The 57,671-nt window shown below is 38.7% G+C and carries 59 protein-coding genes (2 of these 59 cut by a window edge); 34 read left to right on the top strand and 25 right to left on the bottom strand.

Annotated elements, in window-relative coordinates:
• From rnc to ACLBWE_RS05350, 6 genes are all read right to left on the bottom strand, one after another.
• A protein-coding gene (gene rnc, locus ACLBWE_RS05375; RefSeq protein ID WP_004643662.1) for a ribonuclease III crosses the window boundary here: on the bottom strand, positions 1–233 show its beginning. Its footprint begins 460 nt before the window's first position; 233 of the gene's 693 nt are visible here — the first part of the coding sequence; it begins with the start codon at positions 231–233; the stop codon falls past the left edge of the window.
• Entirely contained in the window at positions 205–579 is a 375-nt protein-coding gene (locus ACLBWE_RS05370) for a DUF4845 domain-containing protein (protein WP_004643664.1), read from the bottom strand. The genes rnc and ACLBWE_RS05370 overlap by 29 nt, the downstream gene beginning before the upstream one ends.
• A gap of 24 nt (positions 580–603) precedes the next feature.
• Complete coding sequence (gene lepB / locus ACLBWE_RS05365; protein WP_005038901.1) at positions 604–1,431, bottom strand: signal peptidase I; 828 nt, start codon at positions 1,429–1,431, stop codon at positions 604–606.
• A gap of 75 nt (positions 1,432–1,506) precedes the next feature.
• Positions 1,507–3,324, bottom strand: coding sequence for a translation elongation factor 4 (gene lepA, locus ACLBWE_RS05360; protein ID WP_003650302.1), 1,818 nt, complete (start codon positions 3,322–3,324; stop codon positions 1,507–1,509).
• A 176-nt stretch (positions 3,325–3,500) separates the two neighbouring features.
• Positions 3,501–3,950: an acyl-CoA thioesterase gene (locus tag ACLBWE_RS05355; protein WP_447601607.1), complete on the bottom strand. Its 450-nt coding sequence runs from the start codon at positions 3,948–3,950 to the stop codon at positions 3,501–3,503.
• 126 nt (positions 3,951–4,076) lie between these two features.
• The gene (locus tag ACLBWE_RS05350; protein WP_045429606.1) at positions 4,077–5,453 is read right to left on the bottom strand and encodes a Do family serine endopeptidase; all 1,377 of its coding nucleotides are present in this window, start codon (positions 5,451–5,453) and stop codon (positions 4,077–4,079) included.
• 230 nt (positions 5,454–5,683) lie between these two features.
• Between ACLBWE_RS05350 and nadB the strand changes: the two genes are divergently transcribed.
• Positions 5,684–7,327, top strand: a complete 1,644-nt coding sequence (gene nadB / locus ACLBWE_RS05345; RefSeq protein WP_045429603.1) for an L-aspartate oxidase — start codon at positions 5,684–5,686, stop codon at positions 7,325–7,327.
• A gap of 57 nt (positions 7,328–7,384) precedes the next feature.
• On the opposite strand, the gene ACLBWE_RS05340 is transcribed toward nadB, so the two are convergent.
• The 4 genes from ACLBWE_RS05340 to pabC form a co-directional block, all read right to left on the bottom strand.
• The gene (locus ACLBWE_RS05340) at positions 7,385–7,801 is read right to left on the bottom strand and encodes a PaaI family thioesterase (protein WP_003650294.1); all 417 of its coding nucleotides are present in this window, start codon (positions 7,799–7,801) and stop codon (positions 7,385–7,387) included.
• 136 nt (positions 7,802–7,937) lie between these two features.
• On the bottom strand, positions 7,938–8,537 hold the full coding sequence (gene tmk / locus ACLBWE_RS05335) for a dTMP kinase (RefSeq protein ID WP_447601604.1): 600 nt from the start codon (positions 8,535–8,537) through the stop codon (positions 7,938–7,940).
• 9 nt (positions 8,538–8,546) lie between these two features.
• Positions 8,547–9,617, bottom strand: coding sequence for an endolytic transglycosylase MltG (gene mltG / locus ACLBWE_RS05330; protein WP_447601602.1), 1,071 nt, complete (start codon positions 9,615–9,617; stop codon positions 8,547–8,549).
• 1 nt (position 9,618) lies between these two features.
• A complete protein-coding gene (gene pabC / locus ACLBWE_RS05325; protein WP_447601600.1) occupies positions 9,619–10,431 on the bottom strand; it encodes an aminodeoxychorismate lyase in 813 nt (270 codons plus the stop codon).
• A gap of 263 nt (positions 10,432–10,694) precedes the next feature.
• Here pabC and ACLBWE_RS05320 point away from each other — a divergent pair, with 263 nt between their 5' ends.
• The 6 genes from ACLBWE_RS05320 to ACLBWE_RS05295 all read left to right on the top strand — a co-directional run bounded on the left by ACLBWE_RS05320 (position 10,695) and on the right by ACLBWE_RS05295 (position 16,161).
• Positions 10,695–11,702 (top strand): sulfate ABC transporter substrate-binding protein, encoded by a 1,008-nt coding sequence (locus ACLBWE_RS05320; protein WP_004643674.1) that lies wholly within the window; start codon positions 10,695–10,697, stop codon positions 11,700–11,702.
• A 30-nt stretch (positions 11,703–11,732) separates the two neighbouring features.
• Positions 11,733–12,341 (top strand): RBBP9/YdeN family alpha/beta hydrolase, encoded by a 609-nt coding sequence (locus ACLBWE_RS05315; protein WP_447601598.1) that lies wholly within the window; start codon positions 11,733–11,735, stop codon positions 12,339–12,341.
• 80 nt (positions 12,342–12,421) lie between these two features.
• Positions 12,422–13,255 carry a sulfate ABC transporter permease subunit CysT gene (gene cysT / locus ACLBWE_RS05310; protein WP_003650283.1) on the top strand — a complete coding sequence of 278 codons (834 nt, stop codon included), beginning with the start codon at positions 12,422–12,424 and terminating at the stop codon, positions 13,253–13,255.
• Complete coding sequence (cysW, locus tag ACLBWE_RS05305) at positions 13,252–14,136, top strand: sulfate ABC transporter permease subunit CysW (protein ID WP_045429575.1); 885 nt, start codon at positions 13,252–13,254, stop codon at positions 14,134–14,136. Before cysT ends, cysW begins: the two co-directional genes overlap by 4 nt.
• A gap of 11 nt (positions 14,137–14,147) precedes the next feature.
• Positions 14,148–15,209: a sulfate/molybdate ABC transporter ATP-binding protein gene (locus ACLBWE_RS05300; RefSeq protein WP_003650279.1), complete on the top strand. Its 1,062-nt coding sequence runs from the start codon at positions 14,148–14,150 to the stop codon at positions 15,207–15,209.
• A gap of 28 nt (positions 15,210–15,237) precedes the next feature.
• Complete coding sequence (locus ACLBWE_RS05295) at positions 15,238–16,161, top strand: CysB family HTH-type transcriptional regulator (protein WP_003650277.1); 924 nt, start codon at positions 15,238–15,240, stop codon at positions 16,159–16,161.
• A gap of 88 nt (positions 16,162–16,249) precedes the next feature.
• Here ACLBWE_RS05295 and carO read toward each other — a convergent pair whose 3' ends face one another.
• Positions 16,250–16,978, bottom strand: coding sequence for an ornithine uptake porin CarO type 4 (carO, locus tag ACLBWE_RS05290; protein WP_016137361.1), 729 nt, complete (start codon positions 16,976–16,978; stop codon positions 16,250–16,252).
• Between the two features lie 294 nt (positions 16,979–17,272).
• Here carO and dapD point away from each other — a divergent pair, with 294 nt between their 5' ends.
• From dapD to ACLBWE_RS05250, 8 genes are all read left to right on the top strand, one after another.
• Positions 17,273–18,094 (top strand): 2,3,4,5-tetrahydropyridine-2,6-dicarboxylate N-succinyltransferase, encoded by an 822-nt coding sequence (dapD, locus tag ACLBWE_RS05285; protein WP_004643678.1) that lies wholly within the window; start codon positions 17,273–17,275, stop codon positions 18,092–18,094.
• Positions 18,095–18,172: 78 nt separating this feature from the next.
• Complete coding sequence (gene queE / locus ACLBWE_RS05280; RefSeq protein WP_017387867.1) at positions 18,173–18,883, top strand: 7-carboxy-7-deazaguanine synthase QueE; 711 nt, start codon at positions 18,173–18,175, stop codon at positions 18,881–18,883.
• A gap of 40 nt (positions 18,884–18,923) precedes the next feature.
• Positions 18,924–19,592, top strand: a complete 669-nt coding sequence (gene queC, locus ACLBWE_RS05275) for a 7-cyano-7-deazaguanine synthase QueC (protein WP_212772022.1) — start codon at positions 18,924–18,926, stop codon at positions 19,590–19,592.
• Between the two features lie 16 nt (positions 19,593–19,608).
• Entirely contained in the window at positions 19,609–20,025 is a 417-nt protein-coding gene (locus ACLBWE_RS05270) for a hypothetical protein (protein ID WP_424614987.1), read from the top strand.
• Positions 20,026–20,121: 96 nt separating this feature from the next.
• Positions 20,122–20,808, top strand: coding sequence for a Dph6-related ATP pyrophosphatase (locus ACLBWE_RS05265; RefSeq protein ID WP_447601592.1), 687 nt, complete (start codon positions 20,122–20,124; stop codon positions 20,806–20,808).
• Positions 20,809–20,826: 18 nt separating this feature from the next.
• Positions 20,827–21,288 (top strand): peroxiredoxin, encoded by a 462-nt coding sequence (locus ACLBWE_RS05260; RefSeq protein ID WP_447601590.1) that lies wholly within the window; start codon positions 20,827–20,829, stop codon positions 21,286–21,288.
• Between the two features lie 122 nt (positions 21,289–21,410).
• A complete protein-coding gene (locus tag ACLBWE_RS05255; protein ID WP_447601588.1) occupies positions 21,411–21,980 on the top strand; it encodes a CAP domain-containing protein in 570 nt (189 codons plus the stop codon).
• A gap of 12 nt (positions 21,981–21,992) precedes the next feature.
• Complete coding sequence (locus ACLBWE_RS05250; RefSeq protein ID WP_447601896.1) at positions 21,993–22,355, top strand: glyoxalase superfamily protein; 363 nt, start codon at positions 21,993–21,995, stop codon at positions 22,353–22,355.
• Between the two features lie 11 nt (positions 22,356–22,366).
• On the opposite strand, the gene ACLBWE_RS05245 is transcribed toward ACLBWE_RS05250, so the two are convergent.
• Entirely contained in the window at positions 22,367–22,942 is a 576-nt protein-coding gene (locus ACLBWE_RS05245) for a nicotinate-nicotinamide nucleotide adenylyltransferase (protein ID WP_198495310.1), read from the bottom strand.
• Positions 22,943–23,051: 109 nt separating this feature from the next.
• On the opposite strand from ACLBWE_RS05245, the gene ACLBWE_RS05240 reads away from it, so the two are divergent.
• Positions 23,052–23,852: an enoyl-CoA hydratase-related protein gene (locus tag ACLBWE_RS05240; RefSeq protein WP_424614979.1), complete on the top strand. Its 801-nt coding sequence runs from the start codon at positions 23,052–23,054 to the stop codon at positions 23,850–23,852.
• Here the strand turns inward: ACLBWE_RS05240 and ACLBWE_RS05235 are convergent.
• From ACLBWE_RS05235 to purL, 4 genes are all read right to left on the bottom strand, one after another.
• Positions 23,845–24,165 carry an NGG1p interacting factor NIF3 gene (locus ACLBWE_RS05235; RefSeq protein WP_198495308.1) on the bottom strand — a complete coding sequence of 107 codons (321 nt, stop codon included), beginning with the start codon at positions 24,163–24,165 and terminating at the stop codon, positions 23,845–23,847. The two genes, ACLBWE_RS05240 and ACLBWE_RS05235, sit on opposite strands and share 8 nt — an antisense overlap.
• 69 nt (positions 24,166–24,234) lie before the next feature.
• Positions 24,235–24,360, bottom strand: a complete 126-nt coding sequence (locus ACLBWE_RS05230; RefSeq protein WP_005038867.1) for a KGW motif small protein — start codon at positions 24,358–24,360, stop codon at positions 24,235–24,237.
• A gap of 200 nt (positions 24,361–24,560) precedes the next feature.
• The gene (locus tag ACLBWE_RS05225) at positions 24,561–25,766 is read right to left on the bottom strand and encodes a multidrug effflux MFS transporter (RefSeq protein ID WP_447601584.1); all 1,206 of its coding nucleotides are present in this window, start codon (positions 25,764–25,766) and stop codon (positions 24,561–24,563) included.
• Between the two features lie 76 nt (positions 25,767–25,842).
• The gene (gene purL / locus ACLBWE_RS05220) at positions 25,843–29,676 is read right to left on the bottom strand and encodes a phosphoribosylformylglycinamidine synthase (RefSeq protein ID WP_447601582.1); all 3,834 of its coding nucleotides are present in this window, start codon (positions 29,674–29,676) and stop codon (positions 25,843–25,845) included.
• Between the two features lie 309 nt (positions 29,677–29,985).
• Between purL and ACLBWE_RS05215 the strand changes: the two genes are divergently transcribed.
• The 10 genes from ACLBWE_RS05215 to pal all read left to right on the top strand — a co-directional run bounded on the left by ACLBWE_RS05215 (position 29,986) and on the right by pal (position 39,792).
• A complete protein-coding gene (locus tag ACLBWE_RS05215) occupies positions 29,986–31,326 on the top strand; it encodes a deoxyguanosinetriphosphate triphosphohydrolase (RefSeq protein WP_003650236.1) in 1,341 nt (446 codons plus the stop codon).
• A gap of 93 nt (positions 31,327–31,419) precedes the next feature.
• Positions 31,420–32,019 (top strand): Holliday junction branch migration protein RuvA, encoded by a 600-nt coding sequence (ruvA, locus tag ACLBWE_RS05210; RefSeq protein ID WP_003650235.1) that lies wholly within the window; start codon positions 31,420–31,422, stop codon positions 32,017–32,019.
• Between the two features lie 7 nt (positions 32,020–32,026).
• A complete protein-coding gene (gene ruvB / locus ACLBWE_RS05205) occupies positions 32,027–33,031 on the top strand; it encodes a Holliday junction branch migration DNA helicase RuvB (RefSeq protein ID WP_004643694.1) in 1,005 nt (334 codons plus the stop codon).
• A gap of 205 nt (positions 33,032–33,236) precedes the next feature.
• Complete coding sequence (locus ACLBWE_RS05200; protein WP_447601579.1) at positions 33,237–34,571, top strand: M20 family metallopeptidase; 1,335 nt, start codon at positions 33,237–33,239, stop codon at positions 34,569–34,571.
• 210 nt (positions 34,572–34,781) lie between these two features.
• On the top strand, positions 34,782–35,189 hold the full coding sequence (gene ybgC, locus ACLBWE_RS05195; protein WP_004643695.1) for a tol-pal system-associated acyl-CoA thioesterase: 408 nt from the start codon (positions 34,782–34,784) through the stop codon (positions 35,187–35,189).
• Between the two features lie 23 nt (positions 35,190–35,212).
• Complete coding sequence (tolQ, locus tag ACLBWE_RS05190; RefSeq protein WP_003650232.1) at positions 35,213–35,911, top strand: protein TolQ; 699 nt, start codon at positions 35,213–35,215, stop codon at positions 35,909–35,911.
• The gene (gene tolR / locus ACLBWE_RS05185; RefSeq protein WP_003650231.1) at positions 35,911–36,363 is read left to right on the top strand and encodes a protein TolR; all 453 of its coding nucleotides are present in this window, start codon (positions 35,911–35,913) and stop codon (positions 36,361–36,363) included. Before tolQ ends, tolR begins: the two co-directional genes overlap by 1 nt.
• A gap of 3 nt (positions 36,364–36,366) precedes the next feature.
• Positions 36,367–37,830: a cell envelope integrity protein TolA gene (gene tolA / locus ACLBWE_RS05180; protein ID WP_447601576.1), complete on the top strand. Its 1,464-nt coding sequence runs from the start codon at positions 36,367–36,369 to the stop codon at positions 37,828–37,830.
• 93 nt (positions 37,831–37,923) lie between these two features.
• The gene (gene tolB / locus ACLBWE_RS05175; RefSeq protein ID WP_042898545.1) at positions 37,924–39,204 is read left to right on the top strand and encodes a Tol-Pal system beta propeller repeat protein TolB; all 1,281 of its coding nucleotides are present in this window, start codon (positions 37,924–37,926) and stop codon (positions 39,202–39,204) included.
• 27 nt (positions 39,205–39,231) lie between these two features.
• Positions 39,232–39,792, top strand: a complete 561-nt coding sequence (pal, locus tag ACLBWE_RS05170; RefSeq protein ID WP_009393712.1) for a peptidoglycan-associated lipoprotein Pal — start codon at positions 39,232–39,234, stop codon at positions 39,790–39,792.
• A gap of 58 nt (positions 39,793–39,850) precedes the next feature.
• Here the strand turns inward: pal and ACLBWE_RS05165 are convergent, their stop codons facing one another.
• Positions 39,851–40,036: an NF038105 family protein gene (locus tag ACLBWE_RS05165; protein WP_003650227.1), complete on the bottom strand. Its 186-nt coding sequence runs from the start codon at positions 40,034–40,036 to the stop codon at positions 39,851–39,853.
• A gap of 184 nt (positions 40,037–40,220) precedes the next feature.
• Between ACLBWE_RS05165 and ACLBWE_RS05160 the strand changes: the two genes are divergently transcribed.
• From ACLBWE_RS05160 to ACLBWE_RS05140, 5 genes are all read left to right on the top strand, one after another.
• Complete coding sequence (locus tag ACLBWE_RS05160; RefSeq protein ID WP_348948970.1) at positions 40,221–41,192, top strand: class 1 fructose-bisphosphatase; 972 nt, start codon at positions 40,221–40,223, stop codon at positions 41,190–41,192.
• 59 nt (positions 41,193–41,251) lie between these two features.
• Positions 41,252–42,028 (top strand): TrmH family RNA methyltransferase, encoded by a 777-nt coding sequence (locus ACLBWE_RS05155; RefSeq protein ID WP_348948968.1) that lies wholly within the window; start codon positions 41,252–41,254, stop codon positions 42,026–42,028.
• Between the two features lie 159 nt (positions 42,029–42,187).
• Positions 42,188–42,802: an RNA polymerase sigma factor gene (locus tag ACLBWE_RS05150; RefSeq protein WP_005045802.1), complete on the top strand. Its 615-nt coding sequence runs from the start codon at positions 42,188–42,190 to the stop codon at positions 42,800–42,802.
• Complete coding sequence (locus ACLBWE_RS05145) at positions 42,792–43,112, top strand: hypothetical protein (protein WP_348948966.1); 321 nt, start codon at positions 42,792–42,794, stop codon at positions 43,110–43,112. Before ACLBWE_RS05150 ends, ACLBWE_RS05145 begins: the two co-directional genes overlap by 11 nt.
• Positions 43,102–43,491, top strand: coding sequence for a DUF3106 domain-containing protein (locus ACLBWE_RS05140; protein ID WP_004790640.1), 390 nt, complete (start codon positions 43,102–43,104; stop codon positions 43,489–43,491). The genes ACLBWE_RS05145 and ACLBWE_RS05140 overlap by 11 nt, the downstream gene beginning before the upstream one ends.
• A 93-nt stretch (positions 43,492–43,584) precedes the next feature.
• Here ACLBWE_RS05140 and ACLBWE_RS05135 read toward each other — a convergent pair whose 3' ends face one another.
• From ACLBWE_RS05135 to cxpE, 4 genes are all read right to left on the bottom strand, one after another.
• On the bottom strand, positions 43,585–46,050 hold the full coding sequence (locus tag ACLBWE_RS05135) for a CSLREA domain-containing protein (protein WP_447601568.1): 2,466 nt from the start codon (positions 46,048–46,050) through the stop codon (positions 43,585–43,587).
• 18 nt (positions 46,051–46,068) lie between these two features.
• Entirely contained in the window at positions 46,069–47,928 is a 1,860-nt protein-coding gene (gene rbtA, locus ACLBWE_RS05130; RefSeq protein WP_348948962.1) for a rhombotarget A, read from the bottom strand.
• Between the two features lie 329 nt (positions 47,929–48,257).
• Entirely contained in the window at positions 48,258–48,956 is a 699-nt protein-coding gene (gene hda, locus ACLBWE_RS05125) for a DnaA regulatory inactivator Hda (protein WP_003650214.1), read from the bottom strand.
• 20 nt (positions 48,957–48,976) lie between these two features.
• On the bottom strand, positions 48,977–50,170 hold the full coding sequence (gene cxpE, locus ACLBWE_RS05120; RefSeq protein WP_045429480.1) for a chloramphenicol efflux transporter CxpE: 1,194 nt from the start codon (positions 50,168–50,170) through the stop codon (positions 48,977–48,979).
• A 135-nt stretch (positions 50,171–50,305) separates the two neighbouring features.
• Between cxpE and purM the strand changes: the two genes are divergently transcribed.
• Entirely contained in the window at positions 50,306–51,376 is a 1,071-nt protein-coding gene (gene purM, locus ACLBWE_RS05115; protein ID WP_004643711.1) for a phosphoribosylformylglycinamidine cyclo-ligase, read from the top strand.
• Positions 51,373–52,002 carry a phosphoribosylglycinamide formyltransferase gene (gene purN, locus ACLBWE_RS05110; RefSeq protein WP_424613626.1) on the top strand — a complete coding sequence of 210 codons (630 nt, stop codon included), beginning with the start codon at positions 51,373–51,375 and terminating at the stop codon, positions 52,000–52,002. The genes purM and purN overlap by 4 nt, the downstream gene beginning before the upstream one ends.
• Positions 52,003–52,071: 69 nt before the next feature.
• Here the strand turns inward: purN and ACLBWE_RS05105 are convergent, their stop codons facing one another.
• Together ACLBWE_RS05105 and sppA are read right to left on the bottom strand one after the other, a co-directional pair.
• A complete protein-coding gene (locus ACLBWE_RS05105; protein WP_080027613.1) occupies positions 52,072–52,881 on the bottom strand; it encodes an alpha/beta fold hydrolase in 810 nt (269 codons plus the stop codon).
• Between the two features lie 21 nt (positions 52,882–52,902).
• Positions 52,903–53,919 (bottom strand): signal peptide peptidase SppA, encoded by a 1,017-nt coding sequence (sppA, locus tag ACLBWE_RS05100; protein ID WP_151743882.1) that lies wholly within the window; start codon positions 53,917–53,919, stop codon positions 52,903–52,905.
• Between the two features lie 132 nt (positions 53,920–54,051).
• Between sppA and ACLBWE_RS05095 the strand changes: the two genes are divergently transcribed.
• Positions 54,052–55,035 (top strand): lysophospholipid acyltransferase family protein, encoded by a 984-nt coding sequence (locus tag ACLBWE_RS05095; protein WP_447601563.1) that lies wholly within the window; start codon positions 54,052–54,054, stop codon positions 55,033–55,035.
• On the opposite strand, the gene ACLBWE_RS05090 is transcribed toward ACLBWE_RS05095, so the two are convergent.
• Together ACLBWE_RS05090 and ACLBWE_RS05085 are read right to left on the bottom strand one after the other, a co-directional pair.
• Entirely contained in the window at positions 54,988–57,420 is a 2,433-nt protein-coding gene (locus tag ACLBWE_RS05090) for a DNA internalization-related competence protein ComEC/Rec2 (protein WP_447601561.1), read from the bottom strand. The genes ACLBWE_RS05095 and ACLBWE_RS05090 overlap by 48 nt on opposite strands.
• An 83-nt stretch (positions 57,421–57,503) precedes the next feature.
• Positions 57,504–57,671: the 3' end of an ABC transporter ATP-binding protein gene (locus ACLBWE_RS05085; protein ID WP_004643715.1), read on the bottom strand. 519 nt of this gene lie beyond the right edge of the window; the window shows 168 of its 687 coding nt (coding positions 520–687); its start codon lies off the right edge, out of view; its stop codon occupies positions 57,504–57,506.

Raw genomic sequence — 57,671 nt, 5'->3', positions numbered from 1 at the left:
GCTCGCATACGCGTTAGACGACCTTCGTTTTCATTTGGATAGGCATGATATAGATAATTGGCAACAATCATGCCTAATAATGAATCGCCTAAAAATTCCAAGCGCTCGTAATTGTATTTATGACTCACCGAACGATGAGTCAAAGCTAACTGTAACAACTCAAGCTGCTTGAATTGATATCCGATGCGACTCAATAAGCGAGGATCACTTAGTTTGAACTGATGTTTTATCAAAACTCTTCTCAAATGTTAAAACTAAATCAATATTTGATAAGAAAGGTTTTCTTACTTCATATTTCTTTTTGACTGTCAGACCAGACTGATTAAACACTTGCGCAATCTCTTTAAAGTGGAGATCACGAATATTGTTCATTTCCAGTCGCTGATCCATTTGTGTCACAAACTTCTGTGGTGTGATCTCAGAAGAGCTTTCTTGTAAAAGCTCTTCTATTTGATTATTAATCAATCGATCATCCCAATATGCTGGCCAAACTGCAAGTACAGCTTTTACTGCAACTGCAAATATAACCACCCCAAATAAAATTGCTAAATACGAAGTACCTTGTTGTGCCTTACGCATTTCTTTTTTTCCTAATGGTTGTTTTTAATCTATTTTTCCATTTCGGCCAAAGTTAGGAAGATGTAAACCCGGTTCTTTATGCATCCACACATAGAATGCTCGCCCTGTTAAATTTTCTTCAGGAACGAAGCCCCAGAAACGACTGTCTGCACTTTGATCACGGTTATCTCCCATTGCAAAGTAATGTCCTTTTGGAACAGTCACTTCCCAATATAAACCGTCTTGGTTTGCATATTTACCATTTTCAACATAGTTGATAAACGGTGCTTGGCGCGCCACATTTACGCCTTCAAGCTCACGCATCGTAAAGGTGTGTTCACCAATCGTCTCTTTATGATAAATAGACGTTGGGGTATCTAACACGTCTTTTTCGCGACTAAACTGTGTTAATACTTTCGGTACTTTTTGTCCGTTAATAATCAATTGTCCATGATCATAAACAAGATGATCACCCGGCAAACCGATTACACGTTTAATATAACTAATGGTAGGTTGAGGTGGATAACGGAACACAATCACATCACCACGCTTTGGTTCTCCCACATCAATAATTTTCTTATTGACGATAGGTAAACGCACACCATAATCAAATTTATTAACCAGAATAAAATCACCAGTTTCTAGGGTAGGTACCATAGAGTCTGATGGAATATTAAATGGTTCATAAAGAAATGAACGAAGTACAAGTACTACAGCTAAAACTGGCCAAAAGTCATAGGCCCATGTAATAACAAAATTTTCGTTCCCGCGCCCTTTATTTGCACGCTGTTTGAATACAAATTTATCTAACAACCACACTGCAAATAGAATCAGCGTAACTGGAACAAGAATTAAATTAAAATCAAAATCCACACGACCTCACTCGCAGCCTAGCTGCTTGTCTTAAAGTGGGGGAAAAGTAATATCTTACTTCTCCCCCCTCATTTCTTATCTTTCTACTTTCAATACAGCCAAGAACGCTTCTTGTGGAATTTCAACACTTCCCACTTGTTTCATACGTTTCTTACCTTCTTTTTGTTTAGAAAGTAGTTTTTTCTTACGTGAAACGTCACCACCATAACATTTCGCTAATACGTTTTTACGCATCGCTTTTACAGTAGAACGAGCAATAATTTGTGCACCGATAGCTGCTTGAATAGCAACGTCGTACATTTGGCGAGGAATCAAGTCTTTCATTTTCTCAACCAATGCAATACCACGATGACGCGCGTCATTACGGTGACAAATCATAGCCAAGGCATCAACCTTGTCACTATTAATTAATACATCAACCTTAACTAAAGCTGAACTTTCGAAACGAACAAAGTTATAGTCTAACGATGCAAAACCACGAGAGCATGATTTTAATTTATCAAAGAAATCCATAACGACTTCAGCCATCGGGATTTCAAATGTAATAGAAACTTGATTACCCAAGAATTTCATATCTTTTTGAACACCACGGCGTTCAATACATAGGGTCATTACATTCCCTAAGTATTCTTGAGGAACAAGGATATGACATTCCGCAATCGGCTCACGCAAATCTTCTACAGTAGATCCGTCTGGCATTTTTGATGGACTATCGATATAAATCGTTTCGCCCTTCTTGGTTAATGCTTCATAAATTACGGTAGGTGCAGAACTGATTAAATCAAGGTCATATTCACGCTCTAAACGCTCTTGTACAATCTCCATGTGTAGCATTCCTAAGAAGCCACAACGGAAACCAAAACCTAATGCATCTGAGCTTTCTGGTTCAAAGAACAAAGCCGAGTCGTTGATCTGCAATTTTTGTAACGCTTCACGGAATGGCTCAAAATCACTCGCATCAATCGGGAAAAGACCAGCATAAACCTGTGGCTTAACCTTTTTAAAACCTGGTAAAATTGCAACATCAGGTGTAGCAGCAAGGGTAATAGTGTCACCTACTGGTGCACCAAAAATATCTTTAATACCCGCAATAACAAAACCTACTTCACCAGCTTCAAGAATATCTGTTTCAGTATGCTTAGGATTAAATACACCCACTGAAGTTACCGGATGAGTTTGTCCTGTCGATTTAACCAACATTTTGTCGCCCTTACGGATACGACCTTGTTTAATACGTACAAGAGAAACTACACCTAAGTAGTTATCAAACCATGAGTCGATAATTAATGCTTGCAATGGAGCATCACGATCGCCTTCAGGCGCTGGGATAACATCGACTAAACGTTCTAAAACACCTTCAACACCCAAACCTGTTTTTGCTGAACAAGTCGGTGCATCTGTCGCTTCAATCCCGATGATTTCTTCAATTTCATGAATTACACGTTCAGGTTCAGCCTGTGGTAAATCAATTTTATTTAAAATAGGAAGAACTTCGAGACCTTGTTCAATTGCGGTATAACAGTTTGCAACTGATTGTGCTTCTACACCTTGTGCAGCATCTACAACCAATAGCGCACCTTCACATGCGGCTAATGAACGAGAAACTTCATAAGAGAAGTCTACGTGTCCAGGAGTATCAATAAAGTTAAGTTGATATTCTTGACCATTCGGATGAGTATAATATAGCGTGACAGAAGCGGCTTTAATGGTAATCCCACGTTCGCGCTCAAGCTCCATTGAGTCCAAGACTTGAGCTTGCATTTCACGATCTTGTAGACCACCACACATCTGAATAAAGCGGTCAGCCAATGTAGACTTACCATGGTCAATGTGAGCAATAATCGAGAAATTTCGTATATTTTTGATATCGACGGATTTTTTAGCTTGCGCCATGGGTTACCTTGAGAAAATATAGAGTGCTATGTAGCTTGTTTTAATACACAGCCAAAGCAGTTAAATTAATTGCGTGCGATTATAACAGATGGATATTTTAAAGTATCCAAAATAATCATTACCTTTTACTTATGTTTTTAAAAGGCCAATGCAGCCCAATTCCTTCTTGAGCAACCTTATGTATAAGAAAAAGTAAAGTCATAAGGATTTATGCTTGAATCAAGTGGCTTGTATGCATGGGTAAAAGTTGGAGACATTCGTTTTGGGCGCCCCGTGGCAATTTCAATACATGCCCATTTTGTATTTCCAACAAATAATACAGCCTGATCTGATGGACGGAAAAATACATATTGGCGGAACGAATAAAGAGCGTTGATATCATCTAACCATGTGCGTAATACAATTTGTTCACCTTCAAATGCAGTTTTACGATATTGCACATGATGCTCAACAGCAACCATTGCATGTTTTAACTCGAGGTATTTAGTGACCCCTACTCCTAAGGTTTCAACATGAGCAGCAGCTACATCCTGCATCCACTGTACATACATCACATTATTCACATGTCCTAACGCATCAATATGATGTGGCTGTACCTGAATATGTAAATCAAAAATACTACTCACGAATGTTCACACTCTTATTTATTAACTTTTAAACTGAAATAAGTGTAGGTAGATATCACTATATGCTCAAGATAAATAACAAAAACCACCCATGTTTAGGGTGGCTCATTGTTTCTTTTTTTAAGTTTACTGAATACGTAAACCAAGCATTGCGCGTTGTCCCTGACGAATAATCGCGACACGTGCTACGGTATTTTTTTGCAAGTTAGAAACAACTTTTGCAAAATCCTGACTATTTAAAATCTGGTTATTGTTGACTTGAACAATCACATCACCCGGAATGATATTTGACAATGATGCCAAACCGCCACGGCGAACATCTTGTACATAGATGCCGCCCTTTACACTTAAAGCACTTTTTTCTGGTTCAGCCAAATCACGAATGCTCATTCCTAGAACTGGACCTTTAGATACAGCACTTTGTGCGCCTGTGGCAGGCGTTTCATCTGGGGCAGTCGTTAAAGTTGCTGAAATATTACGGGTTTTATCATCACGTAATACTTCAAACTGAACAGTTTGATTCGGCTGTACTTTGTTTAATGCGTAGAGTAATTCACTGGTGCGTGATACCGGATTACCGTTATATTTCAAAATCACATCACCGGCTCGCAAGCCTGCTTTTTGTGCAGGCGAGTTCGGAGAAATTTGAGTAATTAAAGCACCTTCAGGTTTTGGTAACTTGTAAGCATCGGCAAGATTACGATCAATATCTTGCATCATCACACCAAGATAAGAGCGTGTTACCTTACCTTTAGTTTTAAGCTGTTCGGCCACATCCATCGCTACGTCAATCGGGATAGAGAAAGACAAGCCCATATAGCCGCCAGTACCACTAAATATTCGAGAGTTTACCCCGACTACTTCACCATTTTGGTTAAATAATGGACCACCAGAGTTACCTGGGTTTAGTGCAACATCAGTTTGAATAAATGGTACCGACGTTTCACCACTCATATTTCGTGATTTAGCACTGACAATACCTGCCGAAGCTGAATAGTCAAAACCAAACGGCGAACCAATTGCTAAAACTGGCTCTCCTACTCGTAAGCGGTCAACATTTCCTACACGTAAAGCTGGATAACTATTTCCAGTCACTTTTAACAATGCAACGTCTGTACGCTCATCACTACCGACCACCGTTGCATCAATTTCACGACGATCATTTAAAGTAATACTAATACGTGAGGCATTTTCAATCACATGGTGGTTGGTGAGTAGGTAACCATCTTTACTAATAAAGAATGCACTACCATATGCGGTTTTTTCTTGTGGACCCTGTTGCTGTGGAATGATGACCTGATTTCCAAAGAAACGTTTTAAAATTTCAGGAACTTGCTGCTGCAATAGTTCATCCTGAGTCATTTTCTTTACGACGTTTACACTCACCACGGCTGGACTAACTTGTTCAACGAGGTTTGAAAAATCAACAGTAGCATTTGCCTGAACAGCAGCAACTGTAAATACCGCTGCATACATTCCTTGTTGTAAATAGCGAGTTTTCATTCGGTGCTCACCCACAATTGGTCTACGAGAATAAGAATAAAACTTTTGTATCACAACGCCTTGGAGTTGTGCGTAACAATATGTTTATTTGTAAGGCAACCTTACAATCATTATTTTACGCATTGCAACTTTTTAAGCCAATTGCAATTTTTCTCTGAGTTAGAGCGCTTAAGCTCTTGCCTTTTTAGATAAAAAGGGGTGTCATTAGCGGACGTTTTAGATTGTTGCGAATGGACATGCCTAATTTACAGACAATTCACCACTTTGACGTGATTATTGTGGGCAGCGGCGGCGCTGGTTTAAGTCTGGCTTTATCGTTACCAAATCATTTTAATATTGCAGTTTTAGCCAAAGCTGCTTTAACTGAAGCAAGTACCTTCTACGCTCAAGGTGGTGTTGCTGCTGTTCTTGATGAGACTGACTCTATTCAACAGCACATTAATGACACTATGATTGCAGGTGCTCATTTATGTGAAATGGATGCGGTACAACATACCGTAGAAGGTGGTCGCCCTTCTGTAGATTTTCTTTTAAAGCAAGGCGTGCAGTTTACCTTAGATGAAGATGAACAACTTCATTTAACACGCGAAGGCGGTCATTCGCAGCGCCGTATTATCCATTCGGCTGATGCAACAGGTAAAGCTATTTCAACCACCTTGGTTGAACGTGCCCAAGAACGTAAAAATATTACTATTTTTGAAAATTACATTGCGATTGATTTAATTACATCGCAAAAATTAGGACATGTTGACCAAGCGAATCGCGCTATTGGTTTGTATGCCTTAGATGAAAATACAGAAAAAGTTCATACTTTCCTTGCACCATTTACCGCGCTTGCTTGCGGCGGTGCAATGAAAGCTTATCTGTACACATCTAATCCAGATATTGCCACAGGTGACGGTATTGCTATGGCTTACCGCGCAGGTTGCCGTGTTGCGAATATGGAATTTAATCAGTTCCATCCAACTTGTCTCTATCATCCCCAAGCTCGCTCATTTTTAATTACCGAAGCGATGCGTGGTGAAGGTGCGTATTTACGCTTGCCTGATGGTGAACGTTTCATGCTGCGTTTTGATGATCGTGCAGAACTGGCTCCACGCGATATTGTGGCGCGAACTATTGACCATGAAATCAAACGCCTCGGTATTCGCCATGTGTGGTTAGACATCACGCACAAATCACCAGAGTTTATTAAAGAACACTTCCCTACACTTTATGCGCGATTGCTTGAATTGGGCATCGACATTACCAAAGATATGATTCCAGTGGTGCCGGCAGCTCATTACACCTGTGGTGGCGTTGTGGTTGACTCAAATAGTCAGACCGATATTGAAGGCTTATATGCCATTGGTGAAACATCTTATACCGGTTTACATGGCGCAAACCGTATGGCGAGTAACTCATTACTTGAATGCTTCGTCTATGGCATGAGTGCAGCAAAAGACATCGAAAATAAATTTGATAAAGATTTAAAACTACCAGAAGTACCAAGTTGGGATGACTCTCAAGTCACCAATCCAGATGAAGATGTGGTGATTTTACAAAACTGGGATGAGTTACGTTCTACCATGTGGAACTACGTTGGTATTGTCAGAACCACGAAACGTTTAGAACGTGCTTTACACCGTATTGAAATGTTAAAGCGTGAAATCACTGAGTATTATCAAGACTATCGTGTTAGCAAAAACCTGATTGAACTGCGTAACCTTGTTTTAGTATCTGAGATGATTGTGCGTTGTGCGATGCAACGTAAAGAATCACGTGGTCTACATTACACACTCGATTATCCTGAAACTTCGAGTGAGATTCGTAAAACCGTTTTAACTCCTCCAAATTTTGCAGTAGAACAGCCATTGGTTAATACTGATATTTAAGCTGTTTTTCTACAAAAAAAAGCACAGTTCAGACTGTGCTTTTTATTTGGTTTGTATTTATGATTTAGGTGGAATTGAATAAGTCGCGGTCACATGTGCAACGGGTTCATCCAATCCTACTGAATAAATCCAAACCTCACCCACCACCAAGCTCTTTCCTACTTTCATGAGCTTACACTCACTGCGTAAGTCTTGATCACCTGCGGGTTTTCTTAGGAAGTTAATATTAAAGTTGGTGGTCACAGCTAAACCAATAATTCCGATTTCACCTAAGATAGCAATATATAAAGCAAAATCTGCTAAGGTCATCATGGTTGGGCCAGATATGGTACCACCGGGACGTTGATGCCTTTGATCGACATGATAATAAACAACCGCAGCTTTGGGCGTGACTGATTCAATCGTGCAATGTTCAAGACTTGGCGGAAATTCCTTTTCAAGAAATGCCACGATTTCTTCTTTTGAGCTTTTCATCCTTGTTATTCTTCAATCTATAAATCATATGTAAGATAGCATAAGAAAATAGCAGATATTTTCTATGACGTTTTAAAACAGAATTAACGTCATTTTTAACCACTCCCATTTTTATAAGAGTGGCTCATCCAATTGCTTATCCTAAATATTGCAATGCCTGTTCGAACACCTGATCAGGACTTTGGGTTGCATCTATTCGCTTAATACGTTCTGGTTCAGCTTTCCATAAGGTTTCATAGCCTTCACGAACCTTAGTGAAAAAACTTAACTTTTCTTGTTCAAAACGGTCTAAAGCTCCACGTTCACGTGCACGGGTCATCCCGAGTTCAATCGGTGCATCTAACCAGAACGTCACTTCTGGCATGCGTGAAACAAAGTTCTGATTTAAAAGCTGTAATTTATCTTGGCTTAGACCACGACCAGAACATTGATAAGCAAAACTTGCATCGGTAAAACGATCGCTTAATACAATTTTATTAGACTCTAGAGCCGGCAAAATGACCTGTTGTAAATGTTGAGCACGTGCCGCATAAATGAGTAATAGCTCGGTATCATGACTCATATTTTCATCATGATTGACTGCCAAAAGCATAGAGCGTATCTGTTCAGCTAGAGGAGTACCACCCGGCTCTCGCGTTAAAACAACTTGTTTACCTTGCTCTTCAAAATGCTGGTGAATTTTTCGAATGAGTGTAGTTTTACCTACCCCTTCCGTGCCTTCAAAGCTAATAAACATCTCTTTTCCTTATTTCTTCGATCTCAACACGGATAAATAGTCTTGCACCGCTTGATTATGCGCTTGCAAGCTTGCCGTAAATTTATGCCCACCATTACCAGTTGCTACAAAATAGATGTTGTTTGAATCATCTGGATGCAACGCAGCTTCAATTGCTTTTTGGCTTGGTAAAGCAATTGGAGTTGGCGGTAAGCCATTAATAGTATAAGTATTATATGCTGTTGGAGTACGCAGGTCTTCTCGGGTAATGTTTCCCTTATAGTTATTGCCCATACCGTAAATAACTGTTGGATCCGTTTGTAAACGCATACCAATTTTTAAACGGCGGACAAAAACGCCAGAAACTTGTGTAAGTTCACTATCCAAACTTGTTTCTTTCTCAACAATAGAAGCCATAATTAAGGCTTCATATTTGTCTTTATAAGGTAAATTCGGTGCACGATTTGCCCAAGCTGCGTCTAGAGCTTTCATTTGACGATGATATAAATCGGTAAGAATTTTCTTGTCAGTCTCGCCTTTTGCAAAGAAATACGTATTAGGTGCAAACAAACCTTCTGGATGATCATAAGGAATGCCAAGCGCTTTCATCAGCTGATCATCGGGTAAATCTAATATTGTATTTTTTACGTTTTTATCATTTTTTAATGCAGTAATAAGCTGTTTAAAAGTTGTACCTTCAATAACCAAAACACGGTTCATCTGAGCATTATCCGCATCAGATAGCATCTCTAATACTTCTCTTACACTCATTCCCTGTTCAATTTCATACACACCAGCTTTCATGCTGTCATGAATCATAAATTTCTGATAAAGCTTCAATACCACTGGAAAGCTAACTTTTCCTTCTTTCGCCAACCGATCAATAAAACCAGAATAGGTTTCACCAGATGTAATGGATAACATCTGTTTTTTGCCTTCAATCGGATAAGCTTTAAATAGGCTCGACCATAAAATGGCAAAAGTAGAAATTAAAACAATAAACAGGCCAATTAGAACCAATCGCTTAGAAAATTTTGGAGCTTGTTTTTTGTTATTTTTCTTGGCGTTTTTTGCTTTCGCATTCACAGGTGGCTTCGGCATATTAATGAATCTGATTTAAGTTAAGGAGATGAAATAAATCTATGCATGCCTGTGTTTCTAACGTTTTCGCTCCTAAATGAGTGACCACTCGCATAGGATGTAAAGCATTACAAAAGAATAAACTTTGTATTTCAGATACTTCATCTAGCTCAATTATACGTACTTCACAGGCAATACCATGGTGCTGCATACGCGCTAAAATTTCCGCCCGCATTACACCGTGGACGCCATTATAGCGAAGTTCGGGAGTAATCCATCTATCATTTAAACGAATAAAACAATTACTACTGACTCCTTCAACAATATAACCTTGTACATCAGTAACTAATGCTTCAGCCCACCCTAGTTGATCTGCTTCTTTTTTTAGCAATACTTGTTCAAGACGGTTTAAAGATTTAAGCCCAACTAAGCTCGGCATGGTTAAACCTAAAGCCTGATTTAAAACGCCACACTGAATAAAGTCTGGCTGAAATGGCTCTAAAGATTTTGGATAAAACCAGATATAAATATCAGCATTATGCTTTGGCAAACTATAACCACGGTCACCTATCCCACGACTAATCACAATTTTTAAAGTGCCATTGAGCACAAGATGCTGCTTTTGTAGTTGCTGCAAACTCTGTTCTATTAATTCAAAATCTACAGTTAATGACAGTTTTTGACATGCAAGTTTTAGGCGTTCCCAATGTCTTTCTTTAAGCTCAATCTGGTTTTGAAAAACACGAATTGTGGTAAAGCATCCATCTCCATAATGAAATGCTCGATCCAGTAAAGGAATGGTTTCAACAGGTTGCCCATTTTTAAAACACCACATGTTTAATCCACCCTTTGCTTAAAACGACCCAACAATACAACACCTTTCATTTAAATAATAAATGACTGATTTTAAAAAATTATACCGATTTCGTATCTACTTTTGAAACTTGTTGTATATCAAGATTTAAGAATAACTTATCTGTTTTTAATATTTCTATTTTTTTCATATTAAATTCGTTTTTTATTATTTTTTTAGAATAAAGACTAGCGCTATTCTGCGTTCATGTTTTGAACATTTCATATTTTTTGAGGGATTATCTCATGCGTTTTTCTCAGTTAAAAGTCGGGGTTATCGCTGCACTTCTTTCAGTTTCATCATTTGCAGCCCAAGAATTTTTAAACGTCTCTTACGACCCTACTCGTGAGTTATATACAGATTTCAATAAACAGTTCGGTACTTACTGGAAACAACGTACTGGTCAAGATATTGAGTTCAAACAATCACACGGCGGTTCTGGTAAACAGGCCCGTGCGGTGATTGATGGCTTAAATGCAGATGTAGTGACATTAGCACTTGCAGCAGATATCGATGAAATTGCCGAAAAAGCAAAATTACTTCCAACTGACTGGCAGAAAAAGTTACCGCAGAACTCTACCCCGTACACCTCAACAATTGTGTTTTTAGTGCGTAAGGGTAACCCTAAACAAATTAAAGACTGGGCTGATTTAATCAAACCGGGTGTAGAAATTATTACACCAAACCCGAAAACTTCTGGCGGTGCTCGTTGGAATTATCTTGCAGCTTGGGCTTGGGCAAAACATCAACCAGGTGGTAATGATGCAAAAGCACAAGAGTATGTTCGTCAAATTTATAAACATACTAAAGTTTTAGATTCGGGTGCTCGTGGTGCAACCACTACTTTTGCTGAACGTGGCATTGGTGATGTGTTACTAGCTTGGGAAAATGAAGCACATTTAGCTCTTCGCGAACAGCCAGGCAAATTTGAAATTATTACCCCTTCTCTTTCGATCTTAGCTGAACCTCCAGTTGCAATTGTTGAAAAGAATGCGACTAAAAAAGGCAACCTCACGATTGCAAAAGGTTACCTCAACTACTTGTATTCACCAGCTGGCCAAGAAATTGCAGCACGTAACTTCTACCGTCCACGTAATGCAGCCGTTCTTAAGAAATACAGCAATGTATTTAAGCCATTGAAACTTGTAACCATCGACAAAGAATTTGGTGGTTGGACGAAGGTACAAAAACAACACTTCGACAATGGTGGTGTTTTCGATCAAATCGTGAAAATCAATAGTACAGAGAAGTAATTCTTTGTACTAAAGATAAGGAGAACAGACATGATTCACACTGTAATTGTTCCAGGTGTAGGTGGAAGTGAACATCAGCATTGGCAATCTTGGTTGCAGCGTCAACTCGTGTCTAGTTCTCGTGTTGAGCAAAAAAACTGGGATAGACCAGTATTAAGTGAATGGGTTGAACAATTCGTTAAAACAGTTCAAGCAGCGCAAGCTCCTGTACAAATTGTTGCGCATAGTTTCGGTTGCTTAACGAGTGTTGCTGCTTTAGCTGAATATCCAGAGTTAAAGAGCCAAGTTAAGAAACTTATTTTGGTTGCTCCAGCAAATCCAGCACGCTTTGGGGAAGCTGGTTTTGCCCGCCACAGCTTGACCGACTACAAAGATTATTTTCATCAATTAAAAATTGATGTGCCTACAACGCTACTCATTAGTGAAAATGATCCATGGCTCGGCTTTTTTGACGCTTTACAACTTGCTAAGTCGTGGAAATTAAATCCAGTTAATCTTGGTGAAGTCGGCCATATTAATGTTGCTTCAGGTTTTGGACCATTTCCAGATTTGCTGAATTATCTGATTCCAGAAGATTCGATGTGTAGTCACTCATCTATCGACCCGGTAAAAACTCATTTCTCTTTGAAATTTGCTTAATACCCATCTTTATATCGCACCGTTTATCTTTATTTATTCGCTTACTGGTTTCAGCAGGCTTTTCTCTTTGAGGAAATATCATGTCGCAGCGATCCCGAGTGCTGCCTGGGTTTGGTCTATCTTTGGGCTTCACCCTCGCCTATGTGTCTTTTATTGTGCTTATTCCATTAGCCGCAGTCTTTATCAAATCATTTGGAATTGGATGGGACGGATTATGGGAAATATTAACGTCTGAACGTATTTTAAAATCGCTTCAACTCAGTTTTAGTTCAGCTTTAATAGCAGCATTTATTAATGTTGTATTTGGCTTACTTCTGGCTTGGTGTCTTGTACGTTACAACTTCCCAGGGAAACGTCTGGTTGATGCATTAGTCGATCTACCTTTTGCTCTTCCAACTGCAGTTGCAGGTATTGCACTTACCTCACTCTATGCACCTACTGGCTGGATTGGTCAATATCTCGAACCTCTAGGCATTCAGGTCGCATATAGCCCAATCGGTATTACATTGGCATTGGTGTTCATTGGTATTCCATTCATTGTAAGAACAGTTCAACCAGTACTCAGTGATATCGAAACTGAGCTTGAAGAAGCAGCTTCAGCACTTGGCGCAAATCGCTGGCAGACGATTACTAAAATTATTTTACCGATATTACTACCGGCTTTGTTCACAGGTTTTGCTTTAGCATTTGCCCGCGGTGTGGGTGAATATGGTTCAGTTATTTTTATTGCGGGTAACCAGCCGTTTAAAACAGAAATTGCTCCACTCATGATCATTTCACGTCTTGAAGAATATGATTATGCAGGCGCAACAACGATTGCTGCGGTCATGTTAGTTCTCTCTTTCATCATTTTATTTGCCATTAATTTACTTCAAGCGTGGGCAAACCGTCGTACAGGGAGAAATGTCACATGAACCTACATACTGACAGCAATGCGCTTGCGCTTAAATTGCAATCACGAGATGCGACACGTGAACCAACTTGGGTACGTTACACACTCATTACCGTGGCTCTGATTTTTTTCTTAAGCTGCTTGATGTTGCCACTCATTCTGGTTTTTGTAGAAGCATTTAAACAAGGACTTGAAGTCTATGTTCAAGCGTTGATTGATCCAGACACGCTATCGGCAGTGAAATTGACCTTATTAACCGCAGCAATTGCTGTACCAATTAACGTGATATTTGGTGTTGGCGCTGCATGGGCTGTCTCTAAGTTCCAGTTTAAAGGTAAGGCAATTTTAACCACCATCATTGATATGCCTTTTTCGGTTTCCCCTGTTATTGCAGGTTTAATGATTGTGTTGATTTTTGGTGCGCAAGGCTGGTTTGGCGGATGGTTAATGGAACACGACATCAAAGTTTTATATGCCGTACCCGCAATTGTTTTAGCAACCATCTTTATTACTGTTCCATTTGTTGCACGTGAGTTAATTCCACTCATGGAGGCTCAAGGAACTGAAGAAGAAGAAGCAGCGATTGTACTCGGTGCATCAGGATGGCAAACCTTTTGGAAAGTCACTCTACCAAACATTAAATGGGGTTTAATTTACGGCGTGATTCTATGTAATGCCCGTGCAATGGGTGAGTTCGGCGCAGTATCTGTAGTTTCTGGTCACATCCGTGGTGAAACTAATACCCTGCCACTTCATGTCGAAATTTTATATAACGAGTACACCTTTAGCGCAGCGTTTGCCGTGTCCTCATTACTTGCTTTCTTAGCCCTATTAACACTGGTATTGAAAACGTGGTTAGAACTACATCAAGACAAACCAGAACCGCATTCAACTGATTCGTAAGGAATGAAATCATGAGTATTCAAGTTAAAAATATTGAAAAACACTTTGGTGCATTCCATGCGCTTAAAAATATTTCCCTAGATTTTCCTGAAGGTGAACTGGTTGCCCTACTCGGCCCATCTGGTTGCGGTAAAACAACCCTACTTCGTATTATTGCGGGCCTAGAATCAGCTGATGGCGGTCAAGTGTTACTTGAAGGCGAAGATGCAACCAATGTACATGTGCGTGAGCGTCAGGTCGGCTTTGTATTTCAGCACTATGCTTTATTCCGTCACATGACTGTATTTGACAATATTGCCTTTGGTTTACGTGTTCGTCCACGTGCAACACGCCCTTCAGAAGCTGAAATTAAAAAACGCGTTACTCGTTTACTTGATCTAGTTCAACTTGGATTTTTGGCAGACCGCTACCCTGCTCAGCTTTCGGGCGGACAACGTCAACGTATTGCTTTAGCCCGTGCCTTGGCAGTAGAGCCACGAGTATTATTACTTGATGAACCATTTGGTGCGCTAGATGCCAAAGTCCGTAAGGAATTACGCCGCTGGTTACGCAACTTACATGATGAATTGCACATTACTTCAATTTTCGTAACCCACGATCAGGAAGAAGCACTTGAAGTTGCCGATCAGATCATTGTAATGAATAAAGGTAATGTAGAGCAGATCGGTTCGCCTCGTGAAGTTTATGAAAAACCATCAACACCATTTGTATTTGATTTCTTAGGTCAGGCAAATCGTTTTGAAGGTGAAAACACAGGCGGTATTATCCGTATTGGCAATGACCGTATTCAATTACCAACCTTAGTTGAGGCACCTCAAGGAAAAGTGATTGCTTTTGCGCGTCCAGATGAGTTACATATTCACTCGCAACCGCAGGCTAATACTATTGAAGCGACTTTTGTACGTGAAATCTGGATTGCTGGAAAAGTTGTGGCGGAATTACAAGACCGTAATGGACGTTTAATTGAGATTGCTCTAAGCAATGAAGCTGCAAAATTACATGCGTTTAAACCGAATCAAACCGTTTGGGTAAGTGCATCTCAACTGCACTTATTTGCAGATCAAGTTGCTTAAGAAATATATTTGGTAAGGAAAAGTGTGAATGAACTTTCAACAATTAAGAATTATCCGAGAAACTGTACGCCAAAACTTTAACTTAACCGAAGCATCAGCTGCGCTCTACACGTCCCAATCAGGCGTAAGTAAACATATTAAAGATTTAGAAGACGAGCTAGGTGTACAACTTTTTATACGAAAAGGTAAACGTCTTTTAGGTTTAACCGAACCAGGACAATCTCTTCTTGGCATCGTTGAACGCATGTTAGTTGATGCTGAAAATATTAAACGTCTTGCAGAAGACTTTAATAAAGTTGATGAAGGGACATTAACGATTGCGACGACCCATACTCAGGCACGTTATGTACTTCCCCCAATCGTCAATCAATTTAAGAAGTTATTTCCTAAAGTTCATTTGATTTTACAACAAGCCAGTCCTGTTGAAATTTCAGAAATGCTCTTACAAGGTGAGGCTGATATTGGAATTGCTACAGAGTCTTTAACGACTGAAGAAAATCTAGCGAGTATTCCTTACTATCAATGGCAACACAGTATTATCACACCGCAAAATCACCCTTTAGTGAAGGCGGATAAGATTACGCTTGAACTTTTAGCGGACTATCCACTCATTACTTATCATGGCGGTTTTACAGGTCGCTCTAAAATTGACAAAGCCTTCGAAGAAGCTCACCTCGATGCAGATATCGTGATGTCAGCTCTCGATGCGGACGTCATCAAGACTTATGTGGAATTGGGCATGGGAGTCGGAATTGTTAATGCCGTAGCTTATGACACAGAACGTGATCATCGTTTAAAACAAACTAAAACTGATATTTTTGGTGTCAATACGACATGGATTGCGGTGCGTAAAGGACATCTATTACGCGGTTACGGTTACGAGTTTATTTCTTTATGCTCACCTGATGCTGATATTAAAGCGCTTAAGAAAATTGCTTACCCAGATGAATAAAGATTCAAAAATAAATAAAAGAGCTTTTTAGCTCTTTTATTTTATTAGAAGCAAAAAAAACGAGCCGAAGCTCGTTTTTTTGTATTTATTACCAGAAGAAGTTCACACCAACTTTACCAACTGGTAACCATTGGTATTTATCGTCATTCGCGATTTTATTTTCTTCTGCACGTAAGTCTTTATCAAAGTCAGCACCGTTAACATTAACAAACGTACCATTTGATTTAAGATTTACACTTGGGTTACCTGTGTAATATGCACCAACCTCACCGAATACACCCCAGTTCTTATTGATCTTAGGTGCAAAACCCAAACCTACATAAGGGGCAATATCATTTTTATAACTTAATTTACCATCAACTGAACCATTAAAGTTATAATTATTACCATTTACTTTAATAGTACCGTCTTGTGAACGTTTGCTTAAATCATAATCATTATCAAGGTATGCTGCACCAGCTGCTACATATAAACCTTGAGCCCAACGGTTAGTACTTGCACCCCAAGGACGAATTTCAGCGTTTAAATAAACGTTGTTATTATCCATATCAACGTCATATTTCGTACCATTTACAGATACGTCATCACGCCAAGAAATGTCACCACCATTATAACCAAGTGCCAAACCTACATATGGGTTTGCTTGCCACAATAAAGCACCACCGTAACCAGTTGTACCTACCTCAGCACGCACTCCCACAGGAATTAATTGGTTTTTGTCGAATGCGTAGCTGTCATGAACAACGGCTTCATCTGCCATTGCAGCACCAGCAGCGAATAAAGCTGTTGTTGTTACTAAAACACGTAATGCTTTCATAGTTTTCTCCTCAAAAGGCTCTGTTTTTAATTTATTCATCTTGTGACTGAAATCATAATAAAGAGAGCTTAGAGTCTTTTTTATACAAAAAATGCTAGATTTCTGTTATTTTTTGATACAAATTGAGTTAAATTTTTATTTTCAAATCATTTTTGTGTAAAAAACACTTGATTATCTAATAAGCTTAATTTCATTTACCTCATTTATGCCCTCGATTAAACGTAACACGTTTTTTCAAAGATTCTTGTCACAAATTAGTGTAAAATCTTTAAAATTTTTTATGGAAGGAAGATCATGTCTCAGCTTTCTACGATCATTGAGCAAGCATTTGAAGACCGCGCAAACCTTACTGCAGCAGATTGCCCAAGCGAAATTCGCCAAGCTGTTGAAGAAGCAATTGCTGGTTTAGATAACGGTACACTTCGAGTTGCTGAAAAAATCAATGGTGAATGGGTTGTTCACCAATGGTTAAAAAAAGCTGTTTTATTATCATTTAAACTAAATGACAATAAACCAATCGAGTCATGTGATCTTCGTTTCTACGACAAAGTTGAAACTAAATTCTCTGGTTGGACTGAAGAACAATTTAAAGCAGCAGGTGTTCGTGTTGTTCCTCCTGCTGTAGCACGTCGTGGTAGCTTCCAAGCTAAAAACGTAGTGTTAATGCCTTCTTATGTCAACATCGGTGCTTACGTAGATGAAGGCACAATGGTTGATACATGGGCAACAGTAGGTTCATGTGCTCAAATCGGTAAAAATGTTCACTTGTCTGGTGGTGTAGGTATCGGTGGTGTTTTAGAACCATTACAAGCTAACCCAACCATTATTGAAGACAACTGCTTTATCGGTGCGCGTTCAGAAATCGTTGAAGGCGTTATTGTTGAAGAAGGCTCAGTCATTTCAATGGGCGTTTTCATTGGTCAATCGACTAAAATTTATGACCGCGCAACTGGCGAAATCCATTATGGTCGCGTTCCAGCAGGTTCAGTTGTTGTAGCAGGTAGCCTGCCGTCTGCTGATGGTAAATACAGCTTATATGCTGCAATTATTGTGAAAAAAGTTGATGCGCAAACACGTGCAAAAACAAGTTTGAACGATTTGTTACGCGCTGACTAATTTCAGTTTGATCAAACATCTCTACGGTCAACACTGATCGTAGAGATTTTATTTTTTATATAGTGTGGTATTTCTAGAATGGCTTCCTTACGTTCCTCTGCAATCCCTGTCTCAGACCCTGCGTCCGGTTTACGCATTACCGAGATTTTTTACTCGTTGCAGGGTGAAGCAAATGCCTCTGGCCTACCGACTGTATTTATTCGTCTAACGGGCTGTCCATTACGTTGTAGCTATTGTGATACCACTTATTCTTTTGAAGGTGGTGAACGTTTTTCACTTGAACATATCATTGAAACAGCTACACAATTTCAAACTCCTTATATTTGTGTAACTGGTGGTGAACCTCTTGCACAGCCAAACTGTTTGATTTTATTACAACGTCTATGTGAAGCTGGCTTTGATGTTTCTTTAGAAACCAGTGGCGCGCTCGATGTCTCAAAAGTAGATTCGCGTGTTTCTAAAGTTCTCGATTTAAAAACTCCAACTTCTGGTGAGGAACATCGTAACCTCATCAGCAATCTTGATCATTTGACTGCGCATGACCAAATTAAATTCGTCATTTGTAACCGCGAAGATTATGAATGGTCAAAGCAACAAGTTGAAAAATATCAACTGCATAAAAAAGTCAGTACCGTTTGGTTCTCCCCTGCCTTTGCAGTTGAAAAAGGTGCTGTTGGCCTGCCACGTCTAGCACGTGATCTGGCACAGTGGATACTTGATGATAAATTACCCGTTCGTTTCCAACTTCAGTTACATAAACTGCTGTGGAATGACGAATCAGGTCGCTAATCACTCAATAAAATAAATCATTCCGAATATGGAGAAAAATATGCGCCCTCGTGCCATTGTTTTACTTTCAGGCGGCTTAGACTCAACCACTTGCCTAGCTTGGGCACAAGCACGCTATGAATGTATTGCTATTAGTTTTATGTATGGTCAACGCTCAACCACTGAACTCGATGCAGCAAAAGCATTAACTCAACGTGCAGGTGTTGAACATCGTGTAATTAATATTGATTTGGCTAATTTAGGTGGGTCTGCACTTACAGACCATAACATTGCTGTACCAGAACAATTACAAGAAGGCATTCCTGTAACTTATGTACCAGCACGTAACACAATTTTCCTTTCATATGCCTTAGCAGCAGCAGAAGTATTCAATGCTGAAGCGATTGTTATTGGTATCAATGCCGTTGATTATTCAGGATATCCTGATTGTCGCCCTGAATTTATTGACGCTTTTGCCAATATGGCACGTTTAGCAACGAAAGCTGGCGTGGAAGGAAAACCACTTAAATTTGAAACACCCCTGTTACATTTATCCAAAGCGAATATTATACGTTTAGGGATTGAACATGGCGTAGACTATAGTCAAACGGTATCTTGCTACCAAGCAGATGCTCAAGGACGTGCGTGTGGCAAATGTGACAGTTGCCGTTTGCGTAAAGAAGGCTTTATCGAGGCCGGTGTTACCGACCCAACACGCTATATACCGTAATAAGTAGGTAAAATTTATGAAGTTGTTAAAATCAAATCTTATTCTTTCATCTTTGTTTTCAACTGTTGCTCTTATGGCTGGTACAGCACATGCTGCGGAAAACCCAGTTCAAGCAGCATATAAAAGTACTAACGTTAAAGGTGCATTAGTTAACGTTTGTAAAGATCAAACAGCTAAAGGCGGCAAACTAAGTTCATCTGAAGTGAGCAAATTCTGTAGCTGCCAAGTTGAAGCACAAGGTAAAGTAACTGAAGCACAAAAATGGGAAATCCAAAGTGCAATCAATGCGAAGAAAAGCCCAAGCTCTCTAGGATTTGTACAACAACAAAACCGTGATCTTAAAACATGTTTCGGCCCTCAGTTAACAACTAAGCTTGAAAAATTAACTGAAGATGCTATGAAAGCAGCTCAACAACAAGCTCCTAAAAAATAAGCTTTTGTTATTCCAAATTAAGCCTGCATTTATGCAGGCTTTTTTATAGCTCTGTTAAAATGAAATCGATCTTGACCAATTCATTTGAAATAAACCATGCAAGAACAATGGAAAACCAACGCAATTAATAGACAGTCTATTGTCTCATTTAGTGGGGGCAAAGACAGCTCACTTGCACTCTACCACGCAATGCAAACTGGTACGGTTAGTGGACTCATCGTCATGCTGGAAGAACAAAGCCAGCGCTCTCGTTCACATGCCATGCCACTTGATATTATTCAAGCTCAAGCTGAAGCAATCGGCCTACCAGTATTTATGGCTTCATCAAGTTGGAATGACTATGAAGCTAAATTTATTGAATTACTAACTCATGCAAAACAACAAGGTGCCGAGGTACTGGTTACAGGTGACCTTGATATGCCTGAACATGGGTGTTGGCATGATCGGATCACTCAACAAGTGGGACTCAAATTAGGCATGCCTCTTTGGCTACGTCCACATCGTGAGGTTGTTGAAGAGTTTATCAATCTTGGTTTCCGTAGTGTCATTGTGACAGTGAACTTAAAACTAGGCATGACAATTGAAGATTTAGGAAAAACTTTAACCTTAGAATATATCCAAGAACTTGAGAATCGTAGTATTGATCCATGTGGTGAAGGTGGTGAATTTCATACGACTGTGATTGATGGACCAATTTTTAACAAAGCAATTCCTGTAAGAAAGCTCGATATTGTTTATCATGAGGAATATGCTTTTTTACCACTTGAATTAGATCAAATTTAGTTTTTTGAAGGATGAGAAATGACTGAAAATATTCAATTACCAAATCAGGTTTTCCCTACTACCCACGGTGAAGTGAACTTGGCCGAGGTCGAAAATGAATGGTTAATCATTTATTTCTACCCAAAAGATTCAACCCCAGGGTGTACAACACAAGCAGTCGGTTTCTCTTGTTTAAAAGACCAATTTGAAGCTTTGGGTACACGCATTTTCGGTGTTTCACGCGACTCAGTAAAAGCCCATCAAAACTTTACTGAAAAACAAGCGCTCACGATTGACCTCATTAGCGACAAAGAAGAAGTACTTTGTAATCATTTTGATGTCATTAAAGAAAAAAACATGTATGGCAAAAAAGTTATGGGAATTGAACGCTCTACTTTCATTTTCCATAACAAAACCTTAGTTAAAAGCTACCGTAAAGTCAAAGCAGCAGGACATGCTGAACAAGTGCTTGAAGACCTAAAAGCCCTTCAATCGGTTTGATAAAGTTATGCAATAAAAAAAAGCGAGTATCGAACTCGCTTTTTTTTATTGCAAAGAATTGCTCAATAATTTTACTTTGGCGTATGATAAAAACATTAGAATAATTATTTTAAGGCGTTCACATGAGTCTACTCAAAAATTACTCTTTACTGCCTTTGACTCTTTTTATCTGTGCATGTAGTACAAATACATTACCCATGCCAACCGACACCACCCCCTCAATTGCTCAAATTCATAAAAATTCCAATGAAATAAGCTGTCAAGACTTACAAAATCCAGCTTATCAACAAGCCATACTTAATACAATTAACCAGATCCGCCAACAATCACGCCAGTGTGGTCAACAATTTTTCCCTGCTGCTAAACCGCTGAGTTGGAATAATAATTTATATAAAGGTGCACTTTCTCATAGTGAAGATATGGCAAAAAATAACTTTCTCGGACATGTGAGTTCAACAGGACTAGACTTAAAAGCACGTTTGAAACGCTATAATACTCTCGGTAAAGCCAATGGTGAAAATGTCGCTAGCGGCCAGAAAACTTTGAGTGAAGTTATGTCTAAATGGCTGCCGAGTCCTCTACATTGTAGTAATCTAATGAATCCCAAATTTACAACTTACGCAATCGCTTGTGCTTCCGATCAGTCTGCAAAACAAAAGAGCTATTGGACTCAACAATTTGGTACACGTTAAAAGGAAAAAATGATGCAATCAGGTTCAATCACCCCAATTTTAAGAATTTTTGATGTTGATTTAGCCCAATCATTTTATCTTGAATTCTTAGGTTTCCAACTTGATTGGCAACATCAATTTGAAGATAACTTTCCCTTATATCTACAAATTTCCAAAGATGATTGCGTGATTCATTTATCTGAGCATTTTGGAGATGCAAGCCCACATAGTGCAATCCGCATTTATTGGGAACCTATTTATGAGCTACATTGCGAATTGAGTCAAAAAGATTATAAATTCGCCAAACCTCAAGTTGAAAAAACAGATTGGGAAACACTTGAACTCAGTATCACCGATCCGTTTTCCAACCGAATTATCTTTTGGGCAGATGCTTAAGCTATATACTCTTATTCAAACTCATCTAGATTAGAGAGGTCGTCCTCTTCAAAGCGTTGCTGAAGTTGCTGATAGATACGTGTTTTTTGAAATTCATCCAAAAATTGAATAGTTCCTACAGGAAAAAATTCAGTTTGGATTTCACCACGATAATAAGCTTCACGCATTGGGGTAGCCGAAATAGAATCTTTTAAACTATCGAGTTCAACCATAATCCATTCAGGGAAAAGTTTTAAATAGTAAGAAGACTCATCTTTAAAATGTCCAATCAAACCTACTTTTGAGTTCGGTTCAATCACGCCATTCACTAAAGATTTGACTTGTTTCACCCATTTTTTATCATTATAAACATCAACCACATGCACAAATTTAATACGTTTTTGTTCATCTAATGAAAAATTAGATAAAATCATTTGCTCTCGTTCAATCGCAAGAAATGGATTTTTAATATTACGTTCCATTTGCGCAGAGCCTAATGCCAAAACCACATAGTGGCTTTGCTGTAAGGCAATTTCAATTGTCTGCATATGAGCCAAATGAAATGGTTGAAAGCGACCTATAAAAACGAGATAGTCAAATTTATACATAATTAGATTTTCACTTTTTATGAACTCATCAGTAACGCTCATTACAAAAAATATGCGCCATAATGAGAACCTAAAAATTAACAACGTGGTTTAAAGCAAGGATAGTACGATGACACTTAGCTGTATTCAACAACCTCATCAACATTTAAACGCAAATTTAGAAGGTGGCGTACTCACCTTAGCCATAAATCGCCCAGATGCAAAAAATGCATTGTACGGCGAACTTTATTTATGGATTGCCAAAGCACTGAATGAAGCCGATCTCAATAAAGAAGTTAGAGTAGTCGTTCTACGCGGTGTAGAACAAGATTTTACAGCTGGCAATGACATGAAAGATTTTATGGGTTTTGTACAAAATCCTAACATGGGTCCAGCCGGAGAAGTTCCACCATTCGTTTTACTTAAAGCCGCTGCCAAATTATCAAAACCACTTATCATTGCGGTAAAAGGCGTTGCAATTGGTATTGGCGTTACAATTTTATTGCATGCAGATCTGGTTTTTGCTGACAATACAGCCCTTTTCCAAATTCCATTTGTAAGCCTAGGTCTTTCTCCGGAAGGCGGAGCAAGCCAATTGTTAGTTCAACAAGCTGGCTACCATAAAGCAGCTGAGCTGCTATTTACTGCGAAAAAGTTTAATGCAGAAACTGCGGTGCAAGCAGGTTTAGTTAATGAAGTAGTTGAAGATGCTTATGTTTCAGCTCAACAAACTGCTCAACAATTAACGGCCTTGCCTCTTGCATCATTGAAACAAACCAAAGCACTCATGAAGCATAATTTAGAACAGATTATCGAATGTGTTGATCATGAAGCTGAAATCTTTATGCAACGTGTTCGCTCACCTGAAATGCTAGAGGCTGTTCAGGCATTTATGCAAAAACGTAAACCAGATTTCTCTCAGTTTAATTAAAATCAATTTCTATGATTTGAATAAACTCAAAGGCAGGCTCTTCATAAGGATGGCTTGCCTTTAATGCTTTCGCTACAGCCCTTGCTTTTTCTTCAAGCACAATTGTTTCAACACGCCACTCATCAACTTGTTCAAGTTCATCTAGCTGCCCAATATAGGGAGCAGCCCCTTTAACTGGCTTAAACTGCCCTATTCCTTTTACTTGCCATGCGCAGTGCTCATAATTACCGATACCACCTGCACCAGCAGAGAAAATGGCTTGTTTAGTTAATTCAAGATGTGACTCAGGCACGTAATAAATCAGCTTTAACATAACAAAAATGACTCAAGATTTTATGAGTTGGGCTGAAATCATACCCTTTTAAAAGTCCAACAAGTAAAATCAGTTCATCATTACTAAATAATTTACTCCAATAAATAATATTTGAATGGCAAGCGCTAAACCGAACCAGTGCCAGCCCTTATCTTTTTTATAAAACGTTTTTATATGATTTTCATTTTTCATCATTTTGATCTCCGATTTTTATCGTTGTTACAGAGAAAGCAAAAATTGAACCAACCTCGAACTAAGCATACGGGGATAAATAGCTCTATGTCTATAGTCTCGTAAGTTATCTAAAACGCTTAAAAGAACAGCACTCACCCGTATGCAACTCTTAGTCTGAAGAAAAGTTTAAAATTCAGTAATCTATCTTCATTTTTATAATTTTAAGCATCCGATTTCTTTAAATATCTATTCTCATATATTGTCATAGCAAAAGCTAAACCACACAGAATCACAAAACCCCAGGTCATTGGAATTAATGTACCGTTATATAACTGCCCAATGATAGAAGCAAGAATAAGTGACAATATAGAAGAAGCTGCACCAATAATAGCCGACGCCATTCCAGCAACATGCCCCATCGGCTCCATGGCAATCGCATTTAAATTACCAAAGAGGGTTCCAAACAATAAAAACAAAATACAGGCATAAAGCATAAACATCCAAAATGATACCGTTACACCCGCAAGTTGAATCAACAAGAAAATCAAAGAAATTAAGCACAGTCCAAGAAAGCCATAAATACAGATTGGACGCATGCCAAACTTCATGACAATTTTAGAGTTTGTAAATGATGCAATTCCCATTACACCTGCCAGTACAGCAAAATAAGCACTAAACTCTTGCCCTGTTTTGCCAAATTGCTGCATAAATATTTGCTGTGACGTACCTAAATAACCAATAAATCCACCAAAGCAAAAGCCTGCGCATAGTAAATAGCTCATGGTAGTTTTATTACTCACAACTTCTTTAAAGCCTTCCTTAAATGCTTTTATACGCATAGGTAAACGATTTTCGGGAAGTAAAGTCTCTTCTAGTCGTAAAGCGACCCATGCTCCCACAACTGTGGCATAGACCATATATAAAACAAAGATTTCACGCCAACCAAAGAAATGAATAATGAGTTGTCCTAAACTCGGTGCAATTGCTGGAGCCACCATAAACACCATCATAATTAAAGACATGATGCGAGCCATTTGAGCTCCGCTGTATTTATCTCTAACGATTGAAATAGAAGCAACGTAAGGCCCTGAAACACCAATACCTTGAATAAAGCGCCCGACTAAAAACCATTCAAAACTTTGTGTGTAAAAACACAATAAACTTCCCAGAAAATAAATAATAATTCCTGTGAATAAAATCCGTTTACGCCCGATTGCATCGGATAACGGTCCCGCAATCAGCTGCCCGATTGTCATTCCAGAAAAAATACCAATGATGACCCACTGCGACTGGTTATTATTTTTTAATTCAAAAATACGTCCAATCTCACCTAAAGCTGGTAAAACTGCATCAATAGAAAAAGAAACAATCGACATGAGTAATGCCATGAGCAAAGCAAACTCACGAAAATGGATTTTTGATTTCATTTTTCTTCTCCACTATTCTTAATATTCTAGTACACATAAATAAGCCACCTTACGGTGGCTTATTTCAATCTTTACATTAACCAATAAACTTACGCGCATTTCGGAACATACGCAACCATGCACCGTCTTCAGTCCACTCTTCTGGTTTCCAAGAATGCTGAAGCGCACGGAAAGTACGCTCAGGGTGTGGCATCATAATGGTTGCACGACCGTCTTTAGAAGTCACACCAGTAATCGCTTCAGGTGAACCATTCGGGTTCAATGGATAGTGCTGAGTTGGGTTACCAAGGCTGTCAACATAGCGTAATGCCACTTGGTTACCAGCATTTAAACCAGCAAGAGCACTTTCACTTGCAACAGCACGACCTTCACCATGTGCTACGGCAATCGGTAAAATCGAACCTTCCATACCATCAAGCAATACAGAAACAGATTTTTCAACACGAACGTTTACGCTACGAGCTTCAAAAACTTCTGACATATTGCGGTGGAAACGTGGCCAGTGTTCAGCACCTGGAATAAGTGGCGCTAATTGTGACAACATTTGGCAACCATTACAGATACCTAAGCTGAACGTTTCATCACGATGGAAGAATTGTTCAAACTGATCACGTAATTTAGCGTTGAACAATACTGATTTTGCCCAACCACCACCAGCACCCATTACGTCGCCGTAAGAGAAACCACCACAAGTCACTAAACCTTCAAAATCACTTAGGCTCACACGACCAGCAAGTAAATCACTCATGTGCACATCAACAGTATTGAAACCAACCTTATCAAAGGCTGCTGCCATTTCAATATGACCATTTACACCTTGTTCACGTAAGATTGCCATATTCGGGCGACGTGTGTTGATAAACGGCGCTTCAACAGGTTCATTCAAGTCGAATGTTGGTTTAGCAATCAAACCTTGATGTGCATTGTCAGTAATTAATGCAAATTCCTGATCAGCAGTTTCTACATTATCACGTAGACGTTGGATCTGATGAGATACCTCAGACCAAGCTTGTTGTAATTCAGCACGATCTAAAGTTAAACCGTTTACAGATAATTGATCTGTGTTGTTTACACGACCAACTACAGCAATTGCATCTTTCAAGCTAGAAGCAGCGATTTCTGCTTGTAAAGCTTCCCAATCAGTTGCTTTGATTTGAAGTACTGCACCAATTTCTTCTGCAAACAAACTTGCTTGAGTTTGGTCTTCTAATGCAACACCTAAACGCGCAGCAAACATCATTTCAGCTACAGAGGCTAATAAACCACCATCACCGATGTCATGGTAAGCCTGAATCAAGCCACGGTTGTTCCAGTCTTGGATTAAAGCAAAGAACGCTTTGAAATCATCAAAACTATCAACGTCAGGAGTGATTGAACCGATTGCTTTATATACTTGCGCAAGAATCGAACCACCTAAACGGAACTGACCTTTAGATAAATCAATACGTACAAGTACTGAATCTTCTAAATTTTTAAGTTCAGGTGTTAAGGTCTTACGAACATCTGTCACTGGAGCAAACGCAGTGATTACACCTGTCATTGGAGAAGTTACGGCTTTATCTTCACCGTCGTCATTCCAAGTTGTGCGCATTGAAAGTGAGTCTTTACCTACTGGAATCGCAATTCCTAAAGCAGGACACATTTCCATACCAATTGCTTTCACGCCTTCAAACAATGCTTGGTCTTCGCCTTTTTGACCAGCTGCAGCCATCCAGTTTGCAGAAAGTTTGATATCGCTAATTTGTTCAATGTTCGCACATGCAATATTGGTAATTGCTTCAGCAACTGCTAAACGAGCAGATGCCGCTGGATTTAACAATGCAACTGGTGGACGTTCGCCCATTGCCATTGCTTCACCAGTGAAACCTTGCAAACTTGTTGTTGTTACTGCTGCATCTGCAACAGGAACCTGCCAACGACCAACCATTTGGTCACGTGCAACCATACCTGTAATTGAACGGTCACCAATGGTAATCAAGAATGATTTAGACGCAACTGTAGGATTTTTCAATACGCGGAAAATCGCATCTTTCAAATCAACTTTTGAAGCATCGAACTCATCGCCACTACGTTCAATAGTTTCATAAGAACGTTGCATACGTGGTGTACCACCAAGCATTACTTGCATTGGGATATCAACAGCATCGTTTTGGAACAATGGATCTTCAACTGTTAAGTGACGTGCTTCAGTTGCTTCACCTAACACAGCGAATGGACAACGCTCACGGGCACAGATTGCTTCGAACTGATCCAAAGATTCTGGGCGAATTGCGAGAACATAACGTTCTTGTGCTTCATTTGACCAGATTTCCATTGGGCTCATGCCCGGCTCTAATGAAGGAATCTTACGAAGATTAAGTACCGCACCTAACTCATGATCATTCACAAGTTCAGGCATAGCATTTGATAGACCACCAGCACCAACGTCGTGTACAGAAACGATTGGGTTGAAGTCTTCTAAACGCCAGCAAGTATCAATCACTTCTTGACAACGGCGTTCCATTTCTGGGTTTTCACGTTGTACAGATGCGAAATCAAGGCTTTCACCCATTGTACCGCTATCTACTGAAGATGCAGCACCACCACCAAGACCGATCAACATTGCAGGGCCACCCAAGACAATGAGTAAATCACCTGGTTGAATCGCATCTTTTTCTACATGGTCTGGACGGATATTGCCGTAACCACCAGCGATCATGATTGGCTTATGGAAGCCTTTCACTTCACCATTTACATTCTGTTCGAAAGTACGGAAATAGCCATTTAACGCAGGACGGCCGAATTCATTGTTAAATGCCGCGCCACCTAATGGACCTTCAATCATGATTTGTAATGGCGATGCCATACGTGAAGGTTTACCGTAGTTTTCTTCCCAAGGTTGTTCAAAACCAGGAATGTTTAAGTTTGAAACTGTAAAACCTGTTAAACCAGCTTTTGGTTTACCACCACGACCTGTAGCACCTTCATCACGGATTTCACCGCCTGAACCAGTTGCAGCACCAGCAAATGGAGAAATTGCTGTTGGGTGGTTATGAGTTTCAACCTTCATTAAAATATGAGCAGCTTGGCTCTTATATTTATAAATAAAGTGACCATTTTCATCCGCTTTCGGATAAAAACGCATCGTGTCATAACCCACAATTACTGAAGCATTATCTTTATAAGCAGATAACACATCAGTTGGAGATTCTTTATAAGTATTTTTAATCATCTGGAACAATGATAATGGTTGTTTTTCACCATCAATTGTCCATTCAGATCCAAAGATTTTATGACGACAGTGCTCAGAGTTTGCCTGTGCAAACATCATCAACTCGATGTCATTTGGATTACGACCAAGCTTACCGAATGCTTCGGTTAAGTAATCAATTTCTTGTTCAGATAACGCAAAACCGAACTCATTATTCGCCTTAACCAAAGCTTCTTTGCCTTGACCCAAGATATCAATTGAATTTAATGGTTTTGGTGCCGTTTCTGAAAATAATGCTTTTGCATCATCAATTTGAGCAAAAACTGTTTCTGTCATACGGTCATGAAGTACTTGTTTAACTTCATTAGAAAGTTCAGAAACACCTTTTAACGTAAATAAAAGGCCACGTTCTAAACGATGCACTGGCGTATTACAGTTTTTGAAAATATCAGTTGCTTTAGAAGACCAAGGTGAAATAGTACCCACACGTGGTGTAACTAAAATCTGAATCTCATCACTTGCAGATTGACGAAGTTCAAAAGACTCACCGTCATTCAATAATTGCAAAGCAGATTGATGTTGCTGCTCGTTGAGCGCTTGATCAAACAAATAGACCCATTGGCTGTCAAAAGATTGAACAGAACTAATTGACGATAAACGTGTTAATAGTTGAGCTTTCTTAAAAGAAGAATGTGCTGCTGCACCGGCCACGATAAACATGTTGATTTTGGCTCCACGGGCAGGTCTTGTGAACCTTACCGCAATGTGACTTTAGAGAGAGCGCATATTCTACTGCTTCTTGCTAAAATCAGCTAGATGTAGAATCAGTATTCTGTAACCTAATTCTGCAAGAAGTGATTAGTTTTTTGTTCAAAATCATTTTTTTAGGCATTCTAGCTAAAAATAAATTGTTTCATGTTTGTTCAATAACATAATAAAACCTGAACTAAGACAAACTATGTCGCACCAAGCTAGTGCTTTTAACTTTTTTTTGGCATGATCAGGTTTTACAGTTTTGAATAATGATAAATGGAACAAATGCGTTGGTTAGAGCTGCTTTCTGCAGTTCGTTTAGGTAGTAAAAAAAGCAGTACAGAACTGGCTCGTAGCCCATTCCATAAAGATTATGACCGCATTATATTTTCTCAAAGTTTTCGTCAGCTAAACCGTAAGACGCAAGTTCACCCACTCGCACAGCATGATGGCATTCACACTCGCCTAACTCACTCACTTGAAGTTTCCTGTATTGGCCGCTCAATGGGTATGCTCGCAGCAGAAAAAATAAAAAATGAATTACCTGTCTGGATTTCTCCTGCCGATGTCGGTGCAATTATTCAAGCAGCCTGTCTGGCTCACGATATTGGTAACCCACCTTTTGGGCATGCAGGTGAATATGCAATTCGTGAGTGGTTCGATGATGCATCACATGATGATTTTTTGAAGAAACTAAGCCCCGAAGAAGAAGCCGATGTTCGCCAGTTTGAAGGTAATGCCCAAGGATTACGTTTATTAAGTCGCATTGACTATCATCCAAATGATGGAGGTATGCGTTTAACCTATGCAACCTTAGGTGCTTATTTAAAGTATCCATGGCTTTCAAAAACCATTGCTTCACAAGGTGATCGCCCTTCTCATCAACGAGCAAAGTTTGGTTGTTATCAATCTGAAAAAGAAATTTTAAAACAGATTGCTGAGCAGCTCGGACTTATTCAGTTAGGTGAATATCATTATTGCCGTCACCCACTGACTTACTTGTTAGAAGCTGCTGATGACATTTGCTATGCCTTAATTGACTTAGAAGATGGCATTATCTTAAATATGCTGAGTTACCAAGAAGTTGAACCAATTTTCTTAAACCTCATTGCCGATTATGGTCAGCCTGAAGAATTGTCACACCCAGACAGTACATGGCAACAAAAGATTTCAGCATTACGCGGTCGTGTAATGAAACGTCTAGTTGATGAAGTTACTACAGCTTTTGCTAAACATCATTATGAAATTATTACCGGTCAGCTTAAAGGCAACCTTTTACAATATTGCTCACCCGATATTGCAATTGGTATCGAAACAGCCAAAAATTTGGCACGTGATAAAATTTTTGAACATCCACAAAAATCGGGTTTAGAAATTATTGCGCATCAAAGTTTACAGACTATTTTGGATGCATTTGTACCTTTGACCACACCACATAAATCTTTAAGCTTTAAAGAACAACGTTTAATGTCTATCCTTAATCTGTATGGTGCTAACTTTAGCAATAACCACTACAGTAATATTATGCAAGTACTCGATATTATCAGTAAGTTCTCAGATCATCAGGCTTATAGCTTGGCTCAAGAGTTACAAGGTAATAAAATTGGCTTGTTTTAAGCTGGCTTGATATAGAAAGAAATAAAACCTGTGTCGTTTTCAATGAATGTTAGAACGACCAGATTTACAGTTATGAATAAGTGAAACTACTCTATGATCGGATGTTTAATTGGCGAAGTGTTTGCCCTAGAAGCCCCTACTGTCTTACTGAATGTAAATGGTGTGGGTTATGAAATTGATACGCCACTTTCAACATTTTGCCAATTACAAAAAGGCCAAAAAGTTACGTTATGGACACATTTGGTTGTCCGTGAAGATGCTCAACAGCTTTACGGTTTCAGTGATGCTCAAGAAAAAATAATTTTCCGCACTTTATTAAAAGTAAATGGTGTCGGCCCGAAAATGGCATTAGGGATTCTATCGACGTTAAGTGTTGAGTTACTTGTGCACACGATTGAACATGACGACATCAACACGTTAATAAAAGTCCCAGGCGTTGGCAAAAAAACAGCCGAGCGTTTAATGATTGAACTTCGTGACCGTTTCAAAACATTGGCTCAAGGAACTTCTTCTACGACTACCCTGTCTCAAATTCAGTTTGCTGCAAACTCACCTGTGGCAGAAGCAGAAGCGGCTTTGCAATCTTTAGGTTACAAGCCCCTTGAAGCACAAAAAGCTGTTGCTGCTGTTAAAGCCGATTACACCGAATCAGCCGATATTATTCGCGCTGCTCTAAAATCAATGATGAAGTAAAACACTTATGCAAGACCGTTTAATCAGTGGAGCAGAAAAACCAGAAGATCATTTTGATCGGGCGATTCGACCAACTTCACTTGCCGACTATATTGGGCAACCTGTAGTACGCGAACAAATGGAAATTTTCATTGGCGCTGCTCGCGGTCGTGGTGAAGCACTCGATCACACGCTGATTTTTGGTCCACCCGGCTTGGGTAAAACCACACTTGCCAACATTATTGCGCGTGAAATGGGCGGTAATCTTAAATCTACTTCGGGACCAGTTTTGGAGCGTGCGGGCGACTTAGCTGCAATGCTTACCAACCTTGAAGAAGGCGATGTATTGTTCATTGACGAAATTCACCGTCTTTCTCCAGTTATTGAAGAAATTCTTTACCCAGCGATGGAAGATTACCAACTGGATATCATGATTGGTGAAGGTCCTGCTGCTCGCTCAATCAAACTAGATTTACCACCTTTTACACTTGTCGCGGCTACAACACGCGCGGGCTTGCTTACCTCTCCTCTACGTGACCGTTTCGGTATTGTGCAACGTCTTGAGTTTTACTCTGTAGAAGACCTAACTCATATTGTGTCACGCTCTGCAAACTTAATGAATGTACCCATTACAGTTGAGGGTGCAGAAGAAGTTGCACGTCGTGCACGTGGAACACCTCGTATTGCCAATCGTCTATTACGTCGTGTGCGTGACTATGCACAAGTAAAAGGTACAGGTGAAGTGACCCATGACATGGCGCAACGTGCTCTTGATATGCTCAATGTTGATAAGGCAGGCTTAGACACCCTAGACCGACGTTATTTGAGCATGCTACTAGAGCGCTTTGATGGTGGTCCTGCTGGAGTTGAAGCTCTAGCAGCAGCAATGGCCGAAGATAGCGGTACTCTTGAAGACGTTCTTGAACCGTATTTAATTCAACAAGGTTATGTGATGCGTACTGCTCGAGGTCGTATTGCTACCAATCAATCTTATTTACAGTTTGGACTGACGCCACCTGAGCCTAAAAACTAGCCAAAGGAAGAGAATTTTCTCTTCCCTTTTTTAATTTAACTATTCTATTTAACTAAAATAATAATTGTCTTATCAATCAATTAGCGACTCGATACCTTTTAAGTCTTTCTTTATACCTTATTGATTTTTTAATATTTTTAAAAACTGAATTATAAGAAATCAAGATATTAAATCTTATGAACAATAATATTTTTAGGATAAGGACATGTATAAGAAAGCTGCTTTATTTTTGCCACTCGCCCTCATAAGTCAGCTAAGCCTAGCAGATTGGGTCAACGATGCTGCTCAACAAAATGAAAATCAGATTATTCAACTAAGACAAAACATTCACCAACATCCGGAACTGGGCAATATGGAGTTTAAAACATCTGCCCTTGTTCAAAAAGAATTGAAATCTTATGGCATTCAGGTCAAAACTGGTTATGCAAAAACTGGGGTCATCGGCATTTTAAAAGGCGACAAACCCGGCCCTATCATCGCACTTCGAGCGGATATGGATGCTCTGCCAATGGAAGAAAAAAGCGGTGTTCCCTTTGCAAGTAAACAAAAAGCAATTTATCAAGGCAAAGAAACTTATGTGATGCATGCTTGCGGACATGATGCACACACTGCAATGTTATTAGGCGCAGCAAAAATTCTGGCTGCTAATAAAGATAAAATATCGGGCACAATTGTTTTTGTTTTTCAACCTGCTGAAGAAGGTGGTGCAGATATAGATAACTTTACTCATGGTGATCAAATCGGTTCTAGAAAAATGATCGCAGACGGCGCATTTAAAGACTATAAGCCAGAAGCTATTTTTGGAATGCATGTCATGGCAGGCATGAAAAGTGGTCATCTTTACTATAAAGATGGGGCCATTTTAAATAGTGCAGATCACTTACGTATTCAGGTCAATGGCAAACAGGTCCATGGCTCTACTCCGTGGTTAGGCAAAGATCCAATTTATGCATCTGCACTGATGATTAATAATTTACAAAGTCTTATTAGCCGAAGAACAGATCTGACTGAAGGTATGGGCGTAATCAGTATCGGCAATATTCAAGGCGGCACTGCAGGAAATGTAATTCCTGAACAGGTCAATATGATCGGGACTATTCGCTCCAATAACGAGCAAATAAGAAATAATATCTTAAAAAGCTTACCGGTCATGATAGAGCATAATGCTCAAGCCAATGATGTAACTGCTAAAGTTGAAATTGCACCTTATGCACCAGTGACCATGAATGATAAAACCCTTACTCAACTTATTCAGCCAACTTTAGCCAAAGTTGCTGGAGATTCAAAATTACATGTTTTAGATCATAATGCGAGTGCAAGTGAAGATTTTGCATATTATGGCAAACTGATGCCTTCATTCTTTGTTTTCTTAGGAGCTACACCAGAAAATCAAGATTTAAGTCAGGCTGCACCGAATCACAATCCTTATTTTATTGTAGATGACAAGGCCTTAAAAACAGGAACCGAGTTACATGTAAGGTTCGTATTAGATTATCCGAATATATCAAAACAAGTTCAAACCACATGGAAACCGTCATAATTTAAAAGCATGCTAGCCATAAGATGTACTGTTTTTAGACTAGAAATACAGCAATCGCAATTGAAAGGTTGTGCCATAGGACTTAGTATGCAATCTGCTAAACTGCCCCGTATTTAAAGCATATACGTGGCTTCGAATAAAATTGATGTTTTATTCAGCAGTCATATTTTAAATGCAAAGCTCTATAGTGAACTAAAACGGAATCCTCTCATGGCGAATCATTTTGAATTCAACATTCGTGTTTATATTGAAGATACGGACGCAGGTGGTATTGTTTACCATGCCAACCACATTCGCTATATGGAACGTACCCGTACTGAATGGCTCCGTGCTTCTGGCGTTGATCATTACTGGCATCAAAAAGATTACAACTTTGTCGTACACAAAATTGACGTAAAATACATGCGTCCTATTTTAATGGATGATTTAATTACTGTTACAGCACGTGTAGTTTCATGTAAAGCTGCGTCATTTGTGTTGCAACAAAATATTTATCGTGGTGAAATCTTGCTTGCTTCTGGCGAGGTTGAGTTGGCATGTTTAAGCAAAGAACTGATAGCTCGTCGTCTTCCAGAAGAAATACGTGATCTTATTCGTAAAGAATTGGAACAAGACTAAAAAAACAACCGGCATATGTAACTATGGCAACAAACATTGAATCAACCCTGCATATTTCTGACCTTATTTTACAGGCAAGTCCAGTCGTTCAGTTGGTCATGCTAATTTTATTATTAGCATCAATCTTTAGTTGGTATCTGATTGCCAAGTTACATATGAGTTATAAAAAAGCACATCAAGAAGATGAACATTTCCAGAAAATGTTCTGGTCTGGTGCTGAACTCAATACGCTTTACAACAATGCTCAACTCAACTCAAAACGCTCAGGTCTTGAAGATATTTTTTATCAAGGATTGAGTGAATTTTTTAAACTTAAAAAACGTCAGGCTCCTGTTTCACAAACGATCGAAGGAACTGAACGTATTTTACGTGTAGGTTTGAGTCGTGATCAGAGCCACCTAGAATATGGCTTAGGTAGTTTAGCAAGTATCGGTTCTGTAGCTCCTTATATCGGTCTATTCGGTACTGTTTGGGGCATTATGAATGCCTTTATCGGTTTAGCCGCTGTTGATCAAGTTACTCTTGCAACTGTTGCACCGGGTATTGCCGAAGCACTTATTGCAACTGCAATTGGTTTATTCGCTGCAATTCCTGCTGTATTGGCTTTTAACCATTTCACATCTAAAAGCGAAAGTGTTTACTCTGATCGTGCTTTATTTGCTGAAGAGATGATTGCTTTATTGCAACGTCAGTCTGTGGGTTCATCACAGGAAGATGCATAATGGCAATTCAGCGTTCAGGGCGCTTTGAGCGCATAAAAAAACCACTAAAAAGTGATATGAACGTCGTACCTTATATTGACGTTATGCTCGTACTTTTGGTTATTTTCATGGTGACTGCTCCCATGATTACCAGTGGTATTAAAGTCGATTTACCTCAAGCAAATAATCATCCAATCGAATCAAAAGATATGCCAGCTATGGTAACGATTGGTAAAGATGGCAATATTTATCTTCAGTATGAAGATTACAAAGATAGTGAGCCATTATCTCGTGAAAAACTTGAAGAAGTTTTAAGCGATGCTCAAAAACAAGCTGAACAAGAAAATAAACAACTCACAGTTTTAGTCAATGGTGATAAGTCTCGTCCTTATGGAGAGGTCGTATCACTGATGGCAAGTTTACAAGAAGCAGGTTTAACTCAAGTTGGCCTTCTGACAGAGCCTTTAAAATAAGCTATGAATAAAAATCAAAAGCCACACTTTAAACAAAATGCGATTGCATTGAGCTTTACAATTGGAGTTCATGCAATTGCCATTGTTGGCTTGCTTTTTTTAGGCTTGAGTAAACCACCTGAACAGCCAAAAAAGCTAACAACTATTTTAGTTAAGCCAGAAGATTTACCCCCGCCTTTAGCGAAAGAAATTGAACAAGAGACAACTGCTACAAATGAAGCAAAAGAGGTGTTAAGCCCGATTGTAGATGAAACTCTTCCTCAAAATCTTCCAGCAGTGCCCCCTCCTCCGACTGCACAGCAGCTCGCTGCTGAAAAGAAAAAAGCTGAACAGGCACAACAAGCAAAATTAGCTGAACAAAAACGCAAGGCTGAAGAAGCGGCGAAAGCTAAACAAGCAACAGAGCAGCAACGTGTAGAGGAAGCACAAAAGCAGCAGGCTGAAGCTAAACGTCAAACTGAAGCTAAAGCAAGAGCGGAAAGTGAACAAAAACGTAAAGCCGAACAAAGTGCGAAAGCTGAAGCAGATGCTAAGGCTAGACAAAAAGTTGCTGAAGAGGCTAAGCGTAAAGCTGAGACCGATGCAAAGCTGAAACGTGAGGCTCAAAAGTCTGAAAACGCTAAACTTTTAGCACAGCAAGAAGCTAAGCGTAAAGCTGACGCCGATGCAAAAGCTAAACAGCAAAAAGCCAATGACGACGCTAAGCGTAAAGCTGAGGCAGATGCTAAAGCTAAACAGCAAAAAGCTAATGACGATGCTAAACGTAAAGCCGACGCCGATGCGAAAGCTAAGCAACAAAAAGCTAATGACGATGCTAAACGTAAAGCTGACGCCGATGCAAAAGCTAAGCAACAAAAAGCTAATGAAGACGCTAAGCGCAAAGCTGACGCCGATGCAAAAGCTAAGCAACAAAAAGCAAATGAAGATGCCAAACGTAAAGCTGATGCCGATGCAAAAGCCAAACAACAAAAAGCAAATGAAGATGCTAAACGTAAAGCTGACGCCGATGCAAAAGCTAAACAGCAAAAAGCCAATGACGAAGCTAAACGCAAAGCCGAAGCCGATGCAAAAGCCAAACAACAAAAAGCTGCTGACGATGCTAAACGTAAAGCTGAAGCAGAGGCTGAAGCAAAAGCTGCATCTGCTCAAAAAGCACAAGAAGACGCAGCTCAAAAGAAAGCTGAAGCTAAAAAAGTTGCTTCTTCAGCTAGACGTGATTTTGAGCAAAAAATTCGACGCTCTTGGGATGTCCCGACAGGCAGTAGTGGTAAAACAGTAGGTGTTCGTTTTACCCTCTCAGATTCGGGAAGTGTCAATTCAATTGTAATCACGCGTTCAAGCGGAGATGATGCTTTAGATGCAAGTATTAAGGCCGCAATTCAAGCCTCTGCGCCATATCCTATGCCATCAGACCCAGATGCAAGGCGCGAAGCAAGAAGTGTTACCTCTACATTTAGAGCGCAATAATTTTGAAAGAGTTACATGCTTTAAATAGTTTAAGGCATGTAACTATGCTACAAAATCAACAGTCACAAAAATACCAGCTATGACTTTAAACTTATGAATACGAGCCGCAAACACCTGCTATCTTTAGCATTGATCACCGCTTTAAGCCCTCTTGCTTCTACAACTGCTTTTGCCCAGTTATATCTGGAAATTGCTAAAGCACCAGATCAAGCACCTAAAATTGCTATTGTCCCGTTTAATAATGACAATGGGCTCTCTCCTATTGTTGAAACTGACTTAAACCGTTCTGGACGCTTTACAAGCTCATCTAAAAATTTACCTGCTAATGCTGCAATCAATCAGATTCAAGCTTCTGACTGGCAAGCTGCCGGAATTCCATATGTAGTTACTGGCCAAATTAAACAAACAGCTACAGGTTTTGAAGTTCATTACCAACTTTATGATGTACAAAAGCAGCAATACATTTTAAATGAACTTTTAAATGTACCAGCTTCACGCATACGTCAAGCTGGCCATATGGTAAGTGATGCTATTTATCAGGCACTTACAGGCATTCCGGGTGATTTTAGTGGCCGTATTGCTTATGTTCTCAGAAATCCTGCAACTCCTGCTGAACGTTATACTTTACAAATTGCAGATACGGATGGTGAACAACCAAAAACTGTTTTGTCATCTCGTGATCCAATTCTTTCACCAGCATGGACACCAGATGCTAAGAAAATTGCTTATGTTTCATTTGAAACCAAACGTCCAGCAATTTATTTGCAAGATTTATCTACAGGGACGCGTGAAGTACTCACAAGCTTTAAAGGCCTAAATGGCGCACCGAGTTTTTCACCTGATGGCCAATCAATGCTATTTACAGCATCTATGAATGGTAACCCTGAAATCTATCAAATGGATTTATCAACTCGCCAAGTCAAACGTATGACAAATGACTCGGCAATTGATACCGAAGCACGTTATACACCAGATGGAAAATCGTTTATTTTTACTTCTGACCGTGGTGGTTCTGCCCAAATCTATCGTTATACCTTTGCTGATGGCTCAGTAAAACGTCTAACGTTTAAAGGTTCATTTAATGCACGTGGAACTTTGAGCGCGGATGGCAAAAAGATTGCTCTTGTTCATCGCCCAAGTGGCAGCAGTTATAAAGTTGCAATTCAGGACATTAATACTGGCATAACCAATATTCTCACTCCAACCAGTTTAGATGAGTCACCAAGTTTCTCACCAAATGGGCAAATGGTGGTCTACGCAACTCGTGAAGGCAGCCGTGGCTTGTTGTCTATTATGTCTACTGATGGACGTTTCCGTATGAATTTACCAAGTGAACAAGGTGAAGTACGTGAACCGGCATGGGCACCAAAATAACTTTTAATTCCATTGATGGAGACGATCATGAAATCAATCAAATATTTAGCTTTACCCTTTCTTAGCGTAGCACTTGTGATGACAGGTTGTGCTAGCCGCAAACCGGCAGCGACTACAACAACTGGTACAAATCCAAGTACGGTAAACACTTCTGGTTTAAGTGAAGATGCAGCATTAAATGCTCAAAATTTGGCAGGTGCTTCATCGAAAGGTGTAACTGAGGCAAATAAAGCTGCTTTGGCTAAACGCGTTGTTCATTTTGATTATGACAGCAGTGACTTATCTACTGAAGACTATCAAACTCTCCAAGCTCACGCACAATTTCTTATGGCAAATGCAAATTCAAAAGTTGCTTTAACTGGTCATACAGATGAACGTGGTACACGTGAGTACAATATGGCTTTAGGTGAGCGTCGTGCTAAAGCTGTGCAAAGTTACTTAATTACCAATGGCGTAAACCCACAGCAACTTGAAGCTGTAAGTTATGGTAAAGAAGCTCCTGTTAATGCAGGACATGATGAATCTGCGTGGAAAGAAAATCGCCGCGTTGAAATTAATTACGAAGCAGTACCTCCTTTATTAAAATAAAGAATACGCATAAAAAAACGCTCATATTTTTATGAGCGTTTTTTTATAACAACAAAACTTAAGAAGATTTCTTTTCTTCTTCAGAATGTTGCATCGATTCAATCAAATCATGCTTATTAAAATCTTTATATTCAGGTTTTGCCTCATAATCTTTCCAAGCATCCTGAACATTCTCTTTCGAAATTTCATCTAGATTGATTGGTTCACCTGCCGTTGGGGTCGCATCAAACTTCTTTGTTGTCATTTCGATTCTCCTAAAATATACAGTCCGTTGTTATATAATCAACATACCACTTAAAATGGGGGTTGTAAGCATAAATCCAACACAAATAAAGTAAGATAATTTTTATTTTGTGACATTCTCATCTAGAATATGCCACGTATTTATCTGACTCATTTTGATGCTTGAAGCACAGGAGCTATTTTCTATGTCCAACCTCACCTTGTCCCAATTTTTAGAACAACAAAAAGGGAATCTAACACCGGAGTTGGCTCAAGTCATCGATACTATCGCCACAACCTGTAAAACTATCGATCAAGCCTTACAAAAAGGTGCGCTCGCTGGTATTTTAGGAAGTGCGGGTAATGAAAATGTTCAAGGTGAAACACAGAAAAAACTTGATGTGATTTCTAATGACTATTTAATCGATGCATTAAAAGCTCATCCACAAGTAGGTGGTCTTGCTTCTGAAGAGCTTGATGAGTTCACACCAGCCCAAGAAAATGGTAAATATCTGGTTTTATTTGACCCATTAGATGGTTCAAGTAACATCGATATTAATATGTGTGTAGGTACAATTTTCTCTATTCTGCCGGCAAAAAATGCGGTAACACAAGCCGAAGATTTCATGCAAGCTGGTACACAGCAAGTTGCTGCTGGTTATGTACTTTATGGCCCATCAACCATGATGGCTTTAACAGTTGGAAATGGCGTAGCATTCTTTACTTTAGACCCAGAAACTCAAACATTCTTGCTCACTACTGACAATGTTCAAGTTGCAGCAGATACTCAAGAGTTTGCAATTAACGCTTCTAATCAGCGTCATTGGGAAGATCCTGTAAAACAATATATTGATGAATTACTTGCAGGTAAAACCTCTGTTCGTGAAAAAGATTTCAACATGCGCTGGGTAGCATGTATGGTGGGTGATATTCACCGTATTTTATGCCGCAGTGGTATTTTCCTTTATCCATATGACTTAAAAGATCCGAAAAAAGCGGGTCGCTTACGTTTAATGTATGAGGCGAATCCAATGAGTATGCTCATTGAACAAGCTGGCGGCGCATCAACTACAGGCCGTGTTCGCATTTTAGACATCGAACCAACAGAACTTCATCAACGAGTTCCTGTGATTATTGGTTCTAAAAATGAAGTTGAACGCGTAACAAGTTATCATTAATAATTTTAATTACTTAGGGCATCATAGTATGATGGTGCCCTTTTGTTGGATATTTCCTTATGGCTGTTATTTTTTTAGAATCAAAAGACAATGCAAAAATTAAACATTTGCGTGGATTAATCGAACTTAGTAACGCCCGAAAAAAACACCAGCAAACAGTCCTTGAAGGCACTCATCTTTGTTTAGCTTGGCTACAGCAACAGAAGAAGCTTTTCTCTTTATTTACGACAGAACAAGCATTAGAACACGAAGATTTAAAAGAAATAATCGATCTACATCAAGGTCATATCTTTGTTATTAGTGAAGTTTTATATAGAGATTTAAGTACATTAGGTACGAGTCTGCCTTGTTTAGCTATTATCGATTTACCTAAAACTGCATCAACGATCGATTACAACGTAGATACTTTGATTTTAGAAAATATCCAAGATCCTGGTAACGTAGGCACATTGCTACGTTCAGCAGCAGCAGCAAATATTAAACAAATTATTTGCACACAAGGCTCTGCATCACTTTGGTCTCCGCGAGTTTTAAGAGCAGGTATGGGAGCGCATTTTAGCTTACATTGTTTTGAAAACTTCCAACTCACAGATATTCTTCCAAAATTTCCTATTCCAGTTTTTGTTACAAGCTCACATCGCTCAACAAGCCTCTATTCACAAGATCTTTCAAAACCCTGTGTATGGATTTTAGGAAATGAAGGTCAAGGTGCAAGTGATTACGCATTAGATCACGCACAATCAGTGACTATTCCTCAACCAGGTGGACAAGAGTCATTAAACGTAGCAATTGCAGGATCTATTTGTTTTTTTGAGATGGTTCGTCAACGCCAATAAAACGTTAATTTATTTTACATCTCACATATTTGTGAAAAAAATCAATTACACTAGTAAAAAATAGCCGATTGTTGTCAACCTCCCACCTCTTTTCAACGTTATATAAGAGATATATTGAAGATAAGGTGGGTATGTCCAATGACAGGATTTTCCATCTCCATGGATTTAGCACCGAAAAAGTCTCGATCGGAAACATCTAGTGCTCATGCAAGCACGGCTGAACAACGCCTGAAAGTTTTCATGCAAGATGTAACTGGTCGCGCTTTGGTGATGATGGAGAGCGCTACCCAAGGTCAACAAGGTATTGCAATGGATTTGGTTCAAGAAGCATTTATTGCTTTACACAAATCTTATGCCGATAAAAGTACAGAAGAATGGTACCCCCTGTTTTATACGATTTTAAACAACAAACTTCAGGATTGGCGCCGCAAAGAATCTCGTAGAGCAAACCCATTTTCATTCTTCAAAAAAGTTAGTCTGGACAATGACGACGACGAAATTATTGATGTAGTTGATGAAAAAGCCATTAATCCTGCGGATTTTCTCGATCAAGCAGTGACTATCGAAGAAATTCGAGAAGCGATTTCAAAACTACCTGTTCGTCAACAACAGGCTTTTATGTTACGTGCGTGGGAAGGTTTTGACACACACACAACAGCTCAGATCATGAACTGTACCGAAGGTAGTGTAAAAACCCATTATCACCGAGCAATTCAGGGACTTAGAGAGTACTTGGCCCATTTAAATCCCTTGGGAGGTTCTGATGAATCATGATGATTTCACTAAAAAGGTGACGTCTAAACTTGATAGTTTGGCACATCACCATAAAAATAAAACAGTGGTCATGAATCATGTGCTTGACCGTATTCAACAAAAACCAGCCTCTTTTTATAGTGTCTGGAAAATGTCTGGTTTTGCACTTGCAGCAGCGATCACAGGTTTTGTAATTTTACCTAATTCAGCAGATATTGTTGATAAGCCACAAAATCAAGTGATTGTAAATCCTAAATTATCCCCACAAATGGTGGAAGATTTAGAAATGCTAATGGTCTTGGGTGAGGATAAAGTACAACATGGCAGCTAAAAAATTAGCTCTTATCCTTTGTTCATTAAGTTTCTTGCAAACCAGTTTTGCAGGTTTTGAACGATTTTGGATTTTTTCTAAAGATGCCAATACACAAGTTGATGACACATGGAATGCCCTTTCTGAAGAGGAACAACGTGCAGTTATTAAACGTTACCAGAGCTTAAAAGAGTTACCAGCGAATCAAAGTACGAACCTACAGCAACGTATGGACTGGTTTACTCAGCTCCCCGATGCTGAAAAAGAAAAAATGCGTGAAGCATGGCAAAAAATGAGTACACAAGAGCGTAATGATTTACGCCAGCGTATGCTTAAAGCGAATGGTGAAGAAAGAACAGCTATTCGTGAAGAATATATGAATAAGTATTTAGAACATTAATATAAGTATGTGAAGTTCACACACCGTGAGTTTCATGACTTATATACTTTCCATAAAAAAGCCTCCAATTGGAGGCTTTTTATTTTATATAATTTATTTACGGTAGCGTCTATAGACCGCTAAACCAAGTAAAGATGCTATAGATAGAATTCCTAAGCTACCACCACCGCCTCCTCCACGTGTATCGTCTGTAGTAGTTGCAGTACTTACTAGATTAATTGTCCCAGCTTTAGGTGAAATTTTACCATCTGCATCATAAACGTTATAGCTTAACGAATCATTGAAAACGTTAAAGACGTTAATTGCCTGAATATAAATATTCCCACCATAACAAGTTTTATCTTTGTCATCTTTCGGACATGGCCCTTCTCGATCAGCTTTAACTACCTTAAAGATTCCATCTTTTGAAGTTTTACTTGGTAAATAGATTGGTAACTCTACGCCTTTTTCATCTACCCAAAATTGTGCTTTAGGTTTTGAAATCGTGCTTACTGGACCATCTCCATCATCATTAGCATATTTAAGAAGATTCAATGGAATAGTTTCATTTGCAAGATACTTAAAGGTAATTGTCCCATCTCCAGAAACAGGTTCAATATTATTAAAACGCGCTTTAATTAAACCACTTGAGCTTGATTTACTATCGGCTGTTGTAATCGTATATTTACAATAAGCATAGCTACCTGCTTGAGTCACCGTATCGTCTTTGCGATAAAAAACAATTTGCTGTAAAGCGCTATTCCACTCACAAAATACCTTGTCCTCATCAGTCAAAGCATCAATTTGGCTTTGATCAAATTTGTCATCAAGCGATCCAATACCTAATGCTTCTGTTGTAATACGATAATCAGTTGTATTGAAGAACTTCAAAATATGATTAGCATCTTCATTTGGTAGTGGCAAATCATAGTTCTTTAAATCTAGATATATAGCACGATATTTCAGATTTGCCTTGGTCTGATCTATCAAATTTTTATATTTAGTAGCATCTGCTTTTAATACCGTTAACATAACTGCATAGTCAGGATTTTTAATACTTTCCTGCACTCGATCATATGATTGTTGATATGTATTGATTAATGTAGTTAATGAAAGATTACTAACATCCTTTAAATCACCAGAAGTGAGCTTCATTAACTCCACAGAACCAATATCACAGCTATTACGACTCTCTGACTGGTAATAAGAGGTTCCATCTGTCAAACGGTTTAAACCACGTTGGTCAACTGTAGCACAAGTTCCTTTACCATCTTTATCAACATTAATCAAATCTACTTTATTAGTATCAATAATCTCTTTGGGATAATAAATAGGTAACCAACCTGTATAATTTGTTGCTGTTTGTAAAGGACTTAACAGATCACCAAAGGATTGTGAACTAATATCAATATTCGTATGGCCTTCAGGTAAAGATTCTTTTGGTATATCACACTTTCCTGTTGTAGAGCTCCAGTCAAGGGCATTGAAGTTCAACGTTAAACCTACACTCTTTTGCTCTGCCGCCACGCCTAAAAGATATTTACAGGCATAACTTCCAGTATTATAAGCCAGTACGTTAAAACTAAGTTTTTTTGTGCCTAATTTGTCGTAGAGGAAAGTACTATTCGCGTTGTTTTCAACAATTGTATTATTTAAGAGTACTAAGCTACTGCTTGAACTTAAAATACTTGAAGTATTAGCTGGATTATTAGTATCGCCAGTAAACTTAATAATACTGCCGTTAGTGCTATTCGATATATTTTTTGCAATCGTATTAACCGATAATGTCGCACTAGGTTTACCACAAAACTCAAATGTACTTATTGAATCTGTATTACCATTATTCACAATACTATTTAATGTAAGGCTAATGGTACGTGGTGCATAGACGGTGTCACTAAAACACCCCATTGATAAAACACTACCTTGTGTTGCGTTATTACCTTTTAGTAATGAATGATTTACTGACAAAGTAATATTAGGTGAAGCTAAATAAATTGCTCCACCGCTTGTTGCCCGAGATGATAAAATCTGGCTATTTTGCAAAGCAATATCAGCACCCGCATAAATCGCGCCACCTTGGCCAGTTGTAACGCCATTTTCAAGAATCACATTATTTAAGCTTAATGGCTGTTTATAGGTAGTCGTATTGAAAATGCGTGATTTACCTTGAGCATTAATACGTGTTTGTATGTCAAGTTGTGCGGGATAATCATTAATCAATACATCTTTATGTTCCCAATCCTGTTCTTTTAGATTTAGGAAGCTGTTATCACTATATGCATAACCTTCGATAATAATATTTGCATTTGGAACTAATTCTTTGGTTAATGTATAAGTTCCTTTTTGCAATTTAATATGCTTTGATGTTGTTTCTCGAACATCAATAACAGCACATCCGCCATAAGACTTACGTAACTCAGCCGTCTTAATCGCTTCGCGTAATGAACATGCATTGGTATTTTCACCATCTTCATCGTCAAAAGTTGTAACATCAATTCTTCCAGTCGTGGTATCTGCAAATAATGGCATTGCAGCAATCACAGCTAATGCTAAAAAAGCCTTTTTATAATTTTTCATAGCCTTTATCATCCTTGATTATGACTTTAAACGTCGTAAAGCAATTAAGCCAAATAAACCTAAAATTAAGCCACCACCGACACTTCCCCCGCCACCCGTACTTACAGTTTTATCCTCAATACCAGATGGTGGGTCTTGTACGATTTGAACTGGAACCGTTAGATAAACATCTGCTGCATTATTAAAACGTGTTGTAGTTGTAACGACTAAAAGGTTAAAAACATCGGCTCCATGCCAGTTACCATTTGGAACATAAGTTAAGTTTCCTTGAGTATCAATTGATAGAGTTCCTTTAGATGGCGTGCTTGTCTGAACCACTTTCATACAACCTGATTGCCATGCTTTACCATCTGTTCTTTTTCCAAACATTTTTTCGCATGTTTGTGGAGAAACTAATTCACCATCACCCACAACATCAGCAATATTAAATTTGGCAATTTCTCCGTATTTAATATCTTGACCATGCGTACTAATATCATCTCGATTAATTGTTAATTCAATTGAGCCTAAATCGCATAGCTCATCATAACCGCTTCGATTTTTTCCACGTTGATCTTGTTTTTCACAACTTGCTAAACCGACAGAAGTTCCATCACTATATAAACGACCTTTGTTAATTAACAATGACTGTGAAAGGCTTGTATATTTATCGAGAATTCGGGGTTTAAAGAAACCTAAGAAACTATCACTTGGTGTTGAATAAGGACAAAGCAATCCATCTGCAGGTGGTACTTCGCAGGTTCCTTCATCTGTATTCCCTGCAATTAGTTTTTCACTGGATGGATAAATAATATTAGGAAGTGTTGTCGAAGCATTACGGTTACATTCCGTAGTCACCAAATTGCTCTGTACAATCGTTTTATCTGTTGCAGATGTCTGACAGTTGGTTGTATTGCCCACTAGAATACTATTAGAAACGGAAGCTTTTCCTTGTGGAGCATCAAAAAATAGCCCACCCGCGTTTTTAATCATTGTAATGTTATTGATCACCATCCCATCTCGGACATTGGCAATAAAACTACCTTTATTATGGAAAATCGTACTATTACTTAAACCAATAACACGCGAATTTAAGTAGCCCCCTGTACTTTCATCAGCGAATTTAGTTTGTGCATGAAATAGCCCACTCTCTGCTGAAGTTACATCATTATCACGCACTACAGATCGGGTAATATAATAAAGTGGCATATCACTATATAAAACCCCACCCTGACTTGCTTTGTTATTTTGCATCAGACTATTCGCAATCGTTACTGAGCCTGCTGTTTTTATAGTATTGGATAGAATACCAGCGTTATAAATTGCTCCACCACGTGTTGCATATCCATCCATTAAACGTGAATTTTGAATAATTAATTGTTCATGGTTATAAATTAAACCACCATCACCATTTGGTGCTAGCGTCTTTAGGCCTGCACCTTTTAAATTGACATCAGTAAATAAAACTGTAAAAGAGGCTTTTTCAACACTACCATCATCTATACGGAATAGCTGATCCGTACCCACCATTTTAATTGTTGCATTATGGGAGTTGGGCTGCCCTTCTTCAACCAATGTAGAATCATTCTTTGCTGTACTAATACTCAGAGCTGCAGAAATCGTTATACTTTTATTCAATGCATATTCTTTATCACGCTGCAAAATAATATTTGAAGAGGCATCTTTATTTCCACATCCGTGATAACCAGTTGCATATTTTTCAACATCAGCAGCATTAGAAGATGCACGATAATTAAGAAATTGTACGGCCTCACGCAACGTACATAGCGTATCGTCTTTATCTTCATCAATTAAGCTTGTGACTTGAATATCGGCAGAATACGCGTGTCCAGCAGCAGCCAATAAAGCAAAAGCAATGCTCCGTTTGAGCATACCCATCTCCTTACATCTTTTTTCATTTTTTTTGTCAATATTGCAAAAATTTCACTTTTGCAATCGCATCCTTTGTGCGTACTTTGTCACAGCAAGTAGAATTTCTCAAGACATTTTGGTCGGTCTGTAGAGTCATTTTTGAACCAGATTACAAAAAGCTTCATACATTCAAAAAACTTTTTTAAATACAAAAATTGACTCATTTAAAAATTAGAAGGAAATTTAAAAAGATGTAAATACAAGTGCTCTGAAATTAGAAATCTTGTGCCAGAGACTCTATTTTTAATAGGTTTTTATAAATTTAGGCAAAGCAATAAAGCAGAATGAAAGAATTTCTATTGTTGATATTCATCAATCAAAGCATAAATTTGTCTTAAAGTTGCATTCGAAAGTTTTGTTTTTTCGCCTTTGAGCAATTTTTCTAATTGGGCAACTGTCTGTAGTAAAAGAGAGGCTTGGTGAGGGCCATGTAACAATAAATAGTCAACAATTTGCTGATCAAAATGAATACCACGTCTAGACATTACAGATGTAACCAAAGCATAGCGGTCCGCATATAAACTTCCACTCGGTACCTTAACACTGACAGCTTGGGTAAGTCGCGATTGTAAGTCTGGTAATTCCAACTTTAATTCGATAGGTGCTACACGCGAAGAAAATACCAACTGCCCTTCATGATTATTCATTAAATGAAAGACAGCTTTTTGCCAATGAGGAACACCACTAATCGATTCAATATCATCCAGAGCAACAAGGTCATAATGCTCTAAAGAAGTAATTGCTTCGATAGGAGCATCCAGGAGTTCAAGCAAAGAAACTTTAATCGCAGATTTGCCTATTTCTAAATAAGAGTCACAAATTGCGGAAAGTAAATGACTCTTACCTGTCCCTGCCCCACCATAGATGTAAAACCTACTGACTAGACCAGCATGTAGTTGACGCACAGCATCGACTACATTCCCCCAACTTGGTCCCGAGAAATCACTGATTCGGGCATCAAGTTGAGGTTCTATATCCAGTTGGAGTTGACGCATATATCGAATTAACCTTGAAATTATTTCTGGTCAGATGGTTTCAGTTTATCTGTATCTTGCTGTGTTTTAACCTCAAGATCAAGCTTAGTGCTTTCGGTTTCTACATGAATTTGCTCAATATCACCTTGTTGTATGACTAACGCAGACGGTGAAGCGTAAAGTGAGCTTCTTTCATAGTTATCTCTTAAGTGTTTCAACAACACTACAATAACAGCCGCAACAGGCAATGCAATTAACATTCCCAAGAATCCTGCAAGTTGCGCGCCTGCCAATACTGCAAAAACAACTGCTACAGGAGATAGACCAATTTTATCGCCCAGTAAGAATGGCTGTAGAATATAGCCCTCTACCGCTTGGCCAATCATAAAAACTACACCAACGAGTAATAAATGCATCCAGTCCAATCCGAACTGGAACAAGCTTGCGATAACCGCCGCAATAATACCTACTGCAAACCCTAAATAAGGAATAATACTGGCAAGGCCAGCCACCATACCAATAATAAGACCAACTTCCAAACCAATGAGCTGCAAACCAACCGCATATACTATGCCTAGCAACAGCATGACGAGAAACTGACCTTTAACAAATGCCCCTAAAACGCTATGACATTCACCAACGATTTGCAAGGTAGTTGCTTCATATTGACGTGGAATGAGACGACGTAAGTTCTGTAACATACGATCCCAGTCTAGTAAAAAATAAAAAGCAATAATTGGAATTAAAACAACTGTTCCACCAATCTGAATAAAATTCAAACCAGACTGGGCTAATTTTAATAACACTGACTGAATACTATCGGCACTATAATTGGTTTGAACATATTCCATCACAGCTTTTGACATCTGCTCTGTGTCAATTTCCATTGCCTGGAGATTAAAAGTTGAAGATACCCAAGGCAAAAAGGTAGCGTTAATCCAGTGAATACCAGCTGGAATACTATCTCGGGCATAAACCAATTGTTTCCAGATTAGAGGAACCAAATACCACAAAGCGATGGTTAGAGTTACACCTATTCCTATAAACACCACGCTAATTGCTAACCAGCGAGGCAATTTGATTTTTACCAGAACATCAACAAGTGGACTGAATAAATAAGCCAGGAAAAAAGCGCCGATAAAAGGAATGACTACAGGCTTGAGTAAGTACAATACCCATACCAGCAATACAATACCTGCGAGTAAAAAAATACGGCGCAGTATACGATCTTGCATAAAATCTAGCCTTTTTTGATTTAATCGTTATAAATGAAAAAATATTTTTATTAAAGATAGCATTTTCGAGCATAAATAACATAAGAGTTTCGTATATTCAGGTTATAATCTGCCGCCAATGCGGAGACTTCATTTATGAGCAACTCAACTTCTACCCCAAATACCGGTTTAAGCTATAAAGATGCGGGTGTCGACATTGAAGCGGGCGACGCACTGGTCGATCGTATCAAGTCAGTCGCTAAACGTACAAGTCGTCCTGAAGTAATGGGCGGACTTGGTGGCTTTGGTGCACTATGCAAAATTCCTAAAGGTTATGAAGAGCCTGTTTTAGTTTCTGGAACCGATGGTGTAGGAACTAAATTACGTTTGGCACTTAATCTTAATCGTCATGACACAATCGGCCAAGATCTTGTGGCTATGTGTGTAAATGACCTTTTAGTTTGTGGTGCAGAACCATTATTCTTCCTTGATTATTATGCAACTGGTCACTTAAATGTTGACGTTGCTGCAAATGTTGTTACTGGTATTGGTAAAGGTTGTGAGCTTGCAGGTTGCGCACTTGTAGGTGGGGAAACAGCAGAAATGCCAGGCATGTATGAAGGCGAAGATTACGATCTTGCTGGTTTTGCTGTTGGTGTTGTTGAGCAAAGTAAAATTATTGATGGCTCTAAAGTAAAGTCTGGTGATGTGCTTATTGGTGTTGCATCAAGTGGTGCTCACTCAAATGGTTATTCATTATTACGTAAAATTTTAGACGTTAAAAATGTTGATTTAACTCAAACGATTGATGGCCGTCCTCTTGCTGATGTAGCAATGGAGCCAACTCGTATCTATGTAAAACCAGTTCTTGAGCTATGCAAACAAGTTGATGTACATGCTATGGCACACATCACTGGTGGCGGTTTACCAGGTAACTTACCTCGTGTATTACCAAATGGTGCACAAGCTGTCATTGATGAAGCTTCTTGGGAATGGTCTGAATTATTCCAACTTCTGCAACGCGAAGGCAATGTAGAACGCTTTGAAATGTACCGTACGTTTAACTGTGGCGTAGGTATGGTCATTGCTGTTGATGCAAATGATGCGGAAAAAGCAATTGAAGTGCTTAATGCTCAAGGTGAAAAAGCTTGGAAAATCGGACATATCCAAGAAAATGCTGAATCAGTGGAAGGCGCAGACGAAAAAATTCGTGTGATCTTTGCATGATAAAAATTGCTGTTCTAGTCTCTGGGAACGGCAGTAATTTACAAGCCTTGATAGATGCAAATCTATCAGGGCAAATTGTAGGTGTACTGTCTAATAAAGCAGATGCTTATGCCCTAGAGCGTGCTCAAAAAGCTAATATTGCTACGGCTGTTATTTCCCATAAAGACTTTCCAACTCGTGAAGTGTTTGATGAAGCAATGCATCAACAACTCTTAGCTTGGCAAGTGGATGTAGTTATTTTAGCCGGCTTCATGCGCATTTTAACTCCCACCTTTGTCAATAAATGGCAAGGGAAAATGCTGAACATACATCCTTCACTTCTTCCAGCTTACAAAGGCGTGAACACTCATCAACGTGTTTTAAATACAGGTGATCGTTTACATGGTTGTACCGTACACTTTGTAACTGCTGAACTAGATTCTGGTCAATCAATTGCCCAATCCGCTATTTCAGTTAAAGAACATGATACTGCCGCTTCATTAGCAGATCGAGTACATACACTTGAGCACTTTATTTACCCACAAGTAGCAGAGTGGTTATGTAACGGTCAACTTACATGGAAAAGTGGTCAAGCTTATTTCCGTGATCAAGTTCTTAAACACCCTATTCGTTTTGCAAATTGGTAAAGCATTTTACTTACAAGCAAAAATAAAAAAAGGACATGCTAGCATGTCCTTTTTTTATAAGTTTAAAAATTAATTTGGCTGAGTATGAATCAATTTCTTTATAGAGTTTACTGTATCAATAGGATGTTCTAGAGGGAACATATGTCCCCCTTCAACCACGGTAAACGGAATTCCCATTTTTCGCTTTGCCATTTGAGGAAAGCCTCTTTTTAAGAAATCACTTCCTTTACCCACAACTAAATGCACAGGCATCTTAGGTTTTGGCATTGGTAGCCACCACCAAGAAGGATTTTTCCGAAAAATTGCAACTTCATCTTCACGAGAAATAGTTAAAGTAACTCCACCGCGGACCGAGTCTTCTTTTAAAGCATAGTCAATGTAAGCTTGAAAACAATCTTCATCAAAATCTTTATAGAAGCCTTTAGGACGCAGTAATTCGGCCGCCTGTTCTCTCGATTCCCAATGTTCACGACGACGTGCAGATAAGCCTGCTGGTGTCATCGCATCAACTAATTTAGGACGAAATAATTTTGCCATATGAAAAGCAAATGAATATCGTCCTAAAATAAGAGGAGGATCTAACATAATCACTTGAGAAAAGAGTTCAGGACGCTGAAAAGAGGCCATCAAAGTTAAAACTGAACCAAGAGAATGCCCAAGTCCAATGACTTTACGTCCTTTAGCCTGCCGCACAATACTATCAATCACCTGATCAACCAAAGAAGGCCAATGGTTAGTCACAGGATAACGCTTATCAGGACCAATCAGGGGAACATAAATAATGTCATATTCCCCTTTCAACTGGTCAAACAGTTTTTGATACACTTTTGAGGGTACGCCATTCGCATGAGCAAAGTGTATAACTGGTTTCATTGACATACCGCTATCCTAAAACAGATTTTATTGTAATTTTGCGCTTTGACGAGTCTGCACTTCTTGAGCAATAGATTCACTTACCCCTTGCCCTATTTGTGCACCCATACGACCTAAAATTGATTGTAATGGGTTACGCTCAATTGTGTAGTCAACTTTATTATCAAGGTTTAGCTCACGCATCAAGCTCGTAATGTTACCTGAACGGTCAGCAACACCTAACTGGATTGCTTGTTCACCAGTCCAGAATAAACCAGAAAAAATAGCTGGATCATTCGATTTCAAACGCTTTCCACGTCCTTCTTTAACTGCTGTAATAAAGTGAGTATGAACATTATCAAGAACAGATTGAATGTGCTGCTTTTGCACAGGATCAATCGGTTTTGTCATACTTAAAATGTCTTTATTCGTTCCTGCTGTTAAAGTGCGGTCTTCGATACCAAGTTTCTGAGCTAAACCAGTAATCCCATAGTTAGGCATGATGACACCAATTGAGCCCACTAAACTCGATGGATTAACAATAATCTCATCTGCAGCAGAAGCAATATAATACGCACCCGATGCACCCATATCACCAATAACGGCGTAAACCTTCTTATCAGGATGCTGTTTTTTCAAATAACGAATTTCCTGCCAGATTTCATCAGACTGAACTGGAGAACCGCCAGGTGAGTTAATATTAAGTGCAACAGCTTTACTGTTTGATGCCTCAAAAGCACGCTTAAGCGCTTTATTGGTATCTTCACTATTCACAGATTGATTGCTTGAAGCATCAATAGTTCCAATAATATCTACCACTGCCAGATGAGCACTGCTGCTACTTACAGCAGATCCTTCTTTACTGGTTGAGCAGCCTTTACCCATGAGTACAATAATAAATAATAAATAAATAAAAGTTAATGTTTTAAAGAAGATACCCCAACGGCGACTTCGACGCTGTTCCTCTACAGAGGCAAGTACAGCCTTCTCGAGAATTTGCCATTCTGGTCCATTTTGTTTAGGGATTATAGGTTCATTTTGTGGTTTTGGCGGCCAATCGGACATAAAATTCCAATCCAAATTAATCTAAAATGATGTCATTATATACGTTGATTTGATAAAAACTGTCTAAATAATATGATTTCATTTATAATAATTTTATCTTTTTTTAATTATTGCTTCCTTTTCCCGCGATAGATGACCAAATTAGATATAAAAAGCATGAACTATTTCCTACTCAAAACTTTTAGCCGCCAGCCAATTAAATTTGGACGTTTTTTTGCTCGTATGTTGGCAGGGTTAATCAATACTTTAAAAATTACTAAAACATCAAAAAGTATAGAACTAAATCTACAAATCGCCCTTCCACATTTAACGCCACAACAGCGAATAGAGATTACGCAACAAGCTATTCGTAATGAAATCACCTCATACTTTGAATTTTTAAGTATTTGGGGTTCATCAAATAGTAAAAATATCGAAAGAATTCACCATGTTGAAGGTGAACATTACTATCACGAAGCGCTTGCAGCAAAAAAAGGGCTTGTTATGATCATCCCACATTTTGGCACATGGGAAATCATGAATGCCTGGTGTTCACAGTTCACTTCAATGACAATTTTATACAAGCCTGTAAAAAATGTAGATGCAGACCGTTTTGTTCGAGAAGCACGTAGTCGTGAGCAAGCCAATTTGGTCCCTACAGATGAAACTGGTGTAAGACAAATTTTTAAAGCTTTAAAACAAGGTGAAACCACCGTAATTTTACCTGACCATACCCCCAACATCGGCGGCGATATGATCAATTATTTTGGTGTTCCACTTGCCTCAAGTAATTTAAGTGCCAAACTCATCCAAAAAACTAAAGCAAAAGCCTTATTCCTTTACGCAATTCGTAACGAAAATGATGGCTTTACGATGCACATTGAACCTATGGATGAGAAGATCTACGAAGGTAGTGCAGATGATGGAACTTATGTCATTCATCAGGCTATTGAACAACTCATCCAGCGTTATCCAGAACACTATCACTGGAGCTATAAACGTTTTAAGGCAAATCCTGCTTTAGATAATATTTACAATATTGATCCAAATGAAGCACTTCAAATTGTAGATAGACTTAAAGCCGAAGCTTCACAAAGTTCTGTGGAGCCAAGTGCGCTCAAAACGTCGAGTGTATAAAACCATTTGTTGATTCTGAGATACAAAACTTAATGTTCCTTGCTCAATTGTACTTTTAAAAGGAATATTAAGTGCTTGTATTCTCGCTATCACCTCTTTGCTTGGATGACCGTATCTGTTATTAAAACCGGCAGATGCAACAACAAGCTTGGGATTTAAAGTCGCTAAGAAGTCATAGGCAGAACTATGTTTACTACCATGATGACCCAATACCAAAACATCTACTTTTAAATCAGGATATTCTTTTATCAATTGATATTCAGCTTCCCATCCGGCATCCCCCATAATTAAATAGTTTTGGTAACCTTTTATCTGTTTTAAATGAATATAAACGACACAAGAGTATTGATTTTGATTTGAAGAAACTAAATTTAAATCATTTTCTTTAGGCCAAAGTATCTCAATATCTAACTGGGGATATTGCCATTTTTGCCCCTGATGACAATAAGTAAATGGTTCTTTAACCTGCTCTTTCCACAACTCATTCGATATGACTTGTTTGATAGGAAAAGCCTGACTTATCGCCGGAAATGCACCACTATGATCTTGGTCAAGATGAGATAACACCACATGATCTAATTGTTTAATACCTTTCTGACGTAAATATGGGATCACTACATTTTGACCAATACTAAACGCCTTCTCATCATAAGAACCGCCAGTATCAATTAACCATGTCTGCTCTGGATGTTGTAAAAAAATAGATTGGCCTTGGCCTACATCTATAATATTTAATTGAATTTGCTGGGATGACTTATTTGGAATGATTAAGGGTAAACAACATATAAGCCCCCAAGATTTCGGTAAAACACCACGTGGTAAAAATAAGATAATAATGACACAGCTAAGACACACTAAAGCAAGCGGTGTCAGACTAAAACCTTCCAACGGTAGAGATGATTTCTCTAAAAGACTAAAACATGTCAGCACCATACTGAGCAAAATATCATTAATCTGAAAGAGTGCATTTCCAAGTGAATTAAAAATAAGCCACACACAAGCAGCGAAAATATTTAAAGGAACAATAACTCCTCCTAACAGAGGAACAGCAATAATATTTGTGAGAGGTGCTACCCATGAAATCTGCTGAAAGAAAATCAACATTAGAGGACATAGGGCAATAAATATTTTGCCCTGAGATTCAATTAGGGTTTTAGTTAAAAGAATTATTCTAGATAGCAAACTCAATGAGGCAAGATTTGGAGCCTGTACGATGGTTTGATAAATGCGTAATAAAATAAAGCAAGAACCATAAGAGAGCCAAAAACCTGCCGATAAAACACTGAAGGGATCGAAAAGTAAAAGTAGACTTGCACTATAAACTAAGAGCGAAAATGGTTTAACAGGCAGTTTGACTAACAATAAAAAGGCAAATAAAAATACTGAAAGTAACGTTCTTAAGGCTGGAATTTCAAAGCCTACAAATGCGGTATAAATCAAAACACCGAAACATAATGGAATCATTGCCAATATTTGTTTGGGTTGCCACAAATAAATCTGTGGATAATAACGTCGTACTAATTGATGAAAACCCCAAGACAACATGATGGAAAAAATTAGTACATGAGGCCCTGAAATGGCTAACAAATGAGAGATTCCTAACTGTTTAAATTGATTTTTAGTATCCTCATTTAAAAGACTTTCATCTCCTGTTAGAAGTGCTAATAACAATCCTTTGTTCTGAAATGGAGATTTTTTTAGCATTAATCTAAATTTTAGACGGAGTTTTTCTATATTTAATTGTTGTCTAGTAAAAAACTTTTGTTGCTGTTGTAAATGATTTTGATAACCCAATCGATAAATTTCATCAGAGCTTAAAGGTTCAATATGCTGAACATTGAAACCTGACATTATATTTCGTTGAATGAACCATTGTTCCTGATCAAAAGCACCTGATACTGCATAACTATGAGCTGGTCTGGTTTTACCCGAAATCCGATAGTAGTGGCCTAATTGTAATTTTGGCCTCTCTATCAATGCCTTCTCATTTTCATTTTTTAAATATAATAGCCAATTGACTACATGGGATGACCGCCCTAGAACCTGAGCAAGTTGCTGTGTCTTATTATCTTTTTCTTCACTTATTCGGTCTATATACACAACAATGTCTAAAGGCTCAGGTTGCATCTCCCGTAGTTGTAGTCTTTCATTTAAGGCATGCTGAGCATATTGATGACCTATAATAAAAAGGCTTAGACCGCAAATTAAACAGTAACCTGCCTTTAATAGAGGTCGATTTACAATAATATGCCGCTTAAAAATATAAAAAATTAAGCAGATAAAGAGCAGAACTTTACCAATCCAACCATATTGCATTATTAAAGGAAGATCTATTCCCATGAATGCAATACCACCAACCCACCCCACTAAAATAAGCTTTAACATTTAAAATCATATCGTTATCTTTTTAGGGGCAAAATTAAAGCCCAACTAAGTGGGCTTTAACAATGTGATTTAATGACAATTTTTTAAGAACCGCTCACCCAAAGACCATCTTCCATATGCAAGATTGAATCTGCAGCCTGGGCCAACTGCTCATCATGAGTCACAATGAGCATGGCCATGTTGAGTTCTTTCTTAAGATCGGTCAGTAATTCAAAAATGCCTAAAGCCGTTTTACGATCTAGGTTTCCGGT

Source organism: Acinetobacter sp. M5A5_2a, from assembly GCF_053345265.1.
The sequence above is the reverse complement of the archived record's forward strand: the minus strand, read 5'-3'. Positions and strand labels throughout refer to the sequence as shown.

What these genes read in the sequence shown, in the direction of transcription:
- ACLBWE_RS05370 (WP_004643664.1), bottom strand. Translation starts at nt 579, where the DNA reads ATGCGTAAGGCACAACAAGGTACTTCGTATTTAGCAATTTTATTTGGG.
- lepA (WP_003650302.1), bottom strand. Translation starts at nt 3,324, where the DNA reads ATGGCGCAAGCTAAAAAATCCGTCGATATCAAAAATATACGAAATTTC.
- ACLBWE_RS05350 (WP_045429606.1), bottom strand. Translation starts at nt 5,453, where the DNA reads ATGAAAACTCGCTATTTACAACAAGGAATGTATGCAGCGGTATTTACA.
- nadB (WP_045429603.1), top strand. Translation starts at nt 5,684, where the DNA reads ATGGACATGCCTAATTTACAGACAATTCACCACTTTGACGTGATTATT.
- ACLBWE_RS05340 (WP_003650294.1), bottom strand. Translation starts at nt 7,801, where the DNA reads ATGAAAAGCTCAAAAGAAGAAATCGTGGCATTTCTTGAAAAGGAATTT.
- tmk (WP_447601604.1), bottom strand. Translation starts at nt 8,537, where the DNA reads ATGTTTATTAGCTTTGAAGGCACGGAAGGGGTAGGTAAAACTACACTC.
- mltG (WP_447601602.1), bottom strand. Translation starts at nt 9,617, where the DNA reads ATGCCGAAGCCACCTGTGAATGCGAAAGCAAAAAACGCCAAGAAAAAT.
- pabC (WP_447601600.1), bottom strand. Translation starts at nt 10,431, where the DNA reads ATGTGGTGTTTTAAAAATGGGCAACCTGTTGAAACCATTCCTTTACTG.
- ACLBWE_RS05320 (WP_004643674.1), top strand. Translation starts at nt 10,695, where the DNA reads ATGCGTTTTTCTCAGTTAAAAGTCGGGGTTATCGCTGCACTTCTTTCA.
- ACLBWE_RS05315 (WP_447601598.1), top strand. Translation starts at nt 11,733, where the DNA reads ATGATTCACACTGTAATTGTTCCAGGTGTAGGTGGAAGTGAACATCAG.
- cysT (WP_003650283.1), top strand. Translation starts at nt 12,422, where the DNA reads ATGTCGCAGCGATCCCGAGTGCTGCCTGGGTTTGGTCTATCTTTGGGC.
- cysW (WP_045429575.1), top strand. Translation starts at nt 13,252, where the DNA reads ATGAACCTACATACTGACAGCAATGCGCTTGCGCTTAAATTGCAATCA.
- ACLBWE_RS05300 (WP_003650279.1), top strand. Translation starts at nt 14,148, where the DNA reads ATGAGTATTCAAGTTAAAAATATTGAAAAACACTTTGGTGCATTCCAT.
- ACLBWE_RS05295 (WP_003650277.1), top strand. Translation starts at nt 15,238, where the DNA reads ATGAACTTTCAACAATTAAGAATTATCCGAGAAACTGTACGCCAAAAC.
- carO (WP_016137361.1), bottom strand. Translation starts at nt 16,978, where the DNA reads ATGAAAGCATTACGTGTTTTAGTAACAACAACAGCTTTATTCGCTGCT.
- dapD (WP_004643678.1), top strand. Translation starts at nt 17,273, where the DNA reads ATGTCTCAGCTTTCTACGATCATTGAGCAAGCATTTGAAGACCGCGCA.
- queE (WP_017387867.1), top strand. Translation starts at nt 18,173, where the DNA reads ATGGCTTCCTTACGTTCCTCTGCAATCCCTGTCTCAGACCCTGCGTCC.
- queC (WP_212772022.1), top strand. Translation starts at nt 18,924, where the DNA reads ATGCGCCCTCGTGCCATTGTTTTACTTTCAGGCGGCTTAGACTCAACC.
- ACLBWE_RS05270 (WP_424614987.1), top strand. Translation starts at nt 19,609, where the DNA reads ATGAAGTTGTTAAAATCAAATCTTATTCTTTCATCTTTGTTTTCAACT.
- ACLBWE_RS05265 (WP_447601592.1), top strand. Translation starts at nt 20,122, where the DNA reads ATGCAAGAACAATGGAAAACCAACGCAATTAATAGACAGTCTATTGTC.
- ACLBWE_RS05260 (WP_447601590.1), top strand. Translation starts at nt 20,827, where the DNA reads ATGACTGAAAATATTCAATTACCAAATCAGGTTTTCCCTACTACCCAC.
- ACLBWE_RS05255 (WP_447601588.1), top strand. Translation starts at nt 21,411, where the DNA reads ATGAGTCTACTCAAAAATTACTCTTTACTGCCTTTGACTCTTTTTATC.
- ACLBWE_RS05250 (WP_447601896.1), top strand. Translation starts at nt 21,993, where the DNA reads ATGCAATCAGGTTCAATCACCCCAATTTTAAGAATTTTTGATGTTGAT.
- ACLBWE_RS05245 (WP_198495310.1), bottom strand. Translation starts at nt 22,942, where the DNA reads ATGTATAAATTTGACTATCTCGTTTTTATAGGTCGCTTTCAACCATTT.
- ACLBWE_RS05240 (WP_424614979.1), top strand. Translation starts at nt 23,052, where the DNA reads ATGACACTTAGCTGTATTCAACAACCTCATCAACATTTAAACGCAAAT.
- ACLBWE_RS05235 (WP_198495308.1), bottom strand. Translation starts at nt 24,165, where the DNA reads ATGTTAAAGCTGATTTATTACGTGCCTGAGTCACATCTTGAATTAACT.
- ACLBWE_RS05230 (WP_005038867.1), bottom strand. Translation starts at nt 24,360, where the DNA reads ATGATGAAAAATGAAAATCATATAAAAACGTTTTATAAAAAAGATAAG.
- ACLBWE_RS05225 (WP_447601584.1), bottom strand. Translation starts at nt 25,766, where the DNA reads ATGAAATCAAAAATCCATTTTCGTGAGTTTGCTTTGCTCATGGCATTA.
- purL (WP_447601582.1), bottom strand. Translation starts at nt 29,676, where the DNA reads ATGTTTATCGTGGCCGGTGCAGCAGCACATTCTTCTTTTAAGAAAGCT.
- ACLBWE_RS05215 (WP_003650236.1), top strand. Translation starts at nt 29,986, where the DNA reads ATGGAACAAATGCGTTGGTTAGAGCTGCTTTCTGCAGTTCGTTTAGGT.
- ruvA (WP_003650235.1), top strand. Translation starts at nt 31,420, where the DNA reads ATGATCGGATGTTTAATTGGCGAAGTGTTTGCCCTAGAAGCCCCTACT.
- ruvB (WP_004643694.1), top strand. Translation starts at nt 32,027, where the DNA reads ATGCAAGACCGTTTAATCAGTGGAGCAGAAAAACCAGAAGATCATTTT.
- ACLBWE_RS05200 (WP_447601579.1), top strand. Translation starts at nt 33,237, where the DNA reads ATGTATAAGAAAGCTGCTTTATTTTTGCCACTCGCCCTCATAAGTCAG.
- ybgC (WP_004643695.1), top strand. Translation starts at nt 34,782, where the DNA reads ATGGCGAATCATTTTGAATTCAACATTCGTGTTTATATTGAAGATACG.
- tolQ (WP_003650232.1), top strand. Translation starts at nt 35,213, where the DNA reads ATGGCAACAAACATTGAATCAACCCTGCATATTTCTGACCTTATTTTA.
- tolR (WP_003650231.1), top strand. Translation starts at nt 35,911, where the DNA reads ATGGCAATTCAGCGTTCAGGGCGCTTTGAGCGCATAAAAAAACCACTA.
- tolA (WP_447601576.1), top strand. Translation starts at nt 36,367, where the DNA reads ATGAATAAAAATCAAAAGCCACACTTTAAACAAAATGCGATTGCATTG.
- tolB (WP_042898545.1), top strand. Translation starts at nt 37,924, where the DNA reads ATGAATACGAGCCGCAAACACCTGCTATCTTTAGCATTGATCACCGCT.
- pal (WP_009393712.1), top strand. Translation starts at nt 39,232, where the DNA reads ATGAAATCAATCAAATATTTAGCTTTACCCTTTCTTAGCGTAGCACTT.
- ACLBWE_RS05165 (WP_003650227.1), bottom strand. Translation starts at nt 40,036, where the DNA reads ATGACAACAAAGAAGTTTGATGCGACCCCAACGGCAGGTGAACCAATC.
- ACLBWE_RS05160 (WP_348948970.1), top strand. Translation starts at nt 40,221, where the DNA reads ATGTCCAACCTCACCTTGTCCCAATTTTTAGAACAACAAAAAGGGAAT.
- ACLBWE_RS05155 (WP_348948968.1), top strand. Translation starts at nt 41,252, where the DNA reads ATGGCTGTTATTTTTTTAGAATCAAAAGACAATGCAAAAATTAAACAT.
- ACLBWE_RS05150 (WP_005045802.1), top strand. Translation starts at nt 42,188, where the DNA reads ATGGATTTAGCACCGAAAAAGTCTCGATCGGAAACATCTAGTGCTCAT.
- ACLBWE_RS05145 (WP_348948966.1), top strand. Translation starts at nt 42,792, where the DNA reads ATGAATCATGATGATTTCACTAAAAAGGTGACGTCTAAACTTGATAGT.
- ACLBWE_RS05140 (WP_004790640.1), top strand. Translation starts at nt 43,102, where the DNA reads ATGGCAGCTAAAAAATTAGCTCTTATCCTTTGTTCATTAAGTTTCTTG.
- ACLBWE_RS05135 (WP_447601568.1), bottom strand. Translation starts at nt 46,050, where the DNA reads ATGAAAAATTATAAAAAGGCTTTTTTAGCATTAGCTGTGATTGCTGCA.
- rbtA (WP_348948962.1), bottom strand. Translation starts at nt 47,928, where the DNA reads ATGGGTATGCTCAAACGGAGCATTGCTTTTGCTTTATTGGCTGCTGCT.
- hda (WP_003650214.1), bottom strand. Translation starts at nt 48,956, where the DNA reads ATGCGTCAACTCCAACTGGATATAGAACCTCAACTTGATGCCCGAATC.
- cxpE (WP_045429480.1), bottom strand. Translation starts at nt 50,170, where the DNA reads ATGCAAGATCGTATACTGCGCCGTATTTTTTTACTCGCAGGTATTGTA.
- purM (WP_004643711.1), top strand. Translation starts at nt 50,306, where the DNA reads ATGAGCAACTCAACTTCTACCCCAAATACCGGTTTAAGCTATAAAGAT.
- purN (WP_424613626.1), top strand. Translation starts at nt 51,373, where the DNA reads ATGATAAAAATTGCTGTTCTAGTCTCTGGGAACGGCAGTAATTTACAA.
- ACLBWE_RS05105 (WP_080027613.1), bottom strand. Translation starts at nt 52,881, where the DNA reads ATGTCAATGAAACCAGTTATACACTTTGCTCATGCGAATGGCGTACCC.
- sppA (WP_151743882.1), bottom strand. Translation starts at nt 53,919, where the DNA reads ATGTCCGATTGGCCGCCAAAACCACAAAATGAACCTATAATCCCTAAA.
- ACLBWE_RS05095 (WP_447601563.1), top strand. Translation starts at nt 54,052, where the DNA reads ATGACCAAATTAGATATAAAAAGCATGAACTATTTCCTACTCAAAACT.
- ACLBWE_RS05090 (WP_447601561.1), bottom strand. Translation starts at nt 57,420, where the DNA reads ATGTTAAAGCTTATTTTAGTGGGGTGGGTTGGTGGTATTGCATTCATG.